Origin of the sequence: Flagellimonas sediminis, from assembly GCF_010500845.1 — a bacterium.
Taxonomy (GTDB): Bacteria; Bacteroidota; Bacteroidia; order Flavobacteriales; family Flavobacteriaceae; genus Flagellimonas; species Flagellimonas sediminis.
Genome location: NZ_JAAAMI010000011.1, coordinates 57,672 through 115,342 on the forward strand (window position 1 = coordinate 57,672; position 57,671 = coordinate 115,342).

At 44.1% G+C, this 57,671-nt stretch carries 59 protein-coding genes and 1 pseudogene (2 of these 60 cut by a window edge); 6 read left to right on the forward strand and 54 right to left on the reverse strand.

What is annotated here, in order from left to right:
- From GTK07_RS16940 to GTK07_RS17190, 51 genes are all read right to left on the reverse strand, one after another.
- A protein-coding gene (locus GTK07_RS16940) for a copper-translocating P-type ATPase (RefSeq protein ID WP_235932908.1) crosses the window boundary here: on the reverse strand, positions 1-247 show its 5' end (the start). Its footprint begins 1,715 nt before the window's first position; the window shows 247 of its 1,962 coding nt (coding positions 1-247); it begins with the start codon at positions 245-247; its stop codon lies off the left edge, out of view.
- On the reverse strand, positions 220-351 hold the full coding sequence (locus GTK07_RS19365; RefSeq protein WP_262887590.1) for a hypothetical protein: 132 nt from the start codon (positions 349-351) through the stop codon (positions 220-222). Before GTK07_RS19365 ends, GTK07_RS16940 begins: the two co-directional genes overlap by 28 nt.
- 36 nt (positions 352-387) lie before the next feature.
- Complete coding sequence (locus GTK07_RS16945; protein ID WP_119648641.1) at positions 388-1,530, reverse strand: hypothetical protein; 1,143 nt, start codon at positions 1,528-1,530, stop codon at positions 388-390.
- Positions 1,527-2,237 carry an ABC transporter ATP-binding protein gene (locus GTK07_RS16950; RefSeq protein WP_119648640.1) on the reverse strand — a complete coding sequence of 237 codons (711 nt, stop codon included), beginning with the start codon at positions 2,235-2,237 and terminating at the stop codon, positions 1,527-1,529. Before GTK07_RS16950 ends, GTK07_RS16945 begins: the two co-directional genes overlap by 4 nt.
- An 11-nt stretch (positions 2,238-2,248) precedes the next feature.
- The gene (locus GTK07_RS16955) at positions 2,249-3,478 is read right to left on the reverse strand and encodes an ABC transporter permease (protein ID WP_129759431.1); all 1,230 of its coding nucleotides are present in this window, start codon (positions 3,476-3,478) and stop codon (positions 2,249-2,251) included.
- A gap of 100 nt (positions 3,479-3,578) precedes the next feature.
- Positions 3,579-4,790 (reverse strand): ABC transporter permease, encoded by a 1,212-nt coding sequence (locus tag GTK07_RS16960; RefSeq protein WP_119648638.1) that lies wholly within the window; start codon positions 4,788-4,790, stop codon positions 3,579-3,581.
- Positions 4,791-5,558: an outer membrane lipoprotein-sorting protein gene (locus GTK07_RS16965; RefSeq protein ID WP_203583834.1), complete on the reverse strand. Its 768-nt coding sequence runs from the start codon at positions 5,556-5,558 to the stop codon at positions 4,791-4,793. It abuts the gene before it with no gap.
- A gap of 113 nt (positions 5,559-5,671) precedes the next feature.
- Positions 5,672-5,803, reverse strand: coding sequence for a hypothetical protein (locus GTK07_RS19370; protein WP_262706560.1), 132 nt, complete (start codon positions 5,801-5,803; stop codon positions 5,672-5,674).
- Positions 5,804-5,851: 48 nt separating this feature from the next.
- Positions 5,852-7,135: a phosphopyruvate hydratase gene (gene eno / locus GTK07_RS16975; RefSeq protein WP_119648637.1), complete on the reverse strand. Its 1,284-nt coding sequence runs from the start codon at positions 7,133-7,135 to the stop codon at positions 5,852-5,854.
- 51 nt (positions 7,136-7,186) lie between these two features.
- On the reverse strand, positions 7,187-7,540 hold the full coding sequence (locus GTK07_RS16980) for an MBL fold metallo-hydrolase (RefSeq protein WP_119648636.1): 354 nt from the start codon (positions 7,538-7,540) through the stop codon (positions 7,187-7,189).
- Between the two features lie 183 nt (positions 7,541-7,723).
- Entirely contained in the window at positions 7,724-7,978 is a 255-nt protein-coding gene (locus GTK07_RS16985) for a hypothetical protein (protein WP_119648635.1), read from the reverse strand.
- A gap of 181 nt (positions 7,979-8,159) precedes the next feature.
- Positions 8,160-8,990: a universal stress protein gene (locus tag GTK07_RS16990; RefSeq protein ID WP_119648634.1), complete on the reverse strand. Its 831-nt coding sequence runs from the start codon at positions 8,988-8,990 to the stop codon at positions 8,160-8,162.
- Positions 8,991-9,002: 12 nt separating this feature from the next.
- The gene (locus GTK07_RS16995; protein ID WP_119648633.1) at positions 9,003-10,010 is read right to left on the reverse strand and encodes a 2-hydroxyacid dehydrogenase; all 1,008 of its coding nucleotides are present in this window, start codon (positions 10,008-10,010) and stop codon (positions 9,003-9,005) included.
- A gap of 22 nt (positions 10,011-10,032) precedes the next feature.
- Complete coding sequence (locus tag GTK07_RS17000) at positions 10,033-11,313, reverse strand: MgtC/SapB family protein (RefSeq protein WP_203583835.1); 1,281 nt, start codon at positions 11,311-11,313, stop codon at positions 10,033-10,035.
- Entirely contained in the window at positions 11,313-12,395 is a 1,083-nt protein-coding gene (locus tag GTK07_RS17005) for a site-2 protease family protein (protein WP_163636407.1), read from the reverse strand. Before GTK07_RS17005 ends, GTK07_RS17000 begins: the two co-directional genes overlap by 1 nt.
- Entirely contained in the window at positions 12,392-14,749 is a 2,358-nt protein-coding gene (locus GTK07_RS17010; RefSeq protein WP_163636408.1) for a hypothetical protein, read from the reverse strand. Before GTK07_RS17010 ends, GTK07_RS17005 begins: the two co-directional genes overlap by 4 nt.
- Before the next feature lie 7 nt (positions 14,750-14,756).
- On the reverse strand, positions 14,757-15,731 hold the full coding sequence (locus GTK07_RS17015) for a 6-phosphofructokinase (RefSeq protein ID WP_163636409.1): 975 nt from the start codon (positions 15,729-15,731) through the stop codon (positions 14,757-14,759).
- A gap of 37 nt (positions 15,732-15,768) precedes the next feature.
- Positions 15,769-17,874, reverse strand: a complete 2,106-nt coding sequence (locus tag GTK07_RS17020; RefSeq protein WP_163636410.1) for a heavy metal translocating P-type ATPase — start codon at positions 17,872-17,874, stop codon at positions 15,769-15,771.
- 181 nt (positions 17,875-18,055) lie between these two features.
- Positions 18,056-18,310 (reverse strand): phosphoketolase family protein, encoded by a 255-nt coding sequence (locus tag GTK07_RS17030; RefSeq protein WP_203583836.1) that lies wholly within the window; start codon positions 18,308-18,310, stop codon positions 18,056-18,058.
- Positions 18,311-18,322: 12 nt separating this feature from the next.
- Positions 18,323-19,531, reverse strand: coding sequence for an acetate/propionate family kinase (locus GTK07_RS17035; RefSeq protein WP_163636411.1), 1,209 nt, complete (start codon positions 19,529-19,531; stop codon positions 18,323-18,325).
- Between the two features lie 72 nt (positions 19,532-19,603).
- The gene (locus tag GTK07_RS17040) at positions 19,604-19,822 is read right to left on the reverse strand and encodes a hypothetical protein (RefSeq protein ID WP_163636412.1); all 219 of its coding nucleotides are present in this window, start codon (positions 19,820-19,822) and stop codon (positions 19,604-19,606) included.
- Between the two features lie 24 nt (positions 19,823-19,846).
- Positions 19,847-22,387: an alpha-glucan family phosphorylase gene (gene glgP, locus GTK07_RS17045; protein ID WP_163636413.1), complete on the reverse strand. Its 2,541-nt coding sequence runs from the start codon at positions 22,385-22,387 to the stop codon at positions 19,847-19,849.
- 37 nt (positions 22,388-22,424) lie between these two features.
- Positions 22,425-23,336 (reverse strand): alpha/beta fold hydrolase, encoded by a 912-nt coding sequence (locus GTK07_RS17050; protein ID WP_235855467.1) that lies wholly within the window; start codon positions 23,334-23,336, stop codon positions 22,425-22,427.
- A 36-nt stretch (positions 23,337-23,372) separates the two neighbouring features.
- Entirely contained in the window at positions 23,373-25,058 is a 1,686-nt protein-coding gene (locus GTK07_RS17055) for an alpha-amylase family glycosyl hydrolase (RefSeq protein ID WP_119648266.1), read from the reverse strand.
- Positions 25,059-25,077: 19 nt separating this feature from the next.
- Positions 25,078-26,442, reverse strand: a complete 1,365-nt coding sequence (locus GTK07_RS17060) for a dicarboxylate/amino acid:cation symporter (RefSeq protein ID WP_119648267.1) — start codon at positions 26,440-26,442, stop codon at positions 25,078-25,080.
- 13 nt (positions 26,443-26,455) lie between these two features.
- Complete coding sequence (locus tag GTK07_RS17065; protein ID WP_119648604.1) at positions 26,456-27,517, reverse strand: class I fructose-bisphosphate aldolase; 1,062 nt, start codon at positions 27,515-27,517, stop codon at positions 26,456-26,458.
- Between the two features lie 99 nt (positions 27,518-27,616).
- Positions 27,617-28,630, reverse strand: a complete 1,014-nt coding sequence (locus tag GTK07_RS17070; protein ID WP_119648605.1) for a type II glyceraldehyde-3-phosphate dehydrogenase — start codon at positions 28,628-28,630, stop codon at positions 27,617-27,619.
- A 110-nt stretch (positions 28,631-28,740) separates the two neighbouring features.
- On the reverse strand, positions 28,741-29,790 hold the full coding sequence (locus GTK07_RS17075) for an FAD-dependent oxidoreductase (protein ID WP_147378286.1): 1,050 nt from the start codon (positions 29,788-29,790) through the stop codon (positions 28,741-28,743).
- Positions 29,791-29,826: 36 nt separating this feature from the next.
- Complete coding sequence (locus GTK07_RS17080) at positions 29,827-30,072, reverse strand: heavy-metal-associated domain-containing protein (RefSeq protein ID WP_163636414.1); 246 nt, start codon at positions 30,070-30,072, stop codon at positions 29,827-29,829.
- Between the two features lie 91 nt (positions 30,073-30,163).
- A complete protein-coding gene (locus tag GTK07_RS17085; RefSeq protein WP_119648270.1) occupies positions 30,164-31,387 on the reverse strand; it encodes an SAM-dependent methyltransferase in 1,224 nt (407 codons plus the stop codon).
- A 60-nt stretch (positions 31,388-31,447) separates the two neighbouring features.
- Positions 31,448-32,818, reverse strand: a complete 1,371-nt coding sequence (nhaA, locus tag GTK07_RS17090; RefSeq protein WP_119648271.1) for a Na+/H+ antiporter NhaA — start codon at positions 32,816-32,818, stop codon at positions 31,448-31,450.
- A complete protein-coding gene (locus GTK07_RS17095) occupies positions 32,811-34,226 on the reverse strand; it encodes an NAD(P)/FAD-dependent oxidoreductase (RefSeq protein WP_119648272.1) in 1,416 nt (471 codons plus the stop codon). The genes nhaA and GTK07_RS17095 overlap by 8 nt, the downstream gene beginning before the upstream one ends.
- 7 nt (positions 34,227-34,233) lie before the next feature.
- On the reverse strand, positions 34,234-34,710 hold the full coding sequence (locus GTK07_RS17100; RefSeq protein WP_119648606.1) for a universal stress protein: 477 nt from the start codon (positions 34,708-34,710) through the stop codon (positions 34,234-34,236).
- 57 nt (positions 34,711-34,767) lie between these two features.
- Entirely contained in the window at positions 34,768-35,241 is a 474-nt protein-coding gene (locus tag GTK07_RS17105) for a universal stress protein (RefSeq protein ID WP_119648607.1), read from the reverse strand.
- A gap of 28 nt (positions 35,242-35,269) precedes the next feature.
- Complete coding sequence (locus GTK07_RS17110; protein ID WP_119648273.1) at positions 35,270-35,776, reverse strand: hypothetical protein; 507 nt, start codon at positions 35,774-35,776, stop codon at positions 35,270-35,272.
- 4 nt (positions 35,777-35,780) lie between these two features.
- Complete coding sequence (locus GTK07_RS17115) at positions 35,781-36,497, reverse strand: lycopene cyclase domain-containing protein (RefSeq protein WP_119648274.1); 717 nt, start codon at positions 36,495-36,497, stop codon at positions 35,781-35,783.
- Positions 36,498-36,502: 5 nt separating this feature from the next.
- Positions 36,503-37,303, reverse strand: coding sequence for an AlbA family DNA-binding domain-containing protein (locus GTK07_RS17120; protein ID WP_119648275.1), 801 nt, complete (start codon positions 37,301-37,303; stop codon positions 36,503-36,505).
- 17 nt (positions 37,304-37,320) lie between these two features.
- The gene (locus GTK07_RS17125; protein ID WP_119648276.1) at positions 37,321-38,553 is read right to left on the reverse strand and encodes a hypothetical protein; all 1,233 of its coding nucleotides are present in this window, start codon (positions 38,551-38,553) and stop codon (positions 37,321-37,323) included.
- A 25-nt stretch (positions 38,554-38,578) separates the two neighbouring features.
- A complete protein-coding gene (locus tag GTK07_RS17130; protein ID WP_119648277.1) occupies positions 38,579-39,850 on the reverse strand; it encodes a multicopper oxidase family protein in 1,272 nt (423 codons plus the stop codon).
- Positions 39,851-39,880: 30 nt separating this feature from the next.
- Positions 39,881-40,156 carry a DUF5676 family membrane protein gene (locus tag GTK07_RS17135; protein WP_119648278.1) on the reverse strand — a complete coding sequence of 92 codons (276 nt, stop codon included), beginning with the start codon at positions 40,154-40,156 and terminating at the stop codon, positions 39,881-39,883.
- A gap of 74 nt (positions 40,157-40,230) precedes the next feature.
- Entirely contained in the window at positions 40,231-40,677 is a 447-nt protein-coding gene (locus GTK07_RS17140; protein WP_119648279.1) for a hypothetical protein, read from the reverse strand.
- 66 nt (positions 40,678-40,743) lie between these two features.
- Positions 40,744-40,959: an SHOCT domain-containing protein gene (locus tag GTK07_RS19375; RefSeq protein WP_119648280.1), complete on the reverse strand. Its 216-nt coding sequence runs from the start codon at positions 40,957-40,959 to the stop codon at positions 40,744-40,746.
- A gap of 37 nt (positions 40,960-40,996) precedes the next feature.
- On the reverse strand, positions 40,997-41,206 hold the full coding sequence (locus tag GTK07_RS17150) for an SHOCT domain-containing protein (RefSeq protein WP_119648281.1): 210 nt from the start codon (positions 41,204-41,206) through the stop codon (positions 40,997-40,999).
- A 27-nt stretch (positions 41,207-41,233) separates the two neighbouring features.
- Positions 41,234-41,449, reverse strand: coding sequence for a heavy-metal-associated domain-containing protein (locus GTK07_RS17155; RefSeq protein WP_119648282.1), 216 nt, complete (start codon positions 41,447-41,449; stop codon positions 41,234-41,236).
- Positions 41,450-41,465: 16 nt separating this feature from the next.
- Positions 41,466-41,759 carry a hypothetical protein gene (locus tag GTK07_RS17160; protein WP_203583837.1) on the reverse strand — a complete coding sequence of 98 codons (294 nt, stop codon included), beginning with the start codon at positions 41,757-41,759 and terminating at the stop codon, positions 41,466-41,468.
- 34 nt (positions 41,760-41,793) lie between these two features.
- Entirely contained in the window at positions 41,794-42,297 is a 504-nt protein-coding gene (locus tag GTK07_RS17165; RefSeq protein ID WP_313786754.1) for a hypothetical protein, read from the reverse strand.
- 228 nt (positions 42,298-42,525) lie between these two features.
- A complete protein-coding gene (locus GTK07_RS17170) occupies positions 42,526-43,086 on the reverse strand; it encodes a helix-turn-helix domain-containing protein (protein WP_203583838.1) in 561 nt (186 codons plus the stop codon).
- 80 nt (positions 43,087-43,166) lie between these two features.
- Positions 43,167-43,748, reverse strand: coding sequence for a helix-turn-helix domain-containing protein (locus tag GTK07_RS17175; RefSeq protein ID WP_119648285.1), 582 nt, complete (start codon positions 43,746-43,748; stop codon positions 43,167-43,169).
- A gap of 179 nt (positions 43,749-43,927) precedes the next feature.
- Entirely contained in the window at positions 43,928-44,347 is a 420-nt protein-coding gene (locus GTK07_RS17180; protein ID WP_119648286.1) for an HYC_CC_PP family protein, read from the reverse strand.
- Positions 44,348-44,587: 240 nt separating this feature from the next.
- A complete protein-coding gene (locus GTK07_RS17185) occupies positions 44,588-45,307 on the reverse strand; it encodes a gluconate 2-dehydrogenase subunit 3 family protein (protein WP_119648287.1) in 720 nt (239 codons plus the stop codon).
- A gap of 4 nt (positions 45,308-45,311) precedes the next feature.
- Positions 45,312-46,967, reverse strand: a complete 1,656-nt coding sequence (locus GTK07_RS17190) for a GMC oxidoreductase (protein ID WP_163636415.1) — start codon at positions 46,965-46,967, stop codon at positions 45,312-45,314.
- Positions 46,968-47,672: 705 nt separating this feature from the next.
- On the opposite strand from GTK07_RS17190, the gene GTK07_RS17195 reads away from it, so the two are divergent.
- Complete coding sequence (locus tag GTK07_RS17195; RefSeq protein WP_163636416.1) at positions 47,673-48,101, forward strand: QcrA and Rieske domain-containing protein; 429 nt, start codon at positions 47,673-47,675, stop codon at positions 48,099-48,101.
- 6 nt (positions 48,102-48,107) lie between these two features.
- Here the strand turns inward: GTK07_RS17195 and GTK07_RS17200 are convergent, their stop codons facing one another.
- Positions 48,108-48,911, reverse strand: coding sequence for a DUF6503 family protein (locus GTK07_RS17200; protein ID WP_147378287.1), 804 nt, complete (start codon positions 48,909-48,911; stop codon positions 48,108-48,110).
- 227 nt (positions 48,912-49,138) lie between these two features.
- Positions 49,139-51,373, reverse strand: a complete 2,235-nt coding sequence (locus GTK07_RS17205) for a TonB-dependent receptor family protein (protein WP_119648291.1) — start codon at positions 51,371-51,373, stop codon at positions 49,139-49,141.
- Positions 51,374-51,730: 357 nt separating this feature from the next.
- Here GTK07_RS17205 and GTK07_RS17210 point away from each other — a divergent pair, with 357 nt between their 5' ends.
- From GTK07_RS17210 to GTK07_RS17220, 3 genes are all read left to right on the forward strand, one after another.
- On the forward strand, positions 51,731-51,937 hold the full coding sequence (locus GTK07_RS17210; RefSeq protein WP_119648609.1) for a heavy-metal-associated domain-containing protein: 207 nt from the start codon (positions 51,731-51,733) through the stop codon (positions 51,935-51,937).
- 39 nt (positions 51,938-51,976) lie between these two features.
- Positions 51,977-52,765, forward strand: coding sequence for a M90 family metallopeptidase (locus tag GTK07_RS17215; protein ID WP_119648292.1), 789 nt, complete (start codon positions 51,977-51,979; stop codon positions 52,763-52,765).
- 782 nt (positions 52,766-53,547) lie between these two features.
- Positions 53,548-54,363 carry a prohibitin family protein gene (locus tag GTK07_RS17220; RefSeq protein ID WP_163636417.1) on the forward strand — a complete coding sequence of 272 codons (816 nt, stop codon included), beginning with the start codon at positions 53,548-53,550 and terminating at the stop codon, positions 54,361-54,363.
- A gap of 76 nt (positions 54,364-54,439) precedes the next feature.
- On the opposite strand, the pseudogene GTK07_RS17225 reads toward GTK07_RS17220, so the two are convergent.
- A pseudogene (locus GTK07_RS17225) lies at positions 54,440-55,321 on the reverse strand (mechanosensitive ion channel family protein); the annotation flags it as partial.
- Between the two features lie 140 nt (positions 55,322-55,461).
- On the opposite strand from GTK07_RS17225, the gene istA reads away from it, so the two are divergent.
- On the forward strand, positions 55,462-57,006 hold the full coding sequence (istA, locus tag GTK07_RS17230; RefSeq protein ID WP_163636419.1) for an IS21 family transposase: 1,545 nt from the start codon (positions 55,462-55,464) through the stop codon (positions 57,004-57,006).
- Between the two features lie 19 nt (positions 57,007-57,025).
- A protein-coding gene (gene istB / locus GTK07_RS17235) for an IS21-like element helper ATPase IstB (protein ID WP_093980728.1) crosses the window boundary here: on the forward strand, positions 57,026-57,671 show its 5' portion. The gene runs 92 nt beyond the window's last position; only the first 646 of its 738 coding nucleotides appear in the window; the start codon lies at positions 57,026-57,028; its stop codon lies off the right edge, out of view.

The following is a 57,671-nucleotide window of genomic DNA, read 5'->3' on the forward strand; positions in this document are numbered from 1 at the left end:
TCATACCAGCACCTTTGGTTTTCATTTCACCATAAAATCCTTTTAAAAATGGCCAAGCACCCCAGAAATAAACAAACGAAGAGAGTGCAAATAGGTAATAAGGATTACCGGGAAGTCGAAAATCATAACCAAAAAATTCCTGGATCATTGGTGAGAAGAACAGAATTGGGATGGTAATTACCAATGATACCCAAAACCGTTTTCTAAAATCCGCAACCATCATTTTATGGTGGTCGTGTCCCGCCATTCCCATTGGTGCATTGCCGTCATGACTGGAATGGTCCATCCCTGCCTCGCCGGCAGGCAGGGATGGACCATTTTTTTGTCCTTGTGATCTTTGTGGTTTTCCATGTTTATTAAATTAAGTTTTCTGTATTATTCTATTTTTTAAAAATTCCATTTTAAACGGGTATATATTGTATTGAACAATAAATCAAAATTATTTGTATTTCCAAACAAACTCTGTGAAATAATGGACAAATCAAATTGTTCGCCCATTATGATATTCAGGGACGGGTTTATAAAAACCGCATTATCGGCGGGGGAATACAGAATGTTCATTGCTACGTTTGTTATGGCACTGAATTCATAGGATAGCTGGGCAAAAAGGTTGTGCGTAAAAGGAGACAGGTTTTTTACATCCAGATTTATTGAAACCAAATTTTCAATGGCATTTTGATTCGCCCCGGATGAATTGTAAAAATACGCCCCATACAGGTACAGCGAATTTGGAAGGGCATAGTCCACCGAGACCGAAGAAATAAACGTTCCGGAATCCCCGGCAAAGTTTTGGTAATTCCTAAAATAAGAGAGTTCCGTCTTAAGTCCCGCGTTCCTGATATTTCCCGCCCATCCGGCCCCGGCCACAATATCGCGTTTATAGATCCCTCCGAGCAATTGTATATCGTAATTCCATTTATTGAACTTGTACAGTGCCGCGGCAATCAGTTCATCCGGGTCATCGGTGATCTTTACCGCCATATCCAATGTATAGTCCGTATCCTTAAAATACTGTACTCGCAGGGCATCGCTGCCCGGCCGTTCCTCATAATCGAAATCAATAAAAGAATAGGCGTTGAAAATGTCGTTGGGGTTGAATATCCTGTCCACGCCCCAATTCACCCTTTGCCTACCCAAAGTAACCTGCCAACTGGTACCCTGCCATTGTGCCCAAAAACGGTCCAGGGTTGTGTTTAAGAGAACATCCTTTTTTTCCACAATATTGGCCGAGAGGTCGATTATCCCATCGTCCTCAATCCCGGTCAACAACGGATTGGCCGTAATTTGGTCCCCCACAAACAGCCTGTTCCTTACTTCAATGCCAACTTTCCAACTATCGGACGGATACCACCTGAAGTTGAGCCGGTTATGGAGCAGGGAGTTGGTGGTAATGGAATCCAGATCCGTAAAGGAAGTGGCCTGGAGCCCTTTTACATAACCGTTCAGTTCCCATTTCTTTTCTTCGGCCTGCGCCATTGCCTTGCTGTTGTATAACACTATCAATAATAGGGTATAGAGGTAAAACTTCATTGCCTTGCTAATGCCTGCTCGGTATTTTGTTGTATGTCGGACACTACTTTGCCGTCTTCGAGCGTTATCACCCGCCTCGCTCTTTTTATCACCCGTGGGTCGTGGGTTGAAAAAATAAAAGTGATATGCTCTTCCTTATTTAATTTCAGCATAATATCCAATAAGTTTTCCGCCGATTTTGAATCCAGGTTTGCCGTGGGTTCATCGGCCAGCACAAACCGGGGTTTGGAAGCCAGGGCCCTGGCCACGGCGACCCTTTGTTGCTGCCCGCCTGAAAGTTGTGATGGTTTTGAGCCCGATTTATCTTTTAGGCCAACGGCTTCCAACATTTCTTTTGTTCGGTCCTCACGTTTCTTCGTAGGCCAGTTTTGCAACAGCATTATAAACTCGATATTCTCCTTGGCCGAAAGCACCGGTATCAGGTTATAGGCCTGAAAGACAAAGCCGATGTGCCTTAACCTGAAATCGATCAGTTTGCCCCCGGATAATTTCAGGATGTCGCTGCCATCGATCATTACCGAACCGTTACTGGCATCGTCCAAACCACCGATAACATTTAGTAATGTGGTCTTGCCCGAGCCCGATGGCCCAACAATGGCGGTAAATTCCCCTTTTTCAAAGTTTAGGTTTACCTTATTTAGGGCATACACCGGAATGGTATCCGGATTGTATATCTTGCTTACGTCTTTTGTTTCTATGACATTCATGACTTTTTGTATTAATTTTGTTTGCTAATAGCTTCGTTAGGTTTTAACATTAAGGCCTTTACGGCCGGATAGATGGAAGTGAGCACAGCTGTAAGGATGACCAAAACGGTTATCAACACATAGACCCTGGGTTCCAATGTTGGATAAACAACGTCACTAAAACCCCAACCTGATAAGGCTTCAGAAAACAGGCTCAAGTTGATACCGTTATAACTAAGGATTGAAACGGTAACAAATCCAATAAGCATCCCCACGGCACCGCCCAAAATAGAAAGGTAGGTGGTTTCCACAACAATCATGGTAAATACACGCCGCCTGTTCATTCCAATGGCCATTAATATCCCCAATTCCTTGTAACGTTCCAATATGGACATCAACATGGTATTTACTATCCCAAAGGCAAGTGCAATAAGCACAATTATAGTCATTATAATATCCATTTGGTAAATCATATCGCTGATAAGTTCCAATTCAGGATTTGCCTGCCGCCAATCTTGGACCAATACATCCGGTTGGCTGAATTTTGACTGTAGGAAAGCAAGATAAGTGGCTAATTGTTCAGGTTCTTTGAGCTTAATAACTATCTTGTTGTATTGCCCTTCAATTCCTGCCAGTTTGGTGACATCATAAAGGTCGGCATAAACTAACATTTCCTCATCCCTAGTTTGGGTGGCATTGTATAGGCCTGTAATCCTGAACGTTGAGGATATCAATTCCCCGCTTTTGCCTTCAAAGCCCAATACTACTTTATTCCCTGGTTTTACATTGAGTTTTTTGGCCAGCCTTTCGCCAAGGATAATTGGGTTCCTTACCTTCTGGCTAAGGTATTCCCCAGTAGCCAACCTTGATTTTAGCATTGTGGTTTTTTCTTCTGCCCCGGGCAATATACCTATAAGGATTACATTGGAAGAATTGCCGGCCGAGGCGATGATACCTGATACTTCGGTACGAGCCGTGGCGGCTTTTACTTCATCATCCGTTCTAATTTCCTTCAGTATTCTTTCCCCGTTAGGGATGGTTATGGTCAATTTTTCGTTCTTTATAAAATCGGGGTTCTGGATTTGTATATGCCCGTACTTATATTCAATACCATCCTTTAAGGCTTCCATGTGCAAACTATCCGAAACGGCCAGAATAATAACCGTTGCCCAAATACCAATTGCCAATGAAATGACCACGACCAGGCTTCGGGTCGTGTTCCTCCAGATATTTCTCCATGCTATTTTTAAAAGTGTTTTCATGTGTTTATATTTATTGTTTTTTAACTGTCACATGCGGTTCGCTATTAATCATTCCCTTGGGTGATAACGCTTTTAGCATGCTCGTTTCATCTGTCGATATTTATTTTTTTGATGCCACAGGCTTTAAACTTGAAATCTGATGTATGGCATAAATTGACAATAGGATCGAAATGACAAGTATGATCAGGGTATGTTTTGTGAAAACACCAAAATCGACCGTAGTGGGCATTATGGGGTCAATCCCAAACGATTCCCAACCGTCCGCTACCTTGCCACGAAATTGGATGGGATTTACCTTGAAATAATTAACAATAGGATAGCTCGCTAAAAAACCCAGGACTGCACCAAAAAGTGCCATAAAAAATGTTTCGATCAATACCATAAGCTGCATTACCTTTTTCCGCATACCAATGGACAATAATATTCGTAACTCGGTCATCCGTTCGTGCGCCATCATTATAATGGTGCCGAGAATGCTAAAACTAATAAGTACATAAAGTAGCACTACTATAATGACGCGTAGCGCGTCTATAAGGCCGATGGACTGGGTGAGCATTGGCAACATTTCCTGCCAGGGTTTGACGATAAAATCAGTATTCAGGTTAGGTTTCAAGTTCGCTATAGCCTGTTCCTGGGGTTGGTTTGGCCTCAAAAAGACCGGGATGGAAGTAACCCTGTCATAGGCACCATACAAGAATTGGGCATCCTCAAGTTTTAGTATCACAATATTGTTGTCCAGGTCCGGGGAGCCCAGCCTTATAATGCCGGAAACTTCATATTTATCGGCAGCACTGGCACCGTGATAGCCTTCGCCCACCAGCACCAGGCTGTCCCCGACCGAAATATTCATTTTTTCGGCCAACCCTTTGCCTACCAAAGCCTGATTGTTGGTTTCGCCAAGATAGTTTCCCTGGATGATCTTTTTATCAAAACCTGTTATATTTTTCTCCTTATCGGGATCTATGCCCATTACCAATGTGCCCTTGGTCATCTTATTGGTAGCTGCCAGCGCAACCGATTCCAGGCGGTATGAAAAGCCTTTTATTCCTTCCGTGCCTTCAAGTGCCGTTTCCAGGCTGTCATTTGGCACAAAGGAATTGTGGAGCGATTTATCCTCCCAATACCCTTCCTGCTGAATTTGAAAATGCCCGCTGTACACGCCCACCAGGCTATCTACCATCTGTTTGTTCAGGCCCAGTAGCAGGCTGTCCATTATATTGGCTAAAATTATTGCGAAAACTATGGAAGCTACTGTTATCAGGGTCCTTCGCCTGTTTCTCCATAAGTTTCGCCAGGATAGTTTAATAATCATTTATTTAAGGTTTTTTAGGTTTCTTAAAGAGAAAAAATTATCATCCATAGGTTGGTCAAATGCTATGGATTTATATTCCAAAGTGGTTTTATTGCCAGGTTCATCGGCCGGGGTTATCTCCAAAAGGCTGGTTACGGTGCGGCCTCCCATTGTTTTAATGTTCTTGCCCAACAGGGTGTTTACCAGTTCCCCTTCTTCATCGTAATAGGCCAGTTTCAGGAAAAGGGATTCTTCCACATCTACCCAGGCTTCCACCTTTCCCCAGACCACGGAGGCTTCCTCTTTGGGTTTTAAAAGGATCTTGTAGGCTTCCCTGCCGCTTATTTCTTCCTTCCCTATCAGTATATGGTCGTAATCATTGACCATGGAAGATTGCTTTACCAGATCGTCATTGGTAAAATCGGAGCCCATCCAACTTTGCATCATACTGGATGGCGGAAGCTTTATACTGCGCTCTATACGGGGCACCCAGTTGTAGATCTCGTCCCCCCTTTTCAGGAAGGCCGTTCCCTGGTCCCTTGCCGGACCTGTTATTAAAATCATCATAAGATCGTTTCCCTTTGTCCATAATTTTAAATCTATTTCTCGGGTCCATTTGGGCCGTATGATCTTTAAGGTCATCGTGCTGGAACTGGTCTTGCCGAGTCTTTTGTTGTCGGCTTTTTCTATAATATCCCTGGCGTTGTCCTGGACAGGGGCTGTGCCACTTATAAGGAACAGGGTAATGGTGGCCATGGAAGCAAGTTTGATAAATGATTTAGTTTTCATATGTTGATATTTATTGTTTTTCAATGGTTATATGGAATCGCCTTATATCTTCATTGGTGTTTGCTTTCGCAAACTTGTTGTTAATGGCGATTTCATACTGTTCTATTTAAATGTTATCGTAATTTTTTTCTCATTGCTTCTGAAATGTTTTCAGCATATACGCCATAGGCATCCACCAGAAGGCCCTTAATTCCATTTTTTGATGAAATGGCATAGAGAACGCTATTGTCATCGGTACTCCTCATGCCTTCAAAAGTGGAAAATGTATCATTAGCCCTACTATTCGTCAGGTGTTATTTGGCATTCTTAAATGCTTTCAAACCGGCAAATTGTGATGATTTGCCCAATTCATTTTCAATACGCATAAGTTGATTGAATTTTTCAATACGCTCTCCACGGCAACCGCTTCCTGTTTTTAAATGTCCCGCGTTTAGGGCAACGGTTAAATCCGCAATAAAACTATCTACTGTTTCGCCGCTCCTATGCGATACAAAACAATTGTATGAATTTTTATAAGCAAGCTCGGTTGTTTCAAGCGTTTCGGTTACGGTTCCTATTTGATTCAATTTGATCAGGATCGAGTTTGCCACCCCTTTTTCGATACCTTTTTCTAAAATCGATTTATTGGTGCAGAACAAGTCATCGCCTACAATTTCAATTTTATCGCCTAATATATCCGTTAAGTTTTTCCAACCTTCCCAGTCATTTTCAGATAGACCATCCTCAAGCAAGACAATAGGATATTGAGTTGTCCAACTTTCCCAAAGCTTCACCATTTCATCGCTTGAAACTAACTTTTGGGAACTTTTAAAAAATTTATACATTCCATTTTCCCACATTTCACTGGCAGCGGGGTCAAGACAAATACTTACATCTATTCCCGGTTTATAACCAGCTTTATGAATTCCTTCTAAAATCATTTCGACAGCCTGTTCATTTGATTTTAAATCGGGGGCAAATCCACCTTCGTCACCAACTCCAGTGCTTAAACCTTTGGTTTTTAACACATTTTTTAAGGAATGGAACACTTCTTCGCCCATACGAATGGCTTCTCTAAATGACGGCGCGCTATGAGGTGCGATCATGAATTCTTGAAAATCCAATGTATTGTCCGCATGTTTGCCGCCGTTTATGACATTCATACAAGGTACGGGCATTATGTGGGCATAGCTTCCTCCCAAGCACTCATATAACGGGATTTTAGCACTCTGGGCTTTTGCTCGCGCATAGGCCATAGAAACACCAAGTATTGCATTTGCACCTAGTTTGGCTTTGTTTTTTGTTCCATCCAGTTCTATCAATAAATAGTCAAGCTCTCTTTGTGTATGGATACTTTTATCTTTAATGGCTTTCGCAATTACAGTATTTACATTCTCAACTGCCTTCAAAACGCCTTTTCCTCCATAACGTTTTTTATCGCCATCTCTTAATTCGGTGGCTTCCCTTTCTCCGGTTGATGCGCCACTTGGGACCATTGCACGGGAGGTAGTTCCATCTTCCAACTTTAGATTCACTTCTACGGTAGGATTCCCTCTTGAATCGAGTATTTCGATCGCTTCAATTTTTTGGATTTTCATAATTTTTGTATTTCTTTTTTCTAAGTATATATTTTTATAAAATCGAACAACTTAGTTGATGCTGATTCTTTCCTTTACTTTGTACACAATTCTGATTGGTGGTTTTAATTCCAACCATTTAATGTCGTAAGGCTGTGGTACTTCAGCTTCCCAGCCATAAGTATCTTTTATAGGTTTTTGGGGCGAGTACGGGAATGGTTCTTCGGTGCGGCAAATATCGCCCCAAAACACCAGCGGCTTGTCGTTTACCTTCAATCCTAAAAAGTTGGAGGCCAAGAGGATACCGTTGTAATGATGACCACATTCAATGGGAATTTCCTTTTTGGTGGATTCCATCATATACTTTGAACCGGTAACCGTTCCTGCATCTCCTAATAAGTGAATGTTTACTTTGTTATTTTTCATTTTTTTTACAGTTTATTAGGTCATAAATAATTCTAACGGATCTTCTAAATTCTCTTTATTGTATAAAGAAAGAATCACTATTATTTTACCGATTTCCTGTACTCACGGTTCTTGACTTCATGTGCTAACAAACCCATTCAATGGATCCAATCGGTTTTTGAGGTCTTGATCATTTATCAAATTTTAAAGTCCCCCACAACAGGAAGGTGTGTTCCCTTTATCTTGGTCCGGTTTGCATAGCTCCGCTATTTCCTTGTACAGATCGTGAAAGTCCTCTTTGATAAGAAGGGCTAGTTTCTTGGCGGATCCGGGCTCGGAGTTTACCATCTCCAGTAATGTTTCAAAGGCTTCTTCCAGTAAGCTTGGATCATCTTCCATTGCTTGGTAAAATGGCTCTAGGTCCATGCTGTCCTGTTTTTTTAATGTTTTAGTTTTCATCTGTATTCTTTTTTAGGGTTAATAGATGTTTATTGGTTTAATGTGCTTTACATAATTCTTCTGAATCTTCGAGAATTTTTTTACCGTTACTCGCGAACGCCGCAAAGAGCCAATAAGCTGGTTTAGGTCAAAGACTTGCAATTCGCCCGAATATTTTGTGACGTTCACGACATTCATGCCTTTAGATTTTAACCGTCATTACCGGAAGTGCGGAATGATTGGCCACACCTTCGGCGATACTTTTGGAAAACAAGCTTAAAAAACCTGTACTGCCATGGGTGGACAAAGCAATCAGATCCGCAGGTTCGTGTCTTAGGAACGTATTTATTCCCGTTTCCACAGAAGGTTCGTTAGTGACGTACATCGAATAATTTTTCAAATCAGGAAACTTTTCCAAGAATTTCTTAATTGGATTCAATCCAGCAGTAATGCTATTGGTATCCGTTTGGGTGTTGATACGCAACAAACGAATATGTGCATTGCATTTTTTTGCGATCGAAATTACATGCTCGAAAGCACCACTTACATCCTCCATGAAATCAGAGACAAAAACTATATTTTTAAAAGGGAAGGAGACCTCTTCCTCTTTCACCACGATTACGGGCACATCGGATTTTCGCACGATTTTTTCAACATTGCTACCAAAAAGTTCACGGGCGGTGCCTTTCGTACCGCTACTCCCCGTGATAATAAAGTCATGATGGAAATGACCGGAATGTTTTAGAATATTACTGGTCTCAACCTGATACTCCAAGAAGGTCTGGCATTTTAGATTTTCCTTCTCCGCCTTTTTCTCAAATTCCCGCAAGGCGGATTTGGCCGCCCCGATTTCCCTAAGCGTCTTGGGGTATCTTTTCTCCTTTAACTTGTCCAGTTTTACCCAGTCTACGGGAGTATGTATCAAGTGAAAGAAATGAATTTCCGCATCGTATAGTTTAGCCATTTCAATGCCCAAATCAGCGGCTTTGTCGCAATTCTCCGAAAAATCGGTGGGTACGAGTATATTTTTCATCCTTATTAAGTTTTACAAGTTGTTGTAATTTATTTTTACTTCATTCCCTGAAACCGTTGCTTTTTCAAAACTATCAAGGTTATGTATGGTCGTATCTGCAATGTTGGTCAAGGCTGTATCGGTCAAGAATGCCTGATGGCTCGTTATCAGAACATTGCTGAAGGTCATCAAACGTGCAATGACATCATCCTGTAGTATTTCGTCCGAATGATCTTCAAAGAACAGTCCTTCCTCTTCTTCATAAACATCCATCCCAAAGTATCCGACTTTTCCTGTTTTTAAACCTTCAATGACCGCTTTGGTATCCACCAAGCCACCCCTGCTGGTATTGATAAGCATTACCCCTGGTTTCATCAATGAAATACGCTTGGCATCGATCAAATGTTTGGTGGAAGGCACTAAAGGCACATGCAGGCTTATAATATCAGCTTGGCGGCAGATTGTTGAGCAGTCGGTATAGCGGACCCCGTACTTTTCGATGAGTTCTCCATCTTCAGAGTTGTCATAGGCCAAAATATCACAACCAAAACCGTGCAGTATTTTAACAAGGATAGCCCCAATTTTTCCGGTGCCTATTACACCAACTGTTTTCCCGTTCAGGTCGAACCCTGTAAGTCCGTTCAGCGAGAAATTCATATCCCTGACCCTATTGTGGGCCCTCATCAGTTTTCTGTTCAATGCAAGTATCAGCGCCATGGTGTGTTCTGCGATGGCATATGGGGAATAGGCTGGGACACGGGCTACTTTTATGCCAAGTTCAGCAGCCTTTTCGACAGCTACGTTGTTATATCCAGCGGTACGCAGGGCGATATATTTGATTCCTATGTCCTTAAGTTTTTCAAGTACTACCGCCGAGGCATCATCGCTCGTAAACAAACTAATGGCCTCGGTGCCACGGGCCAAGGAAGCCGTGCTTTCGGTCAACCGTACTTCAAGTAGGTTAAGCTCGTGTTTGCCTTTATTTGCAGATAGCAAATGGGGATCTTCAAATTTATGGGTGCTGAATACGGTTGTTTTCATTTTCGTTTCTAGTTTTAAAATTTCAATTTATCCAAGAATTAAGCAGGATATAAAGGATGCCAAGAAGGACGACCGCCCCAAAGGCATAGCCCACGAGTCGCCCTGTTTTTTTAGAGCCCTTGAAAAAGGCAATGCCCAATTTCACGGTCATATTGCTCAGGGTCGCTGCAATGATGACATTGGATGCCAAAATCAATTTTTCATCCAATAAGGCAAATTTAGCCATGCTGATGGTTATCGCATCGGTATCTGCCAGACCCGCAATCAATGCCGAATAGTACAGACCACTTTCTCCAAAAAATTTATTTCCATAGAAAACCGCAAACAGGATGGCCACATAGATGCCGCCAAAACCGATCGCATTCCAAATATTGAGCGGATTCCCCAAATTAATGTCCGTGTTCGGCTGATCGGTATCCTTACGTATCAAAAGCAGGGAAGCTACCAGACAGACCACCGTAAGCAGGGCAAAGGGGATTGCCAAATAGCCTAGGATGGCACTATTAAAAATATAGGCGAGAACGGCAAGTCTAGGGAACATGATCGCCGATGCTATGATGATGCCCGCTGCGTATTTTTTTGAAAGCTCGGGAGACTGCTTGCTTCTGGAGGCATAGATCCAAGCAACTGCCGTACTCGATATCAAACCACCCAGAATAGCGGTCAACAAGATTCCTTTTTTTGACCCAACGTATTTGACCAAAAAATATCCGATGAAGTTCAGAAAGGAGACAATGACAATAATTGCCCCGATCTCAAAAGGGTTCAGTAGGCCTTCAGGCCCATAATCCTTGTCGGGCAGAAATGGTAATATCAACAGGGCAATGATTGAAAATTTGATAAAGGCAAAAAGTTCTTCGGGCGTTATATTCTTAATGAACGAGCGGAAGGTGGTCTTGAGCGATAACAACGTAACCACAATTACAGCAGTGGCAATGGACTCTTTGTACAAATGGCCCGAAACCATAACACCAAGAACAAATGTGGCAATCAAAGCGAGATTTGTGGTATTACCGATCATGGAATGTTTCTGCACAATGGACAAATGGCTGATGGCAAAAAACAAAATAATGGTCGCCAAACTAACAATGACCAGCCAAGGAGTATACGTCTCGTTCAAACTGCCCACCATAAAGCCTATTATGGCAACAATCGGAAATGTTCGAATACCGGCAAACCCCTGCTCATCCTTTATCTTGTCATATTCCCTTTCCAGTCCAAGGATAAGGCCTATACCCGTGCTCAGGAGTACCCCCAGAATGTAGGGGCTTAATAGCTCACTTATGTTTTGATGTGTTTGCATTATTTTTTTCTTCCCCTTGTAACCATTATCATTTCATTAATTCCCTTTACGGTCACAATACCTGTCAACTGCCCATTATCCAAGACCGCGGCAAGTTGAGAGTTATTGGACACGAGCTTTTCATACACTTGTTGTAGGGGCGTATTTGGCGCAACTATTGCGAAGTCGTTTCGCATTATATCGGACACGCGGGAATTATTTCCATATGCGGTCAACCCCTTGATCAGTTCCTTTCGTGTCAGGACACCTATTGCCTGATCGTTCTCTACGACCACAAAGCCTTGTTCCTGGGTATTCTGCAACAACTGTACTGCTTTTTCCAAGGTTTCCATGGGCGATAGTCGGGTATATTTTTGAATCAAAACGTCACTTGCGGTATATCCGAGGAGTGCAGATTTCGTGCTTTCCTGTACCGCTTCGGCCCCGGCCCCCAAAAAAATGAACAGGCCGATGAACACCAGCCAAAAATTGGAAAAGAACCCTAGGAATACAAATACGATGGCCAGCAATTGTCCTACCCGTGCAGCGATGGTCGTTGCCTTGAGCTTGTCCATATTGAACGCCAAAACTGCCCTCAACACTCTTCCGCCGTCCATTGGAAAAGCCGGTATCAAATTAAAAACAGCTAGGATCACATTGGCGGCCATGATGTTGAACCAAAAATTGTCACCGCTCATATGGTCTATTTCCGAGATGGGCAACAATTGATCGGTCGAAAACAGAAAAATATAGAGAATCCCGGCAATTATGACATTTACCGCGGGGCCGGCCACGGCCACGGCCAACTCTTGGGCGGGTTTTTCGGGCATTCTATTGAGACTGGCCACGCCACCAATGGGGTAGAGCGTAATATCACGTGTTGGGATACCATATTTTTTGGCCGTTAACGCATGGCCAAATTCATGCAGTACCACACAGGCAAACAAAGTTAGGATAAAGAGGGCGCCTGCCAGGCCTTCGGCCCATCCATGTCCCATTTCAAAGTGCATCATGAATATCCATCCAATAATGATCCAGAAGGTCCAATGGATAAATACCTTGATTCCTGAGTAGCTTCCTATATATAAGGACCATTTTTTCATGTGTGTACGATTTTAAGGGTTTTTAATCTGTACGCCAGCATTATCACTACACCGTATCCGAACAAGCCGAGCAGGAATACAAACCTGTAACCATACAGGATGGAAATGACAATGGCAAAGATCGAGGCAGCAACACCCGCCACGCTTGATATACCTAATAAATAGGGAATGCTTTTCTTCTCTTTCAGCGAGGAGGCCGTTTTTAGCAATACTGGAAAAGGGATCCCTATAAAGAAAGACGGAAGCAGTAAAAATAAGGCTATCCAGAATTCTGATAGTTGTTTATACCATATAGGGAGCAGTACATATACGGTCAATAAGGAAACCAAAACGATCAAGGCCGAGTATACGATGAGCTTACGGGAAAGATTTTTTTTGAAAGTTCCCGTCAAAAGGCTGCCCACCCCATTGCCCAGTAAAAACGTAAAAAGCAATAATGAAAAGGACTGGGAAGGGTTGGAGAGCTTTAAGTTGAGTATTTGAAAAAGATACCCTTGTATGAGTATATATGAGAATCCCAACAAAAAGGATATAAGTGCCCAGGCTCTAAATTTTCTTTGCATATACATAGAGGTATTTTCTGAAAAAGAAACCGATCTCCATCCGTTCACATGGTTGGATATGAACCACCCGACGATGAACAGACCAAGCCATAAGGGGGTGGTCATGGCATCGGGTATGCCATTGTTGTAATTAAAAAAATAGGGGGAATCATCGGAAACCGGACTCAAGTTTATGGATGCGGTTTTCCAAAGTTCATCATACGCATAGGAGCCTTTGGAGATATCATACAACAGGTCGTCGAACATATACCACTTATAATTTATGTTCTGTACGATGGTATCTAAACCTTCTTGTTCGATATAGGGAAAATAAAACGGCTCTCGATCCAATTCTACATAATGTGCCGTACCGTGTACCTCCTCGATTATTTTCGGCTCAAAAGGTTTCTTTTTAATGACCAATACCGGGTTCATCCCGTTGGAGTAGATATAAACCTTTTTTAACGCCTCTATTTGACCTACCCCCATCCGGTCCTGAAGCTCCAAAAAGTTCGCCAGCATTTTATATACTTCCTGCCTTGCATGCATCGTAAAAAAGATGGCCCCTTCCTCCGTTAGACCATCCAGATAATCTGAAAGTGCCTCCATGGTAAACAAATAGTTCTCGGTAAGTCCGTAAAAATCTGCGCCCCTTGAACTTTTGGTCACCGGGATGGTCAACATAACGGCATCGTATTTCCCCTTGTTCTCGACCACAAAATTTCTTCCCTCGTTCACATGTACCTTTATGTTCTCCTTATCGAGGAAGGTAGAGGGATTGTATTTTTCCATCAATGCTACAAAGGAAGGGTTGACCTCTGCCGCCTCGATATATTTAAAGCCCATGAAGTATGTTGCGGCAATATCTATTCCACCACCGGGACCTATTATCAGCACGGAATCCTTTTCCTTTTCGCTTAAAAAGTTCAAAGCAAATACGGCCGGAAATCCGGATAATACTTTTCGCATTTCGACGGTATCCTTGGCAAGCTCGTCGATCTCGATGAGATCGGTGCCCGCGGCGGCATCGATAAACATAGATCTGGACACGGTACCATCAGGAAAAGTGAACTTGACCAGATCGGTCTTGCCAAATGCGCTCCAACGGCTTTCCAGTTTTTCGCTTTTAAAAGCAGGGTTGGCCATCAACCGGTACAAATCCTTGGACGGATCTTTCGCAACGGGTATATCGAAGTCCAGGCCATCTTTTGCAAATCCCATTAAAAAAATAACGCCCAGCACCAAAGGGACCAGTATTTTTGAAAAACGGTTCTTGCCTGCTGTCAACGCTATTATCAGGGCCAGCAACAGTAAACCTATGGCAATCGCCACCACCTGTACCAAGCCAAATACGTTGAGCAAAAAAACGGAGGCGAGTGCGCCTGTGGCCGCCCCTATAAGATCTAAGGCATATAAGGTTGACACATGCCGTTTATCCATTTCAAAAATATGGGCATAGACTATTCCGATGGCCATGAACGGAATAGTTGACAAGAGTATAAAAACGGGCAGGCTAAAACCCGAGGATGACGAAACGTCTATTTGTGAAAGGCCTAGCAAAAGGGCAAAACTGAGAAACATCGTGATTGACGGTAGTGCCATCCACCAAAGCAATGAATGATCTATCTTCTCGGAATACTTGGCATACGTTATCTGGCCAATGCCAAGACCGAGTATGGAAAAAGCAATGATAATGAGCACGAAATGAAAACTAAGAAGGTATGAGAACAAGCGTGAAAGACTTATCTCAAAGACTATGGTCGCTGCAGTCAGCAATAAAATTATCGCTATATTGGTTGTCGATCGTTTCATTCTATTTTTAGCTCCCGAAAATTTTTAATAGGCCTCGCAATTCATCATTCACTTGATGCTCTTTTACCACTCGGTCAAATGGGGTCAGGCTCAGTTCGTTGTTCAAGATTCCCGCCATGACATTCTTCCTTCCGCGCAAAAGTGCCTCTACAGCAGCTGCACCAAGCCGTATGCCCAACATTCTATCAAAAGCGGATGCGTTGCCCCCGCGTTGCACATGCCCCAGTTTCGTAATGCGCAGGTCCACGTCAGGGTTTATTTCCTTTATCTTTTTCGCTGCCACCTCGGCCCCGAGTTCATCTCCTTCTGAAACGATTACGATAAAGGCCTCTTCACGATCGTAACTTCCCGCCTTTTCCAACAATTGGATAAAGTCATGTGCGCTTTCAGGGATCAAAATGGCATCCGCGCCGGTACCCAATCCAGAGTGGATGGCGATATAACCACAGTCCCTACCCATCACCTCGATCAGAAATATTCTGTTATGAGCTTCTGCGGTGTCCCTGATCTTATCGATGTTTTCAATAGCCGTATTTACGGCAGAATCGAAACCGAGCGTAAAATCGGTACCGGCCAGATCGTTGTCTATGGTGCCGGGAATGCCCAAAAACGGGAGGTCACAGATTTCTGAAAATGCCAATAGCCCTTTAAAGGTACCGTCACCGCCTATGGCAATCAGGGCATCTATCTTGTTCGTTTTAAGATTTTCCAAAGCTTGTTGTCTTCCCTCCAACGTCAAAAACCGCTTGCTCCGAGCTGTTTTTAACAGTGTTCCTCCCCGATGCGCCATCTTTTGCAATTCGCGGGTATCCAAGGGAACCACATCGCCATCTATTAGGCCTTCATATCCTTTTCGGATACCACTTAATTTTATGCTGTTCACTTCGGCAGTTTTTGCAATGGCAAATAAAGCTGCATTCATACCCGGGGAATCGCCCCCAGAAGTAAATACTGCTATATGTTTAATTTTATTAGTGTTCATTGAATATTGTTTTTTAGTGTTGATCTTTTCTTACATTTTAGGCCGGTTTTTTGTCCAGTGTATGGATGCCTTCCAGTTTGATAAACTTCAGCAATAACGCATTGACCGCTACAATGAGGGTACTGCCGGACATTGAAAGTGCCGCAACCTCGGGGCTCAACACAAAAGGGTACAAAACCCCTGCCGCCAGCGGAAACGCCAACACATTGTAGCCAACGGCCCACCAGAGGTTCTGGTGCATCTTGCGTACAGTGGCACGGGAGAGCTCTATGGCACCTACGATATCATAGGGGTCGCTTTTCATGAGTACCACGTCCGCACTTTCCATGGCAACGTCGGTCCCGGCGCCAATGGCAAATCCTACTTCGGCTTGTGTTAGTGCGGGCGCATCGTTAACTCCATCGCCAACCATACCAACTTTCTTGCCTTGCGCCTGTAGCTCTTTCACTTTTTCGGCTTTTTGGGCCGGTAGCACATCGGCCATGACGTTATCTATCCCAAGGTCCTTGGCGATTCGTCTTGCGGTGGCTTCGTTGTCGCCTGTAAGCATAACCACTTCAATACCGCGCTTACCTAGTTTTTCTACCATTGCCTTTGACGATGGCCTTATGGCATCTGCGATAGCGATAAGCCCAATCACACGACCTGCTTGGGCCACGTGTACAGCGGTGCGACCATCTTCCTGCATTCTAGTGGCCTCGCTTTCCAGACCATCAAGTGGGAGCTTCTGGGTATCCATTAGCAGGCGGTTGCCAAGGAACACCGTTCCGGCGGCGGTCTCCGCACGTGCCCCCATACCGTCAAGACTTTCGAATTTTGTAGGTGCCTCCACGGTCAGTTTTTCCGCCCTGCGCAGTATGGCCTGTGCCAACGGATGGTCCGATCCCTGCTCTACGGCAGCGGCAGCAGTAAGCAATTGATCTTCGGTAATACCTTTTGCAGTAACAATCTCCACAACCTCTGGCTGGCCAACGGTAAGTGTACCGGTCTTATCGCAGACGATGACGTTCAATTTTGTCGCGTCTTCTAGTGCCGATGCATTCTTGAAAAGAATACCGTTCTTGGCGCCCAGGCCGGTACTTACCATAACCGCCATTGGCGTTGCAAGGCCCAGGGCGTCCGGACAGGCGATCACAAATACCGTAATGGTCAATGTCAGTCCGAACATCAGCGGCTCCCCAATCCACCAAAACCAAACCGAAAAGGTTGCAAGGCCGATGATGATTGCGGCAATTACCAGTAATTGTGCTGCCTTATCCGCCAAAAGTTGTGCCGGCGCCTTGGAGTTCTGGGCCTCCTGTACCAGTTTTACGATCTGTGCCAGTGCCGAGTCGGCCCCAACCTTGGTCGCCTTGTAGCGGAAGCTACCGGTCTTGTTGATCGTGGCACCGATGACGGTGTCGCCGGGACCTTTCTTGACAGGCATGGATTCTCCTGTGAGCATGGACTCGTCAACCAACGATTCTCCGCTTTCCACCGTTCCATCAACTGGAATTTTGGCACCTGGGCGCATCACGACGATTTCGTCTTGCAATACTTCCGCAGTTGGGACTTCGATCTCCTCACCGTTGCGGATAACCGATGCCTTTGCAGGCGTAAGGTCCATCAATGCCTTTATGGCCGATGAGGCTCCGGCACGGGCGCGCATTTCGAGCCAATGTCCGAGCAGGATAAAAACCAACAGAACGGCTATGGCCTCGAAGAACTGGTCGCCCCCTTCCAAAAAGAATATACTGATGACACTGAAGATATAGCCCGTACCCACGCTCAGTACTATCAGTACTGCCATACCTAGAATGCCTTTTTTTAGGGCACGCCAGGCAGAAACAAAGAACGGCCAGCTTGGATAAAGTACCGCAGCACTTGCCAATAAAAACAGCCATAGGTTTAGGTCCAGACCAAACGGTGGTTGCGGCGGAGTGAAGAAGCCTCCCATCGGGGAGTAGATAAAGATCGGGATCGTGAAAATAAGGCAGATCCAAAAACGGTTGCGCAGATCGCGAACAATAGCCGCCATGTCCTGGCCGTCATGGCCCATTTCGTAAGCCATTTGTTCAGACATCGTGGGCTGATCACCCTGGTTTTTGTGCCCTTCGTGGCCCTTGCCTGTATGGTCTGTTTGTTTTTTGTGTTCTTTTTTCATTTTTTTACTGTTTTAGTTGTTTGATTTTATTTTAATACTTTTATTTAATTTTTTAGACATGCGTTAATTGTTTCGATAATCCGTTTCGTTTCGTGGGGATTCCTTACACTTATAGAAACCACCCCAGTCTGTTTTACCGAATAGTCATTGCCCCCCGGAAATAAGGCGTCCCCGATAAAAATCATTTCAGATCGTATTTTTTGATGATACGGTTTAGATGGACATATATAAAGTTTTGGCCCGGGGTAGTGCCCCAATGCCCCAATAACATGGGTTTAATATGTTCCGCTTTCAACGGTTGCCGCATCAGGGGATTATCCCATAGATATATCTGACCTACGGATAGGTAATTGGTCGCCCGCCAGTATGCATCCATTTTATCCAAAAGTTCTGGAGCTATTTCCATTTGTCCCTTTTTACTATTTTTATTTTCCATGTCTTACTTATTTTATAGCTGTCTTTCTTTGTTTTTGGACTTGTTATACAAATCCGTTGTGTTTCTTGCAATGATCGACTCTTCATTTGTAGGCATTACCAATACTTTTACTTTGCCATTTATCATGGAGATCTGAAACCCATTTTGATTGTTTTTGTCCTCATCCAATTCAATTCCGGCAAAGCCCAAGCCTTCACAAATTCTTGAACGGATGATCGGTGCTTTCTCGCCGATACCCCCGGAAAAAACCAATATATCAAGGCCTCTCAACACGGCCATAAACGAACCGATCCACTTTTGTATATGATAACAGAAAAGGGCTACTGCCTCTGCCGCCCTTTCGTCCGAGCTTTCTTTTTGTAACAGATCTTGCATATCGGCACTTGTTTCGGAAATTCCCAGAAGACCTGATTCATGATTGATCAAATGGTTGAACTGTTTGGTGTTCATTCCTTCGCTGTTCATCATATACCAAGCCACGCCGGGGTCCAGATCGCCACTCCGTGTGCCCATGACGCAACCACCTGTGGGGGTAAAGCCCATGGTGGTATCAATGCTTTTTCCATCCTTAACGGCTGCCATACTGGCCCCATTCCCAAGATGGGCCAGAATGACCCTCCCATTAGACTCAACTCCCATTTTTGTTTTGAGTTCTTCCATGAGATAGGTATAGGACAAGCCATGAAAACCATACCGCTGAATACCTGCTTTGTCAAATCGCCTTGGTATGGGCAGTATTTTAGCAATACGGGGCATCGTTGTGTGAAAGGAAGTATCGAAACATGCTATCTGTAACAGGTCGGGGTATCTGCTTTTGAACAGTTCGATGATTTCGATCTCGGCAGGAAGATGATCTAGATCATAATCACGGATATCTTTTAATTCCTTTAATAAAGATGCGTTTATTACTTCTGCGTGTGTGTGGTTCAAACCATGGACAATGCGATGTCCAATACATGTGACCCTATCAAAACAAGGTTGTTTTTTGAGCCAAAGGACCAGAAATATGGCAGCTTCATAAAAGCCGGGGCAATATATCCTATTACCTATCTTTTCATCATTCTCAGGATAGGTTAAATTAAAGGTGGTACCATCCAACCCAATGCGGTCGATACTCCCGAAAAATAAGGGCTTTGGGTTTATGGCCATTTCATACATAGCGAACTTGATACTGGATGAACCGCCATTGATCGTTAAGAGATTTGAATTTTCCGGAAGCATTTTTTGTTCTAGGTATTTAAAATTAGAATATTGATAACTCGGTGTCATGACCAAAATGACTATTCGCACCAGTCATGAATCCGACTCATCAAAAGCACAGCTCTTGTTTTCCATAAAACCGGCGGCCATCTTTTTGTATTCCTCGCCAAGGTGCTCTCCGCACCATTCAAGAAGAGCCGGTTGTTCGGAACAGGTGGTATTACGTACCGCCTTTTTCAGTTCCATCTTTAACAACCGCTTGTCGAAGCTGACTTTTTTCAATATGGTTTCGTGATATTCCAGTGTTTTCATCTGTTCAATTATTTGAAATTTGATTTAATGCTGCCATAGTATCAAGCTATTCTCCAACGGTACGGATACACCTTCGTAGCTGGGTACAATGCGCACCGTATAATGATCCGTCGGCCGGGAAGTGTTTACCTCTGCATAAAAGTTATGTGCCCCATCTTCCCCCATCCAATCCAATTTCATCTTGATGTTTTCGGGTGCCCCACCGTTGATCCCTTCCGCGAACAGTTCTACCTGAACATGTTTTGGGTTTATCCCATTTAACCAGATAGGTGCCTTAAAGTGATGTTTTTGGCGTTCGCTTTCGATTTGAACTTGTCCGAATTTTATGGCATCCCATTTAGCTTTGAGCTCATGGCCTGCGCCAACGATTCTTTTCCCTTTAGCCCCTTTTCTCGCTGCGCACTTTTTATAGTTGATCGCCGCTGGCAGATAATAGTCCTCCGTATATTCGCGAACCGTTCGGTTGGCTGAAAAACGGGGCGTTAGGGTCGCCATACTTTTTCGCATGCGCTCTACCCAAATTTCCGATACTCCTTTTTTGTTACGTGCGTAGAATTCGGGGACGACCTGCTGCTCCAGTATTTCATATAGTGCTGCTGCCTCGTGCGCGTCCCACGCGGGATCGTCGCCATGTTCTTGGCCATCGCCCAAGGCCCAGCCTACTTCGGGAGTATAGGCCTCGGCCCACCAACCGTCCAGTACCGAAAGATTGAGGCCACCGTTCACAAGTACTTTCATGCCACTGGTACCACTGGCTTCCCAGGGCCGTCTTGGCGTATTGAGCCATACATCCACGCCCTGGACCAAATTTTCCGCCAACATCATGTCATAATCACTTAGAAAGAGGACATGCCTGTGCAGATTATGCTGTTGGATAAACTGCACCCATTTTCGTATCAATCCTTTTCCCGCTTCATCAAATGGCGGTGCTTTACCGGCCAGGACCAATTGTACCGGATGTTCCGGGTTGGTAAGGATTCGTACAAACCGCTCGGGATCGTGTAACAAGAGATCCGGTCTTTTATACGGCACAAACCGGCGGGCGAAGCCCAAGGTCAGGGTGTCCGGGTCAAAAACCTGTTTCGCGCCCCCAACCACTTCCGCCGGAAGGCCCGAGATTATTGCCTGCGTCTCAAACCTTTCCCTGACAAAGCCGACGAGGCTATTGCGGGATCGGGCCCTAAATTCCCAGAGTTTTTCGTCGGATAGTTTCGAAATATGTGCTGAATGGTCATCGAGTTCGCCCCTCCAGCGATCCTTTCCGCAGGATTCCGTCCAGATTTCATCGGCATATTTGGAATCCCAGCATGGCATGTGCACTCCATTGGTCACATGGCCTACCGGAACTTCAGCTTCCGGCCAACGCGGGAAAAGATTGTTGAAAAGATTTCTGCTTACCTCTCCGTGCAAACGGCTAACGCCATTTACCGCCCCGCTACCACGAATGGCCAGATAGGCCATGTTAAAACTTTCCGATCGGTTATTGGCGTCCGCACGCCCCAAGGCCATCAGATCATTAAAATCCAGGTCCAATTCTTCTTTGGTATAAGCACCTAGATGGTATTCCATGGACGAGGGACTGAAATGGTCAAAACCGGCAGCAACTGCTGTATGAGTGGTAAATAGGTTGCCCGCCCGGGTTACGGCAAGCGCCTCTTCGAAAGAAGTGCCGTTCGCCTTCATAAAATCGTTGGCACGTTCCAGGACCAAAAACGCCGCATGACCTTCGTTCATATGGCAGACTTCGGGTTTTATATCCAAGGCTTTTAGTAATCTGTAGCCTCCTATACCCAATATGATCTCCTGTTTTATGCGCAGTTCGGGCCCACCCCCATACAGCTCATCGGTAATTCCACGATGAATCGGCAAGTTGGCGGCGTCGTTGCTATCCAAAAGATAGAGTCTCGCCCTTCCTACCTGTACCTGCCAGGCCCGGAGCCATATCGGGTGACCGGGCAACGATACCTTTATACGAAGCCATTCCCCGTTCGGTAAGCGTAAGGGCGTAACGGGCAATTGCCCCGGGTCGTTATAGGGGAACAGGGCATTTTGCGTGCCGTATTTATCGATTTCCTGACGGAAATAGCCTTTGGCATAAAGTAGCCCAACGGCAACAACGGGCACGCCCAGATCGCTGGCGGCTTTCAGTTGGTCTCCCGCTACATTGCCCAGGCCACCGGCATAAATAGGCAGGGCCTCGTTGAGCATATATTCCATACTGAAATAGGCAATGGTCGTAAGTGCTGCCTTCGGATGTTTTTCCTGAAACCATGAAGGAGCGGAATTCGCTTGTTCGTTTGCCTTTAATAGGCCTTTAAGTTTTTCTCGAAAAGCCGGGTCCGTCAAACGCTCCTCCAGTCGATCTCGTGAAACCGTTTGTAGAATGACCCATGGGTTTCGTGTGAATTCCCAGAGTTCCGGATCTAGTTGCTGCCATAATTCATCCGAGGCATGGTTCCATGACCACCGGATGTTCAGGGCCAGTTCAATAAGGGCATCGATTCCCTCGACGTCCGTGTGCATCAATCCGTAGAATTGATCTGTACTGTATTTTTGTTTTTTCATCTTTCTATTTCATTTTCAGATTAGTATTCATTCCTGTTCATTGTGATTTTCCGTCAAAATAATTATCTATCGCTTTCCAAACCTCAAGTGGTACCTTCAGAAAGAGCTGGTGGTCACCATCCCGTATTTCCATTAATTTTGCACGGGGAAAAGACTTTGCAAACTTTTCCACGTTGACAAAGGGTGCCACTTTATCATCGGTGCCTTGGATAAAGAGGATCTTTCGATTGATTATGTTCTTCGTAAGGGCGTAGAGATCCGTTTTTAGAATGACCTCGTCCAACGAATTGTAGTAGCTCTGCCAGGTATGCTTTTTCGAGTCCCTAAAAACGTCATCGGTCAGGTTTTTAGGCTTGAACCATTGGACAATGTATAAGGGGTGGAGCATACAGAACACTTTCCCATAGGAGCTTACGGCAAGCTTGTCAAAAAAGGAATTACTGGACATCTGTTCCAAAAATTGGTCTTTGCCTTCGAAAACGGGGAGGCCTATGACCGTAGCCCCTCTAAACCAGTCGGGGCGTTCCGCAAAGAGGGCCAAGGAAATTACCGCGCCCATGGAGTGGCCCAAGATAAGGGTGTTGCCATTATTAAAGCCCTCGTTCGTGATGATGTTCTCAAGTGCCGCAAGCTGAATTTCGAGGGTATATTCACTTTGGGGTTTTGGCGAATCGCCAAAGCCCAACAAGTCGACCAAAAGAAGCCTGTACGTTCCGGTAACTTGTTCCAAATCCTTTTTCCAATAATCTTTAGTACCTGCCATGCCATGGATCAGGATGATGTTCCTTTCGCCCTTGCCCACTATTTCATAGTTCAAGGGCATGGTATCGGGATCATATTCAGGAGCTACCACGACCATTAGGTATTGGTACCCCGCTACCGAGATGAACAATACCAGAATCACCACTACTGCCAAAAAAACCATTTTTTTTATCTTTATGTATTTCATTATCCTATCCAAATTCTTAACGAGGTTCTGTTTCCGCTACTTGTTCTTGAACATCAAAAACTCCATGGGTTTTAGCTTTACCTTGATGAAAAGGCGGCCAGCTTCTTGATCTGTATTCTTTTCTATTCTGATTTTTTTCTTGTTACCATAGATGCAGTCCATAAGACTACCCTCTTTATTGATAGCGGTATCGACCGCTATATATTCTTCTTTGGTATCCTTTGGGGAAGAATTATAGACGACAAGGATTTCGCCCTGATGCAGGATCCTTGAAAATGCCAATAGGCATTCCTTGCCATCGGGAAAATGAAAATCAACCCCGTTTTTTGAAATTTCCCTGAAATACATTCGACCGAACTTTAGAATGGACTCTTTCTGTCTTAAATGTGCCAAGACCGAAATTCGCTTGTATATCCATGAACCTTGGTTCAATACGTTGGTCTCCTTATCATCGGGATCGAACATTCCTTCCCTGATATACCGGTCATCCATACCGTTACCCTCAAAACCTTGTTCGGTACCGTAATAAATACATGGGGCGCCAAGGGCACAAATAAGAAAGCCCATGCCCGCAACAATTTGCTCGGGAGCGGCATTATGGCCGAAGCGATGCTTAAAGTCCATCCCCACCTGGTCGTGGTCATCGATATAGGTCACCAGGAATTCCCCATATTCGCCCCTGCTCAAAGCATTCTTTTGCAGTTCTGCATACCGCCGTATCAATCGGTTCGGGGATGAATTCCCCTTTATGACCTCTGCCAGAACACTGTGTAACGGATGATCTAAAATGGAATCTAGGCCGTAATATACATTCCGGTCCTTCGGCAGCATTTTGGGGCCTATATAGGGATTGCCCATCTCATCATTACCGATAATTTCGCCAAACAAAAAGAAGTTTCTTTTGCCCAAGGTGTAGGCATATTCCCTTATGTTGGAACAAAAACGGCTGATATCGCTACCCTTCATGTGTTTGACGGCATCCAATCGGAAACCGTCCACATCCGTCTCGCGTATCCAATAACAGTGTATCTTGACCAATATATCCAGTAAACTTTCGCTGGCGGGAGAACCATCGTTCCTAAATGTTTTTAACGTAAAGAAGTCGCCTTCCTGGGTCTCGGGATACGCATCGAAATTCCTGATTTGCCCTTTTCGGTTATACATTTCGGGGTCTGCCAGTTCGACTGGAAGCGGCCTGTCTTTCTCGCGCCAACCTCCTAGTGGAAAACGTTGTCCACCAGCATAGAAATAATCATAATCAAAAGGATAGGACCAATTATCCCCGGAATGGTGCAGAACGATATCCAAAAAGACCCTTATATCAAGCCCGTGTGCCTTGTCCACCAATTGTTCCAGTTCTTCCTTGGTGCCCCAGCGTTTGTCCACGTCCATATAGTTCTGGATCGCATAGCCATGGTAGGATCCCGGGTTATTTTCAAACACGGGACTTAACCAGATAGCCGTACAGCCCAAATTTTTGATGTAATCGATATTGTCCATAATGCCTTTGAGGGTGCCCCCAAAAGGCTTTTGCAACTGGTCTTCGTTCCCGAAACCGGCATGCCTGAAGTCGAAATTCTTCGAATGTCGTTTATTGCTATCATGAAACCGGTCGACCATCATAAAATAAATGATCTCCTCCCGCCATTCCCTGTGACAGTTTACCCAGTACGCCTTGCCCGGTTTCGGGGAAAGATCTATTTTGCTAATTGATTTTATCATTATCCGTTTCTTTTAATAATTAAACAGTTGAATATTCCGTAGTTGTTTTTACATCGCTCTCTTTGGTTCCCCCTGGCTTATTTCCATAAAACCTATCGAATACCATGCAGGCCGTTAGGTCTCCGGTAACGTTGATCGCAGAGCGGAACATCCCGAGCAAGCGCTCGACCCCGATGATGATGATGATTCCTTCGGCGGGAATTCCTGCACTGGATAGTACAGAGGCCAAAATCACCACGCCACCACCCGGTATGGCCGGGGTTCCAATGGAAGCGGCGACTATGGTAACTACGACAACGATGACATTGAGAAGGCCCATTTCAAGGCCATAGGCCTGTGCTATGAACAAGGTCGTTATGGTCTGATAGAGGGCCGTCCCGTCCATATTCACGGTAGTCCCGATGGGGATTATGAAATTGCTGATGGAGGCATCCACCTTAAGTTCTTCCTCCGCTGTCTTTAGCGATAAGGGCATTACCGCGGCAGAGCTTGTTGTTGAGAACGCCAAAAGCTGTACATCCGTGATCTTTCGCAAAAATTTAAAAGGGTTGCTCTGGCCAAGTATGCTGACCAGCATGATGTAAATGCCGAGCAATATGAGCAATCCCATCAGTACCACGAGCACATAAAATCCCAGACCCGTTAAGGAGTTCAGGCCAACGCTCGACGTAAGCTGTGCCATTAGACCGAATACGGCGACCGGAACCAATAACATGGCCCATTTGACCACCGTCATACAGATTTCCTGTATGGCCCCTAAGAGCAATTTTACAGGTTTGAGCAGGTCGTCGGTCAGCGACAATACGGCGACCCCTATGATAATGGTAAAAATGACGATGCTCAACATTTCGCCACTTACCATGGAGGCCAATGGGTTTTCGGGCAGTAAATTGGTTATGGCATTCGGAATATCGTTTATTCCAAAGGATAGTTCCGAACTTTTGGCAGCGTCGGCCAATGCATTTGTATGATCGACTTCCGCCTGTTGGTGCAGATATTTTCCGGGGGAAAAGATCAGTGCAAGTACGGTGCCTATGGTTACCGATATAATTGTTGTCGATATGAAATATAAGAGTACGCCACCACCCAACCTTTTCAAGTTATCCTTATCGTTACTAGCGATACCTGTAATGATGGAAGCCACGATCAAGGGAATCATGATCATTTGCACCAGTTTCAGGAAGAGCATACCCGGCAGGGCCAGCCAATTTCCTAGAACATCGGCTGTGCTTTTGGTGATCCAACCGTTTTGGGGGCTTAACAACAGGCCGACCCCGACACCGAGGAACAAGGCAATTATAACCTTGAGCCACAGCCTATTTTCTACCAGTTTACGCAGGTAGTGGTTTAGGGATTTTAATGACTTTATTTCCGTATCGAGCATGCTTATATCTGTATTATGCCACTGTGATTCTTTTCTCAATGTAAACGCCCTGGACCGCATGTATCAATTCCACCCCTTCCTTAAAAGGCCTTTGAAAGGCCTTCCTTCCCAAAATAAGCCCGGACCCTCCAGCTCGTTTGTTTACGATAGCCGTTGTGATGGCCTCGGTCATATCGGACGCCCCTTTGGAACCCCCGCCAGAATTAATCAATCCAATTTTGCCCATAAAGCAATTGGCGACCTGTAAACGGCACAAATCGATGGGGTGTTCCGTTGTCAGGGTTTTGTACATGGCATCGTCATACTTCCCAAATTGAAGGTCTTTAAAGCCAAAATTTGTTGTGGGCAATTTTTGTTTGATGATGTCCGCCTGTATTGTTACTCCAAGGTGGTTCGCCTGCCCTGTTAGATCCGCGGCGGTGTGATAGTCCTGTTTATCCGTTTTGAAAGCATCGTTGCGGGTGTAGCACCACAAGATTGTGGCCATACCGAGGCTATGGGCCTCGGCAAAGGCTTCCGCAATCTCTTTCAACTGTCGATTACTTTCCTTGGATCCAAAATAGATAGTGGCACCAATAGCAACCGCGCCCATTTCCCAAGCTTCCTTGACTTTCCCAAAAAGGTTTTGGTCATAGGCATTGGGATAGGACAGGAGCTCATTGTGGTTGATCTTCACAATAAAGGGGATTTTATGGGCATATTTACGGGCATAGAGACCCAGCGCACCGAAGGTCGATGCCACCCCGTTACAACCCGCACCGATGGCCAGTTTTATAATGTTTTCCGGATCAAAATAATCGGGATTCTTATAAAAGGAAAAAGCGGCACTATGCTCAATCCCCTGGTCTACGGGAAGTATGCTTAAATACCCTGTATCCTTTAGATTGCCATGCCCGTACAATTGGGCAAGGCTTCGAAGCGTTTGTGGGCTTCGATTACTATTGACAAAAACTTTGGAGACAAAATCAGCATCAGGCAATTGTAGTTCATCCTTGGTGATCTTTTCGCTTACGTGGTCCAGATAGAAGGAAGCTTTGTCCCCTAATTGTTCCACTATATTTTCGTATGTTTTCATGTGTTTATTTTTTTGTTTTTCAACGGCCATATGTAACATCCATATAATCATTTCGTTGTGTGACAAAATTTTTGGTCATAGATGTTTCATTGTCCTTTTTTATCCGATTCCTAAACTTTCATTGGTCTTTTCGATGGATTTGTGCGCATCGGTCTCAATACCAGTAAGGGCCCGAATGGCGTCGATGGTCTCGGGGATTACGATCGCTTGATTGTCCACCACGTAGGCATAAAAAAGTTCATCGCCCACAACCTTGAGCATATCTTCCCAAAGTGCCACCTCGTACATGTCGCCCCATGGTCTGCCCATGTCCAAAAACATTTCCTTGATCGTGTTGTTGGAGACCAAGCCTTGGTCATAGTGTATCAATTTGATACGGCTCGAAGTTTTAAAGGCGTTGAGCACTTCTTCTTTAGATGCTTCTTTCTTTAGCTTCACGTTCCAATAATGCATATGGCTCAGGGTTTCGGGCACTTTTACCGCCGAGGTGATCACATCCAAATCCGGGTCGACACTTTGCGCATCGGGCCCTTGATGACTTGGGATGTCCTTTTCGGGCACCATGGTGTTCATTATACCTCCTAAATGGCTTTCCCATGGGTCGGTAGCCCTTCTTAATAATGTTCCCCGTGCATAATCCAATAAATCTGCCCTTTTTAAAGCGGTCAATGTTCTCAAGATTGATGTGGTATTACAGGAAACCACCCTTGTAGCATCAAGATTTACAGCGGATTTGTAATTGTTTTCCGCACTAAAGGAATGTCCTGTGGTCTGGTGCTTTTCGCCACCTTGAACAATGAACTTAATACCTTGTTTTTTATAGACCTCTACGTTCTTTGCCGCTATATTCTTCGGAGTGCAATCGACCACGAGGTCCACTTTGTCCAAAAGGTCCTGCAAGTTGCCCTTTACCGAAATGCCGGAAGCCTTCATTTGCTTTTCGGCATCGGTGGTGGCCGCATAGATATCATATTCCTTTCGCACGGCGTTCTGTATGCGCCAATCGTTGATGACATCGCAAACCCCGATAAGGTCCATATCATCTTGTACGTTGATGGCATCGGCCACTCTTTTTCCGATGACGCCGTATCCTACTAATGCTACATTTTTCATTTTTTTCATTTTAATTAATAATTACACTTTTTTGTTTTACGCCTATTTAAAGCCATTATCCCAAAGAATCGCCTTTATCGCTTAATTTTGGCATAAGGGCCTGTTATACTTTATGCTATTGTTCTTATCACTTTTTTGCTGATGGATCTGGACCTTAAAAAATATTTGCCCGCCTCTACCAATAAAGGCCTGAATTTTCCGGCACCGATCAAGGTGTACAAGATTTTGTTGTGCCTATTTTGCAACTTGATCAATTCATCGATTTCTTTACTGTGATACCTATTGTCCAGGATCATTTTCCCTATTTCCCCACCGCTAACAAGGGCCTGGTAAATGCCTTCGCCCGTCAACCTTGAAGCAAACCCGCCGGCATCACCTGCCAGATATATATTCCCTTCAAACCGATACCCTTTAAAATCCCCGTTTATTGGGAATGCCTCATATTTTCCGTCGCTTACGTCGATATGGTGTGTTTTGAGCCAAGCGGAAAAATTTTTTGTCAACCGTTTGGATGAAATTACTTTTGGGTTGCCCATACAACCGACCGATACAGAATTGTTGTGCGGAAAAATCCAGGCGTACCAGGCCGAAAACGATTGGGAATCAAAATAAACTTCCAGATCCTGATATTTGGTTTCGTTAATAATATACTGCATGGCGATTTCCGCCTTCCCTGAAGGCAATTTTAGGTACCTTCGTACCAACGAACTGGCCCCATCTGCCCCGACCAAATGGGCATAGCCTATTTTCCGGCCGTTCAGGACTACATATTCCTTTGTGATCCTTGAGACGGCACAGGCTGTCCTTACCTCGATATTGTCAAATTTCCCCAGTTGTTTCAATTGCCATTGCCCCAGTTCCTTGCGGTCTATGGTATAGGTAAAGTCCTCGTCATCTTTCAGATAGAACAGTTTGTTTTTGTGGTTCAGGTGGATTTTGTTGAAATTATATTCTATCAATTCGTCGGGAAGGTTCAAATTTTCTATGCTTTTGCCCGTTAAACCGCCCGCACAGACTTTGGGACCGACCACGTCGTTTCTTTCGGCAACCAATACCCTCAATGGGGTACCGCCGAGCTGTTTGGCACAATTCAGGCCTGCGGGCCCCGCCCCAACGATGATCACATCATATTTTTCCATATCCATATCCACTTTATTCACTTATCTGAATTTCATATTGGATTTTGATCAGCCACATCAGGAACCGCCAGATTTTTTTGGTTCGTTATCCGTGACGTTCCCGGCAACCCTATAGTTTCCCACTTTTGCCAAAGCGGACTGCAATTGTGCATTGCTTATTTCATGGTCCGTTTGTATAACCGCCTGTGGCGGGACCAGACTTACCGTTGCCGTTTTTACCCCTGCTACCTGCTTCAGGGCTTTTTCAACGGTTTGGGTGCACCCTCCGCAAGTCATTCCTTTAATTGCTACTTGTTGTTGCATAATCTTGACTTTTTAAATATTAATAATTCATTTTCTTGTTTTCATTTTGGTGTTCTTTATGTATTAGGATGTAAAGCCCAAATAACATCCACTATCGATTTCCAAATTTGTTACCGGGCATATCATATATATACTGCCGTGTTAAGGGCAATTGGTTATTGGCCCCTTTTGATAATAGTATTTGATGGACATCTATCTTGGCACAATGGAATGCCGAGGCGCAGGCGTTAAGGTAGAGCCGCCACATTCGTATAAACTTGGTGTCGAACATGGTCTCGATTTTATCCATGTTGCCCTCAAAGCGTTCTGCCCAATGCATAAGCGTTTTCATATAGTGTAGCCTTAAACTTTCTATATCAATGGTATGGAACCCCAGATCTGCGGCTAGGTACAGTTCTTCCCTCAACGATGGTATGTACCCGCCCGGAAAGATGTACTTTGCAATAAACCCATTAACTTCCGTTTCCAACATATTCGTAATATTGTGCAATAAAAACAGGCCGGTTTCGTGCAGTACGGCGTTCACGTTTTTTAAATAGAGGGGCAAATTGGCCTTCCCTACGTGTTCGGCCATACCCACACTGACCACACGGTCGAACTTGAGGCCGGTTTTTTCCAGATCCCTATAGTCCATTAATTTTACGGCCACCAGGACCTGCAGGCCTTCGTCCTTGATCCGTTCTTGGGCTTTTTTTAGCTGCTCTTTGCTTAGCGTAATGCCCAGCACCCTTACTCTGTATTTCTTTGCAGCTTCGATGGCCAGGAATCCCCAACCACAGCCAATGTCCAATAAGGTTTGCCCTTCCCTAAGGTTGAGCTTTTTCAGTATATGGTGTATCTTGTTCATTTGCGCATCGTACAAGTTGTCCGATCCCGTTTTAAAATAGGCACAGGAATAGCTCATGGTCGGGTCCAGCCATAGTGCATAAAAATCGTTGCCTATATCATAATGATGGGCAATGTCGCGTTCCGATTTCCTTTTTCCAGCAGGGCTGCATTTCCCCAACATGCCCAATAATTTGCTTTCGTTCAAGAAGCTCTTATTACGGCGCATGATACTTTCCACGATTTCCTGTAGATTGCCTACCAGCTCGATATCACCGGTCATATAGGCTTCGCCCAAGGCGGTGCTGGGGTCGGCAAACAATTCTTTCTTGCCGGGAAAGTTATGGATGATGATTTTGAATTTGGATTCCCCTTCCCCGATCTCATGGGTTTCCCCATCCCAGAACACAAGCGTGAATGTTTGGTCGCTTATGTTTTTCAAAAAGGTTTTTATAAGTACCTTGTCTATTGTTTTGGTCAGTGTCGTCATATTTTTTGCCTATTTACTCGATAATCGAGATTTAAATGCTCCGAGGCTTGCCTCGATATGTTAAGTCGTTTCCTTACGAATGCCTCGTGGGCTTGCCCCGAGGTTGTTTACTTTTAGCAACTTTTTACCGCTTCTGTGTAATAATAGAGTACCCATTACCCCTGCTATCATCGAAGCGAATAGGATGCTTACCTTGGCCGTAAATATTAGGGACTCGTCCGTGAAAGCCAATTCATTTATAAACAATGACATTGTAAAGCCTATTCCTCCAAGAAAGGCCACACCATAAATCATGTTCCAATTCACGTTTTCCGGTAGTTTGGCCAGTTTAAATGCGACCAGCAGTCGTGAAAAAGCGGTAATACCGATAAATTTTCCAAAAATCAGACCTAGACCAATCCCCAAACTAACGGGACTGGATAGTACTTTCAACAAATCTCCATGAAGATGTATTCCGGCATTTGCCAAAGCGAACAAGGGAAGAATGACGAAGCTCACTATTGGGTTTAAAGTCCTTTCCAATTTTTGAAGGGGAGTCTCCGCCTCAGAACTTATAGTCTTGATATCCTCCAATATCTCCAATTGCGTTTTTGAGATAAGTGTTCCCTTTATAGACTTGGTTTCTTGAAATCTCTTATGCAAACGGTCTAAACGCTCTAAAAAGGTATTCTCCTTAATTTTTACCCTACCAGGAATGGCAAATGCCGTCAGAATCCCGGCAATGGTTGGATGTACCCCTGAAAAAAAGAAGGCCAGCCAAACACCACCGATACCAATGATGGCATAGAACCAAGTGCTTCTCACTCCAGCATAATTGCCTATAATCAAAGCTCCGAAGAACAATAGCCCATGCAGTAAATCCATCTCGGATATACCGGAAGTATAAAATAGGGCAATGACCAAGACGCCTCCCAAATCATCCACTATCGCCAACGTAATAAGAAAAACCCTTAAAGAGGCTGGCAGTCTTTTGCCGACAAGGGCCAGGACCCCTAGAGAAAAGGCAATATCCGTGGCCATGGGAATGCCCCAACCATTAGAAGCTTCGCCCGAGCTATTGAACATAAAATAAACAAGGGCAGGAAGTACCATGCCACCTATAGCTGCACCAATAGGTAGCACCGCATCCTTTGGGGATGAAAGTTTACCACCGATTATTTCACGTTTCAGCTCCAGACCTACTTGTAGAAAGAAGAGGGCCATCAAACCATCGTTGATCCATAACAGCAGTGGCTCCGATAGCTGAAGACTGCCAACGGTAAAGGCAATATCAGTTTGCATTAAGTCGATATAATATTCCTTCCACGGCGAATTGGCCCAGACCATTGCGACGACGACCGTGATAAAGAGAACAACACCACTGTTATTGAGTTCTTTGGCCGTGCTGCCGAAGAATTTAATAATGCTGTTATTTGTATGGTGTTTAGACATCAATACTGGATTTTTTTGTGTTTACATCCTTTTCCAAATGATTTTCGGAATTATCCTTTGTTTGAGTTTTCGCAGTAGTATTAAGTTTGAAATTCCTAATAATTACCCTATTGCTCTTTTCATAGGAAAAATAGCTTACGGCCCAATTGAAACCGACCAATAACTTGTTTCGAAACCCACTAATGGATAACAGGTGTACGACCGACCACAGCAACCAGGCAAAATAGCCGGCAAACTTTAGTTTACCTAAATCTGCAACAGCCTTGCGCTTACCAACGGTAGCCAAAGAACCCTTGTCCTTATAGCTAAATAACCCTATTGGTTTATCATTGATGATCCCCATCAATGTGCAGGCAAGGTATTTTCCCTGTTGGATGGCCGCCTGTGCTACCTGTGGGTGGCCTTTTGGGGTCTCTTCGGAAATCAGGGCGGCAATATCCCCGATGGCATAAATGTTTTCTTGACCGTCTACTTTCAAATAAGCATCGGTTTTTAAGCGATTTCCCTTCACTACATGCCTCTCATCGATACCCTTTGGGAAGTCCCCTTTTACACCTGCCGTCCAAATTAAGTTCTTGGCCAAAATCGTCTTCCCACTTTTGGTTTGTACGATCCTACCATCATAATTGCTAACGGACTCTTTCAGCAATACTTTCACGTTTAGATTTTCCAAATAGGTTAGGGTTTTTGAAGAAGCTTTGTCGGACATCGCCACAAGTAGTTCGTCCATAGCTTCTACCAAATAAATGTTCATTATGGAGGAAGGGTACTCGGGATAGTCCTTTGGAAGGATGTATTTGCAAAACTCCGCCAAGGCACCTGCCATTTCCACTCCGGCGGGGCCGCCGCCCACAATCACAAAATTCGTGAGGGCATCGCGTTCCTCATCATCGCATGTAATCGCGGCCTGCTCCAAGTTTTGCAGCATCATGTGGCGGATATTTAGGGAATCTCGGATATCCTTCATGCCCAAACTATTTCTTTCCACTTCTTCCATACCAAAGAAGTTGGTCTTTGTTCCCGTTGCCAAGACCAGATAATCGTAGGTAAGGTTGCCTTTGTCCGTTATGACAGTATTGGTGGAGGCTTGAATTTCCTTTACCTCGGCCAGCCTGAAGCTCACATTCTTATATCCCTTAATTTGTTTTCTAAAAGGGAACACAATACTATCGGGTTCGAGGCCGCTAGTGGCTACCTGATAAAATAAGGGTTGGAATTGATGAAAGTTGTTGCGGTCGATCAGTACCACCTGAACATCTTTATTTTTCAGCCCTTCCACCAATGCCAGACCGGCAAAGCCCCCTCCAACTATGACTACCCGTGGCAACCTAGAATTTGGCAAGCAGATTACTTCCGTTACTTTGCATGTATGATCGTCGATACCGTTTAACATTTGATTCTGTTTCATTCACTTTTTACCGGTTATTTTTCTCTTTCGAGTCGCGTTTCCGTACTATCATGACGGAACAGCCGGCATGCGTTGCCAAGGACTGGGAAACCGAGCCAAGCAGAAATCTGGAAAATGCACCATGACCCTGCGACCCGACTACGATTAAATCGGCATCAAAGGCTTCCGCTTTTTCCAAAATTGCACTTTTGGGAAGGCCATTGACCACCGCTGTTGTTATAGACAATGCGCTATTATTGTCACTTAATGATTTTGAAGCTTCATTAACAAGATCTTCTGCCATTTTCCTTGTATCGAATATGGCTTCTTCATAATAGTTGCCAAGCGTGCCACCAAATGGTAGGACGCCGGGAACAGACGACATGGGATTTTCGGACACATTCAAAATACATACTTCGGTACCCGCAGGCAACGGCAGCGCTGCAAGTTCATCTATGGCGACTTTACTAAAGTCAGAACCATCTATTGCTAATACTATTTTCATGATTTGTCTTTTGGATGATACACTGTCTTTCATTTTTCAGCTTATAACCAATATTTATTATTGGTCCTTCTTGTTCATTCCGCGATTTCGTACAATCATGACCGAACAGCGGGCGTGCATTGCCACCGACTGGGAAACCGAGCCGAGCAGAAACCTTGATACCGCCCCGCGACCTTGTGACCCTACAATTATTAAATCTGCGTTAAAGGCTTCTGCCTCCTCCAAGATCACATTTTTAGGCCACCCGTTCACAACTGCTGTTGTTACCGATAGTCGGGGATTTTTTTCTCGTAACATCTGGACCGCCAGGTCAACGATTTCTTCTGTTGATTTTTTTGCTCGGGACAAGGCCTCTTCATAATAATTACCAAGCCCTCCGCCCATGGAAACTACTCCCGGAGCGGCCACAACAGGACTCTCAAAAACCGATATGATACGAACTTCGGTATCTGACGGCAACGGTAGCGCCGCAAGTTCATCTATGGCCGTCTTACTAAAATCAGAGCCATCTATGGCCAATACTATCCTCATAACTTGAAATTTTATGAATAAAGGCTTTCTATCCTTTATTCTTATTAATAAATGTTTGGGCATCTTCTTGAGAAGTGAAATAATAAACACTTCCGCTGTTTTTATCCTGGACAATAATTGCTAAAGCTTTATCAACTTTTTTATTGTTAAGTGGATTGCTTCCGAAGCGGACATCATCCAGGTTTTTCTGTAACTTTTCAACACAATTTTCACAACATCCGTAATAAGTAGTTCCGTTGGCTTCAATAGGTATTTGGGACACACCCATATATCGGTCGTTGACCATACATACTTTTTCGTTGGGAACGATTTCATAATTTTCGGATGGCATAATGGCTTCATCTGCTGTTAGGGATGTTTCAACAGTTGGCTGGATTTTACTTTCAGCCACTTTCTTTTTCTTGTTGGAACAGGATAGAAATAATATTGAAAACAATAAAAGGATGAATGTACCAATGGATAATTTTCGCATTGGATTTTTAATGGTAATGCCTTGGGTAGTATTGTTTTTCCTATGTGATGGAATAGGTTTCATAGTGTTAATTTTTTAGTGGAATTATAATTTCAGTTTGAATGAGTTTTCGCCAATAGAGGTGTTCGTATAATCCTGACCAGTACATCCCAAAAGTGAAGGCAAATAATAATTCTTCAATGGGGATACCCAAAACAAGGATATGGGTCAGATTTTCTAGGTTCCAGAACAATTCTACATAATCGGGATAGAACGGAAGTATACTTCCAAAATAAACAAAGTACAATGCCGTGAACAGAAACCCACTTATCCAGATTTTGGTCTTTAGGTCCGGACGGCAGTAAAGCGTGGCAATTCCACCTAAAAACATGGCCAATATTCCACAGTAGATATGATTCAAATGCGTGAACAGCGCCAACACCAAAAACGCAAGAACTGGGACGAAAAGAATGTATATGTGAAGTCTGTGCATGGCATGTTTGCGCTCAGTGTGCGGTATTTCAACATACCTTCGCTTAAAAATTAGATTGTACAGTACCGTGCCTATACCTCCGATGGCAAAAGAGAAGATTAGGCTTTCGATATCGAACCCTGTCCTTATCGCCAAATCAAAAAGGGACGGCGGATGCCAATATTCAGGAACGAACAAAGGTTCTGTAAGCCCGAAGGGCATGGTTATCCAACTCATCTTCAGCATTTCTCTTCGAGAATCTTTCTTCATTAGATAGACCACGCCCCAGAGGGCTAGAATAATAAGGGACCATATGAACCAGACATATTGCATAATTTTTACGTTTTTTGGGTTTTTAAATAATCCACGGTTTCTTTTACGGTCAAGGGATATGTAGCATTACCGGTGCGCACGTAAAAGGTCGTGTCCGCACCATCGTTAACGTAAACAGGGTCTTTGGATGGTTCAATGTCTATGACACATATTTCCTTTTCATTGACGACATAAAAGGAAATATGATTGCTGAAACAGGCTTCATGGCCCAGTTGAGTGGATATAATCCTGTAGACCTCCCGCTCGTAGCCATCCCTGTTTTTATGCTTGAGTGTCTTAAAATCCTTTTCCAGGCCCAAAACGCTTCCATCGTCATCAACACCAATAATTAGTTTGCCGCCTTTCGCGTTCATAAAACCTACAATGGTCTTGGCAATGGCCAGTTCCAGTTCGCGGTTGGTGGTTTTCCTAAAATAATCATAGCGGATGGATGACTTAAATTCTACCCGTTCATTCTCGCCGGCATTTACAAGGGCTGCAATATCCTGTTGCAGAAGGCGCTGTTGTGTACCAATAAGTTCATTTTTCTTTTTAAGGATTATCCAAAACAAACCAGAAATGGTTCCCAGAAGTGCCCCTAATAAAGCCAGTAATCCACCCATACCCCGCATATCTAAGGTAAATGATTCAAAAATGCGTTCTTGCAACACTTCTCGAAATAATGAAAATGAAAAGGTCGTATTGCTAAATTCAAACCAATAGAGCACCATGGTAAAAGGATGGACAAGGAAATAGAAAATACCTGTTCCCACGAGTGCATGAATGAATATGGTCCCTATTTTTGATGTAGTCCTTTTAACTTTCATTGGTCGTTTTCCTTAAACTATTTTATATAACCGTGTTCCAGGTTCAGCAACGAATTCCTGCCATCGAACTGGCTGTTGAACAATTTGTTGAAGGTATAGGCCAGGCCTATCTGCACCCGGTGCTGGCTCTCGCCCAGCAAGGGCTGTAGCGCACCATTGTTCTTGTTGTAGCGGTACTGGAATATAAGGTCGAAATTATTTCCCACACGGTACAGGAAATTGCCGATGGCCATATATTGGTTGGTGTTGCCATCTGTATTGGAAAAATCCTTGTACCCGAACCCGGCGGCTATCTGGAAATTGGGCCGTTCCAGCTTGCGGTTCAGGTAGCGGAGCATCCCAAAGGCCGCCGTACTGCGGGAGCGCGTGTAACTGGTATAATCTGTGATGTTTTCAATAGTTGAGAGCCCGTCATTGTAGATGCCCTGTACCTTGAAATCGACGAAATGTACGGGATCGGGCAATATACTGAAGGTGGCGTTCCCTATAAAACTGGTCAAGGTTTCGTTGCTGTCCGCATTGGGCGCCAGATCGGATCTGTCCAATAAAAAGTTGTTCCAGCTAAAGCCTATTTCCCTTAAGAAGTTCCGGTTCCACAACTGGCTTTCCGGTTGGCGATATATAATGCTGCCCCCAAGACCATTGATGGAATAATCATTGGGTTCCTCAAAATCCTGATAATTTTCGGCGTGCAGGGTTACATAGAGGCGCTGCCCAAAGATGCGGGTGTATTCCAGTACGTTCGCATATTGGTTGTCCTCGGTATTGAGGCCGTTGGAGAAGGGGTTGAGCACATAGGTATATTGCAGCGCATCGTCATCGCGTATGGTATTGAACTCGCCCAAAATGGTCTGTGAGGTGGTACGCCCGATCCTTATGATGTTGTTCTTGTTTTCCACAAGTGCCATCACCTGGTTGTAAAAAACCTGCCCCAGGCCGCTATTGGCGTCTGGGAAAGAGAAGCCCAATACCATTTGGCCCCGCCAACCTTTGTACAGTTTTTGGCGGGCGCCAATGAGGAAGTAGGAATCCGAAAAATCGGAAAGGACCTGGTCGCCTTCGTTGAGTACGGGTATGGCCAATGAGGCATTGCCCTGGTTGCTGTAAAAATTTCCCGTAGAAACGGTCTTGATGCCCAGTTCTATTTCGGGCAGCATATCTTCCCTGTTCAATTGCTCCGATCCCGGTAATTGTGCAAAACCCGGCAATGCGAAAAGTGCAAAAAATAGGATTACATATATTTTATTCATGATTATTTTTTTGGTTTATTAATAATTATTCGTCCAGGGCGATCTTGGGGAGCTTATCGTCCCCGAACAGCATCTTGTCCATATTCATTGGTTTGCCCATATCCATATCCATTCCTTCCATTCCCATGCCCTTGTTGAACATGGTGTTGCCACTGTGTTTGGTAATGATGAGTTCATCTTCGGGTAAGTCTTCGTATACCAATGCCAACAAATTTCCTCCAGGGTATAAGCCATTATTGGTCACTTTTCGCGTATCGTGGTCATGAAAGGTCCAGATACCCCTATTGTCCCCCTCAATAATGATATCGAAAGTTTTGCCGGGCGTCAACGGCACCGTGTTGCGTTTCCAAGGATGAGATAAAGGAATTCCGTCATCGGCCACCATCCAGAAGTCATGCCCGTGCAGGTGGAGGTTATGTATCTCTGCACCAGCATTGATAAGGCGTACCCGTATCTTTTCGCCCGATTTTATAAAAAGGTACGGGGTCTCGGGATACGACTTGCCGTTTACGGTGAACCAGTCTGCCTGTGGCAGGCTTGCCGGGGCCCTGCGGCTCAATGCATAGGGCGGCTCCCATCCGTTCTTGATGGATTCGGCAAACTGGTCGTGGTTATTGAACACGGCCCAGCGCTCCGGATCGAAGCGGCCTTCCTTCATAAGGTAGTTGCGTTCCTTCATACGATCCAGCATCCGGTTCATCTCATTGCGGATGTAGTTGACGTCGTGCGCACCATATACCAAGGTATATTCCCGTTCGTACGGAAACTGTTTTTTAATAGGATCGTCTGGATCCTCTACGATTATGCTCCCGAACATCCCAGCCTGCATGTGCATGACCGTGCCCCAATGGCAGTGGTAAAAATGGGTGCCCACGGGTTTTGCCTCAAATTCGTAAATAAATTCGTTCTCCGGCATTACCGGCAGCTGGCTCACGTAGGGGACCCCGTCCATACGCCAGGGCACATAGATACCGTGCCAGTGTATGGTGTGGTTGATGCCGGTTTTGTTCTTGAATTTCACCCGTACTTTATCGCCATAGTCGACCCGTATCTCAGGGCCGGGAATCATATCGTTAAAGGCCAAGGTGTGATATTTAAAACCCGGGGCGGGTTCGTGTACCTTGATATCGATGTAAAGTTCAAATTCTTTCCATTCGCCATTTTTTTTAAAGGGTAGGGGTTGTGTTAAGCGTTGTTTGTTGGCCTCCTTGGCACTTTCGGCCAAGAGATTGCCGGGAAAAAACAGCATGCCCGCCGTAGATACGGCACCCGTTGCCAAAAAATTTCTTCTGTCCATAATTTTAGAGTCTTTAATAATTTTAAGGTTTTATTTGGCTTTAAGTTGTGCATTATAAAAAGCGGCGATCAGAGCACCCGTGAGCCAGGCAATGATAAAGGTCTGGACAATGCCAATAAGTGCCTCCCAAATTGGCACGTCTACCCGTATTATACTGGTGGTGTCCAAGCCGTGCAACAGGCTGTTGAAAAAGGTTATGCTTCCTTCTTGTCCTGCTGTGGCCAAAACGATCATGCAGCCGGCGTAGAGGATTGCAGCGGTCAGCCCCATGGCAAAACCGAATTTTTTAACATTGATACGATTCATGATTCCTGTTTTAATGTTTATTGTTGTTATTATTCATTTATGAGTTTGTTCATGTGTCAAAACCAAAGTCGGAGTCAATGGTTGCGCTCAAGGCTCTTTTTGTATTCCATTTTATTGTGCATGGCTTTTTCCAATTCCTCATGCTCCAAAGTGTGGTCACAAAAGGTGTCGCTCAAAAGGCTGTCATTGGCAATGACCGGCATAAAATGGTGGGTGGTCAGTAGCATAAGGTCAGGATATCTAGTGATCATATTGCTCAATTTGTTCGCAAGTATGGTATCCTTAGCCGCCTCTTTTACGAGTTCGTCCACCATCATTCCCATGGCATGGTCGTTATCCATCATCTTGGCAATGTATTTTTTGCCCAGATCGTGGTCTTCGACCATCAAGGTCAAAACCTCCTCTTGTTGTGACGGGTCCTTAAGCATATCCTTTACAGCACTTTCCTGTTTTTGTGCACAGGCCGATAATGTGAAAACGGCCAATACAATCCCTATTGCTTTTTTGATTTCTGTTTTCATTTTGATTCATTTTAAGTGTTACTAATTGCTGCTACTTCCTAGTGTCATGTTAAAGTAGAAATGACACTATTCTGACTTTAGAATCCTTTTTGATTCCTCAAATTCCTCTTTTGTAATTTCCCCATTGGCAAATCTTTTTTTGAGAATTGCGAGAGGGTCTTCCTTCTTTGATTTTCGGTAAGGGATGTCGTATGGCACAAAGAATATCCATATTAAAAGAATGAACCATATGATCCACCATACGAAGTGCATACCGCCCCAGTGTCCGTCGAAAAAATGCATAGTTTTAGGTTTAAAGGTTAATAGTTGTTTGTCTTTCCTATTTTAAAAGTTTCTTTGATCGCTCATATTCCTCCTTGGAAATCTCGCCCTTGGCAAACCGGATTTTGAGCATTGTGGCCGGATCGTCTTCTATGGTTTCTGTGTAAGTTGTACTGGAAGGTGCAAAAAATATCCAGCCTAAGGCCACGATCCAAATGGCCCACCAGATAAGGTGCATGCCCCAAAAAAATCCATCTTTGTAAAACATGTTCTAAATTTTAAGGTTCGTATTATTTTAAATGATCTCTGTAATGGTATAGCCGTCAAGTTCATTGAGTTGCCCTTGCAGTTCTTCGACCGTAAGCTTCTTGTTCATGCTGATGATCGTCTTTCCTTTCGGGCTTAAAAAGATTTCGGCCTTCTCTATGGCCGGGTGCGCTTCCAAGGTTTTTCTTACCCTTGTGATACAGCCGCCACAACTTATTCCGTTTATTTGATATTTATGTTTCATTTGTTTCTATTTATTTCTAATGGTGCCGATGCCCTTTGTGTTCTTCTTCTTCTTCTTCAGTACCTGCTATCGATTCTGCCTTACGGTGTTCATGATCGGCACCTCCATGGCCGGCGTGGCCTTGACTGCCGCTCTTATGCCCGCCATGCCTGCCATGACCCCCGTGCGGTATTAAAAGATGTACTGCAAACATTAGAAGGATAAAGGCAAAAATTCCATTGTAGCCTGTGATACCCAGTGCCGGGGCGAAAAAAATTAACAGTAACGGAATACCGCAACCGATGACCATCCAAATCCAATGACCTTTCATGATTTCTATTTATTAGTGTTAAATGTTATATTCTTTAATGATGATCGCCATGGCTTTGGCTTTTGCTCAATTCGAGTTCGCCTCGTTCCCTGGCTTCTAATTCACTTTCTTCTATCATTTTTTTGCACGACTCCATACAATCTTCACTCATCATTCCGTTTTCGTGCATCATTTGCATCATTGAATTCATTGTTTCCGGACTTTTCATCATTCTGTCCATCATTGCGTGCATCACAGGTTGATCGCCCATCATGTTTTTCATTATCATGCTGTCTTTCATCATCATCTGCATTCCGCCACCCTGCATCATATGGCCCATCATCTTTTGGTTGCCCTGCATCATCTGCATGGCATGGTCGTTGGTTTGCATATTGTCCATGAATTGGGTCATATAGCTGTGATTACTGGCAATTGCATCAAAGAGTTCCGTTCTCGTTTGTGAATTTTCAAGCATTGCATTAGGATCTGTTTTCTGTTCGCAACTGGATAGACTTATTAAGCCCATTGCCAATAAAATAATTGTTATCGTTCTCATCATATTTGATTTTTAATTGCTACTTATTTTCGTCAATTCTATTTTTCCATTCCCTAAACTTAAAGTTGAGGGAATTTTGCTATTATTGTGTTACATAAGAAAGAGGAAGAGTTATATTTTTCCCACATTCTTTGTATTAATGTTCGTGCCTAAAAAGAGCCTCAAACCTAGCTGACGGCGAGGTAGGGTTTGAACCAAAAAGGCTTTTATTCGAACAATTTTTACCATGGACTACAAATTCTCTAGATATTTAATTCGTTTCTTTTTCCGTTTTTTATAATAAGATGGGGCGAACCCCGTAACGTTTTTAAACTGGTTCGACAAATGTGAGACGCTACTGTAGGACAGCTTATAGGATATTTCCGTTAGATTCAATTCATCATACAGCAACAGTTGTTTGACGCGCTCAATTTTGTTTAAAATAATGTACTGCTGAATGGTGATTCCCTTTACTTCGGAAAATGTATTTGCCAAATAGGTATAGTCATAACCCAGTTTTTCGTTGATGTAATCCGAGTAGTTTACCTTGGGCAATTCATCGGAATAATGGACCATTTCAATAATTAAGGCCTTAATCTTTTCAACCATGATCCTCCGCTTATCTTCAAGCAGTTCCAGACCGCAGGCCTTCAGGTTTTTACGTAGCTGATCTCTTTGGAAATCAGTGATATTCCCAAGGATTTCGATGGATCCAAGGTCTACGTTGACATAACGCAGGCCCAGCTTTCGCAGTTCTTGCTCTACCACCATCTTACAGCGCAAACTCACCATATGTTTGATGTATATAAACATTTTGTTTTCATATTAAATTAGTGTCGTTGATAAAAGTAGCTGTTACCATAAGCCTTTGTCTGCATAATTTTCGTTCTTCCTTATATAATTTCGTCAAGGAAGCTCCGTTTCCAGATTTGGCTGTTTTTATAATCCGTCATGCTTACTCCGGTAACGTTCTTGAACTGACTGGACAAATGGTTCACGCTACTGTAATCGAGTAGATAGGCTATGTCCGAGAACCCATGCTGTTGCAACTGTATGAGCTCTTTGACCCTTTGGACCTTCAGTTTTATAAAGTACTTTTCAATCGTGACGTTCTCTTTTTTGGAGAAAACCTTGCTCAACATCTTATAATCCCGATGTAGTTCCGCTGCCAAATGTTCTGAAGTCTTTTCCTTAATATGTAAAGGAAGGTCTGTTACAAGTTCGATTAAGGTGATCTTGATATTCTCAACGATCATTTCCTCCTCGTTCTTGGCGATTTCAAATCCGTTGGAATGAAGCACCTCCGCTATTTTCAAATCGATTTTTTTATCGATTTCAGTAGTGATACGGACTGATAGTTTGCCCAGTTCAAGGGAAAGCACTTCCACACCGATTTCTTCAAGGTCTTGCTTTATGACCTTAAGGCACCGACTGCAGACCATATTCTTGATCCAGTATTCTCTCTGAGAATCCATACTTTAGGGTTTATTAAATGTTCTAATTGCTTGTGTCCATAAGGACTCATTATTATTTGGTATTTTGACCAATTGGAGCGAGTGTCGTTGGAATAAAGGGTACGACATTAGAGGGCAGAACGCGATGTCGGCCAATAAGAAGTACAGATTATTGGATCAATAATCTGTTTGAATAAAAATCAAATAAGGAAAGTTTCATGAAGCACAAGAATGTCCTTCTCGATCCATGGCGGATCGTAATTTACAAAGGGAACGATGTTTTTATCTAGCCCTTCAAATCGATTTATATAGGTGTAAAAAAAGCTATGTAAGAAAACATAGTTTTCGATGCTGAATTCCGCGGTAACCTTTTTAACGTTGTCATCACCGGCCTTGCTAAATGTTTCATTCCTGCAACAATCCTCGGCTCCTACAGAACACTCCTTGGAAGGACTTTCGCTTTTTTGAACTTTATCATCACAAGATTTTGCCTTACCAAATACGGCAATATCCACTAATTTGTTACAACAGAAATGCATATCAGCGCTAAAGGATGTGGTCGCAAAAAGTATTGCGAACGTCAAACCGATGGATACTATTTTACGTAAAAAGCGCTTCATACTCTAAAATTAGCAAAAAACTGTTTAAGTTTTAAAATTAAGGGTCAATTTGAAAAATATATAATAATCTAATTTTTATGTAGTTAGAATCAATTTAAATGATATTATTTTTCAAAAGTAACGTAAGTGATCAAACACAAACATGACGATCGTCATGTTTGTAAAAAAACAGTTGAATCCTCCAAAAGCCCTTAAGTAGAGAAGAGCAGTACCTAATTTCAATAAAAATCCAATCAACTTTTACGTCAACAACGTTCCATTTTCATCCCATTCGGCCATGATTCCCCTTCTATTCTGATCTATGCATTTTGCAAGCCACTCTTCCTCGTAGGCTACGCCGTGCTGTTTCAAGACATCTTCGGGTACACCATCCCATACATTGGGTGTATTACCTTTATAGCCCAAATCTTGTATCCCGATTTCCGAGGTGTAATAACCGGTAAGCGTCAAATTTCGCATCAAGGAAAAAAACTGTATTTCCATGGGGAGTTCGTTCTCCGGAACCGATATATCGGGATAGGCAATGGTGTCCAATAGTTGTTTTTGCCGGTCTTCGGAAGCCGATTTGAATTCCGTGCCAAATTGGGTATTGCTCTCGTGGTCCAACCACATGAGCCCGCCCCTGAGGGTTGTCTGCATTTCCGGAATATCCTTGGCCATAAATTCGATGAAATCCGGTACCCCTGCTTCCGTTGCGCTGCCAAATTTATCATCAGCGGGCAAAATCAGATCGCTCAAAACGGCAATGGTACCCAATTCGTGTCCGTTGAAAAATTGCTCCGCTTCCAGTTCCACGATCCGTTCCTTCTCCTTTGGGGTCCGGCCATATTTGTAACTATATCCCTCAAGTATCTGGGCATCTTCCGCCTTGGCCTCCGCTTCCGGTTTGCAGCCGTGAACCGCCAATCCACCGGCGACCGAGCCTAGTATAATCGATTTTATGCTATTCCGTCTATCCATTTTCCTATATGTTTTGCTGTTTCAACTGTTCTATTATATAGTCGGATGTTCTCCAGGAGAGCGCCAAGATGGTCCAGGTGGGGTTCTTGTCGGCCTGGGAAACAAAGGGCCCGGCATCGACGATAAATACATTGTCGGTATCGTGGAGTTGCTGAAACTTGTTCACTACGGAGGTCTTGGGGTCATTGCCCATTCTGGTCGTGCCCACTTCATGGATGATCCATCCCGGTGGCGATATACCATAGTCCTGTTCCTTGGTGGGTTTTGCGCCCAAGGCTTCCCCGCCCATATTGTGGATCAGTTCCTCAAAAGTGTCCTGCATGTGCCTTACCTGCTTTCGTTCGTGATCCGACCATTTGTAGTTGAACCGAAGCACCGGAATTCCGAACTCATCTACTTTGGTAGGATCTATTTCACAATAGTTGTCCTTCATGGCGATGGACTCTCCCCGACCACCAAAACCAATTACGGAACCATAGTATTTTTTGACATCTTCCCTGAGGACATTGCCATAAGCTCCCACTTTAGTGCCAAAAAATTTATTGAACTCGTTCGCATTGAAGCCGAACCCATAGTTGGGCATGCCCATTCCGCCCCATACCTCAATATGGTATCCGCGGGGGAAGTCCAATTTCTTATTGTCGCCCCACCAAGGGGAATATACGTGCATGCCCCCCACGCCGTCCTCGTTATAGGAAATTTTCCGGTTCATCAGATCCGGAATAAAGGCCGCCCTACTCGCCCCCGTGGAATCGTGAAGATATTTTCCGACAATATCGCTGCTTTTGCCCAATCCGTTCGGGTGTTGGGCACTTTTGGAATTCAAGAGTATCCGGGCCGAGCTGCAGGCAGATGCGGCAAGGACGACGACTTTGCCCTTTAACTTATATTCCTTTCTATCCTCTTTATTGATGTAGGAAACGCCGGTTGCCTTACCTTCTTCGTTGGTGGTAACCTCCCTTACCATGGCATTTAGGAACAGATCGATCTGGCCGCCGTTTTTCTGTGCCGGGAAGATCAAACAGGTTTCCGCCGAGAAATCGGCATATACCATGCAGGCCCTGGAGCATTGCGCGCAATAAAAACAGATGCCCCTATCCTCATTTATCATTTTGGTCAGGATCGACATCCTTGAGGGATAAACGGGTATATTCGATTTCCGTGCCCCACGGATGTAAAAAAGCTCGTGCAATCGAGGTTTGGGTGGGGGCAGAAAGAATCCATCGGGATCGTTGGGCAAGCCCTCGTTGGTGCCGAAAACCCCGATTAATTTATCTACTTTGTCATAATAGGGTTTTACATCCTCGTAGCCAATGGGCCAGTTATCGCCCAATCCATCCTCGTTTTTGTGTTTAAAATCCTTCGGGCCAAAGCGCAATGAAATCCTGCCCCAATGATTGGTCCGACCGCCCAACATTCGCGATCGGAACCACTTAAAATTACTCCCGTCACTGTTTGTGTAAGGCTCTCCTTCGATATCCCAACCTCCGTATGCGCTGTCAAAATCGCCAAAAGGCCTGACGGTATTCGCCCCTCTCCTTGGAGATTCCCAAGGCCATTTTAATTGCGTCATCAGTTCGGGATCCTTGGGGTCAAAGAACGGCCCGGCCTCCACAATGGCTACCTTTAGGCCCGAATCGGCGAGTATTTTGGTCGCCATGCCACCACCTGCGCCGGAGCCGACTATGATTACATCGTATAGGGTCGAAGATTTTTTATCTGCATAACAATTTTCTTATGTAATATACTGGGTAGTAAGACCTGTTCAGAGTAAGCGAAACCCCACATTCGGCTTTAGTGAACAGGTCCTTGTAAAAACAATTTGAATTATTTTGCCTTTTTCGTCAGCCTGCATTTTAATTCATTTAGGCTTATCATTTTGTCGTCTAGATTCTTTTATGTTAAGCCCAAAGGAAACAAGGCAATAAACTCCTGTCAAAAGACGAGGGGTCCTCCATTATTTTCCTAGCATCGTATTGACCTCGTAATCCTGCAGCCCACTGCGTTTCTTTTCATGAATATTATGTCTTGTCGAAGTTAAAAGTATCTGTTCCCAGCAATCTTTATCTACATAATTTTCTTTCTTTTTTATATAATTTCCCTCTAATACTTTCTATTGAATTCTTGGTTTTCAATAAAGGCTATGGTTGTTTTTGGATAAATACACTCAGCACAGTACTAAAAAATTTATTTGTGCTTTTGGGTATAGGACACTATAAATAGGACGCGTTCAAACACTCAATTAGACCCCCATGTAGAGAAATTATTGATTTTACTATCTTCTATAATATGCGCTGAAGACTACACATGTGTTCTTTGCATACGATTTTTTAGCAAAAGACGTTTATTTATAAAAGTCTTTGTTATGGAAAGAAAACAATTTTTACAGAATCTAGGGGCAGGTGCAGCCTTTGCCCTTGTTTTTCCCTGTTTGAACGGATGTTCAAAAGACGGTGCGGTGGGGGGGCTTCCAGTCCCTACAGGAATTGATTTTACGGTCGATCTTGACTCTCAGGAAGGTGCCCCTTTACAGAATAATGGGGGCTTTATCTTGAAGCAATTTGTGGTGGTGGCCAAAAACTTGGAGGGGCAGTATGTGGCGGCAAGTCAGGTATGTAGCCATCAACAGACCGAGGAAGTTAGGTTTGTGGAGAACGACGGCGGTATTTACTATTGTTCTGCCCATGGCGCACGCTTTGACCAAACCGGAAAGCCCTTGAACAGTATTACGAGCAACCCTTTGAAAATATTCCAGACAGAACTTACGGGAAACCTACTTCGGGTCTTTGAATGAATTGGACTAGGTTCTGGGTATCTTTTCAATTTTCACATTTTTCAATTCGATGAGCGAGAGCTCCTCCAGTTGGTCATTTTCAAAAGCCTTCTCGATTTCATCAAAATCAATGCCGTCCTTTATTTTAGGTTGTAGGTTACGGTAATCCTGTATTACGACCCCATTAACGTTGCGCTGGTTGTATGCTTCCCGAAACCGCATTCCCCCTTTGCCGGTAAAGTATTTGTAAGCCAGATAATCCATACTATAATCCTCAACATCGAACCAATAGAGGAACACATCCTCAAAATCATCGCCACCGCCCTCTTGCTTAAAAGTAACACGGATTTTATAGTACTCCTTACTTTTTATCACGCTTCTACCTTGGTCTTCTACAATGACCGCGGGATCTTTGAGCCAAAGGGGCAAAAACGCAAAATACATCACTGAATTTACCGAATTGGTATAGGCTTTCTCTCTTTTTTCGGTAAGGCTTATCAAGGTATCGGCCACATAGCGGACCAGCCCCTTATTGGTATAGACATCCCGTATTTCCGTGCTATCGCCTTTCTTGCCGATTCTTGTGTATTCAAATCGCCCCTGGTTTCTTTTGTATTTATAATGATAATCCCGAAAATCAAATGAAGCCTTTGCATTTTTCAATTTTTCGGTTCCCGAAACTGCTATCGCCTTATCGATGATATCTTTTTGCGCAAAGGAAAGACTAAAAGATAGTATGGATATGATTATTGGAATCGAAAAAAAGAATGGTTTGTTGCTTACTTGTTTCATATAGTTCTTGATCGGTCCAGTTGTTTTTTGGCAATTCATTTTATTTCTTGTTTGTTGGTATTCCCTTATTTTTTTCATTAATAGCTTTGGTCTCCGTATGTAAAAAGTCCGGTGCCAAGAACTGTATCCGTTCCCGTATTTTTTTTGCCTTATCTTCTTCCCCGGTACTGACATATCGCAAATAACGATGGTTATTTTTAAATTTTTGGTCGTCCCTTTTAGATAATTCAGTAGGCTAGTTCAATTTTAAGCAGTCATTAAATCTATTAAAATCCATAGGTTATTGAAAAATTAATCCCAAATGGATGCCCAGGCCGTAATCCGGCAGGAACCCTTGACACCGCATAGGTCGTATCGAACAAGTTAATGATATTGGCGGAAAAGGTGAAGTGGCTATTATAGAAATAGCGACCGGACAGGTCAACGACAAAATTGGAATCTACCCTTAAATTTGTGGGAATGGTCCCTGTTCCTGCTTGTGTCCTGAATGCATCGATATAGCGTGCACCCATGTCAATGCCAAACTTTTCATGCCCCAGGCCAAGGTTCAAATTGAACTGGTTCTTGGCGATATAGGGTATCTCATCACCCACCGAGACTTCCCCGAATATAGCGTTGGCACTGTCAAATGAACTAAGAAACTCGGTATCGGTCAAAGTATAGTTAAACGTTAACGGTAAGCGGACCTTTTCCGAGCTGTTATTCAAAAGGTTATAGTTCAACGATACTTCTACACCGCTGACCCTTACCTCGCCAGCGTTGAATTGGTCCAAGCTGCCCGTACCACCTGTAGCCGCAAGGTCGCTCCCCAACAAGTTTTGATAGTCGTTATAGTAGCCTACCACTTCGCCTTGAATTCCATGATAATTGAAACGGGTACCCAATTCATAATTTATACTGCTTTCCGCATCTTGGCCTTCGTTATTGCCGGGAGGGGAAAACCCCTTGTGCACCCCGCCAAAAACGGAAAGATTTTCGGCAAAGGTATAATTTGCCCCTATTCCCGGAATCCAAACATCCACTTGGTTCTCACGTTCGGAAAGGTCCGTACCCGATCTCGTTGCATCGTTGGTACCGTAATTTATCCTGCCCAACGTAATATTCTCGTACCGAATACCCGGGGTGAATGTAAACCTGCCCAAATTTAGTTTGTACAAGGTATGTGCAGCAACTGCCTTCGCGTTGCCGATACGGTTGGCATCCGCCCCTTTGATGCCGACTGTTGTGCGTATTAGTTCATTGTTCTGAAAACCATACCTGTCTACCCATTGAAACCTGTCCTCCTCATCCTCATGGTACCGTATACCCAGCTCCAGGCTTTGTAACCAGTCAGCGCCCCAGCGCAACCGGGCAATGGACTGTATTCCTTGGGAGGTATACCTCCTGTTATTCGCTTTTATGCCGAACACATCTTCCGGGGTATCCGTGTTTCCCAACAGGGCATTGTATTCCATGGCATAGGTTTCCGGATCTGCGAGCACATTGTTTATTCCAATGCGCTCCCCAAGATTTACATCGTCCAATTTATACCAGTTGCGCTTAAACTTGTTCACATATCCCGTGGTGGTAATGGACAGGGCCTGGGAAAGTTTAAGAAAATGTGTTAATTGGTATTGTTGGTGCTCCGCTTCCATCACATCTTCCGAGGATGCCCTGTATCTGCGGTACGGGTTTTCATTGAAATCGGCATCGGTCAACCCTAAATAGGTTTCATTGGCCCTTTCTTCGGAAAATTGGATTTTAAAGAGAAGGGATTGATAGACTTTGGCACCTTCATCGGTATTCATTCGAAACTTTGCCAAATAGTCCGATTTATCAAAACCCGTATTTCCCCCTCCGTCAATATTTTTAAAACCGTCTGAATTGTAGTTATAGTATTCGCTTACGAATCCGAAGTTCTTAAAACTATCGCCTACCACGATCTGGGTATTCTTTGAATTGAAGTTACCGGCCGATAAGGTCGCTCTTCCCATAAACCGCTCCGGTATCCGGGTAGAGATCATGTTGATGGCGCCACCCGTAGTATTTGGCCCATATTGCACCTGACTACTTCCCTTCAATATTTCCACGGCCTGCATCCTTCCGATCGTGGGGAAATAATATGCGGCAGGAGCACTGTAGGGGGCGGGGGCTATAAGTACCCCATCTTCCATAAGATTGATTTTTGCACTACGTTCTGGAGAAGTACCCCTCAAACTGATATTGGGCCGTAATCCAAAACCGTCCTCCTCGTAGATATTGACCCCGGGCACGTTTCTCAATATCCTGTTAATATCGTTATAACTGAATTTTTGGAGTTCTTTCGCCGATATATAATTTGCGGAACCCGTTCTGTTGCTGGCTTCAAATTTACTCCCTAGAATTGCACTTCCATTGACTATGACCTCGTTTAAGACTTCCGTTTTCAGGACAGTTGAATCTTTGCCATCATTGCTTTCCTGTGATAATCCTAAATTCGCTGTCAGGAGCATTATTGAAAATACAGTTAAAAACCATTTCATATTATACTTATTTAGATTGAATAAAAATAAAGTGCAAACGTAGGATAATTTTTGGTTTGGCGCAATCTTATTGAGAAAGATTCTAAATAATTTTTTAGTTTTATAATTACTATTAAGTTTATTGCTTTATCCATTTTGGAACTGTCAAAAAAACCGAAATGGGTATATGTCAGAATCTGTTTTGAGCATTCATATATAATATCATCGGAATTCCTAAACTCGCAGGAGTTTTAGCCTGTTGATGGATTTTTACCTGATGATTGCGGGAGTAGCAATGGCATTCAGTAGCGTATCGTTTGTAGCGAACAGCTTACGGCTAAAATGAGTAAAACTTTAATAAGAATAAGTTCAAACACGATGAAAACTTTAAAATTTAAAACAAATATCAATTGTGGTGAATGTGCATCTAAGGCAACACCTTTTCTAAACAAGCAAGACAGGCTTGAAAATTGGGAAGTGGATACTGCTAATCCTGATAAAACCCGGACAGTGGAAAGCAATGGAGCATTCGAAGAGGAGGTAAATACTACGCTCCAAAATATTGGATTTAAGGCGAAAGTGTAAATTCAAATTAATGCTGTTTTGTAAACTACTCCGCCAATCATGATTTACACCATAATCTTTGGACTACTTCTTGTGCTTGCCGTTTATTTTTTTTCCAGAATAGGAAGAAAAAAGGTAAAGCCTTTCCCAAAACATTGGCATCCGTTGCTGATGGGTCATGTGCTCTTTTACCGGAACCTTCCAAAAGCAAAGCAGGTAGTTTTTCAGGAACGAATGATGCAGTTCTTAAGCGAGGTATATATTGATGGGGTACAACTGGAATTAGAAGAACTGGACAAAATATTGATTGCCGCAAGTGCCGTGATTCCGGTTTTTGGTTTTGAGGAATGGCACTATACCAATTTGAGCGGTATACTTCTATATCCTGATTATTTCAACGAAGATTTGGAATTCGATAGTAAGGGACAACTGCGAAATATAGGGGGACTGGTCGGTAGCGGCAGGTTCGAAAAACAGATGATTCTATCAAAAAAAGCGTTATACCATGGCTTTGCCAATACCACCGATAAAAGCAACACTGGTATTCACGAATTTGTACACCTCATAGATAAAATAGACGATGTGACCGATGGAGTGCCAGAACGGTTATTGAAACATCAATATACAATCCCGTGGCTAAAGTTGATCCACAAGGAAATGGAAGCCATAAACGATAACCATTCCGATATCCGAAAGTATGGGGGAACCAACGAAGCCGAGTTTTTTGCCGTGGCTTCCGAATACTTTTTTGAACGGCCCGATTTACTAAAAAAGAAACATCCGGAACTGTATAAAATGCTGGTGGAATGTTTTAGGCAGGAACCTTCTAGTGGGAACAATTACGGCTAATGAAGAGACAAAAAGTAGTCTATGTGCCAAAATCGAAAATATTATGGGTACACGCTTTAATCTTTGAAGATTGTATTGCTAATATCATTTGTCGCGAATTTTATTGGTTACTTGAATCCAATGAGAAGTAGCATACCTTATAGTTCTGTAAAGGGTATATCGACACAACTATCGAAAGAGACCACAAATGGGATAGTCCTAGAAAACCGCACACAGTTTTTCGGTATACTTCTTTCTTCTTCGCCTATCTTTAATTTACTGATTTCCGCACATTTATAAGCGCGAAAAATTGATATCTATTGGAGTTTTGCAACGGCCACGTTCGTTTTATTTGACCTTAAAATCGCAATCAATAGTTCATATAAATTTGATGCAATCACTAAATATATATCCATATATAAGGCTTAGTGCTTAAAGGCTGTTTTGAAACGTGTGAATTATGTAATGTTTATCAATATTTATGTGCCAAACTCTTTATGGTTCTTTTGCACCTTTGACTAAAGTTATCTAAATAGATATTAAGTACAATAATATTTGAAAAGAACAATTTGGTTCACAAGATAATTAAAAGTCAAGAAATTCATTCAGACCGATATTTGATAATGCAAACTCACAAATGGTATGGATAGGAAAATTAAAGGAAAAAGGGCAAAGCGTAATGCAAAAAATAGAGCGGGATACACATAAAAAAACTGTTCGCCCCATAACCTAAGCATTAAGAGTTTAAGGAATCGATTGCGTTTAAAAACGAAAAATTTAGTACTAATTCAAAACAAAAGATTATGGACAAATTACCTAAAATGGCCTTACCCGCAATAATCATATTTATTATACTGGTTATTGTAATAGCAAAATCCGCAGTGACAATCGGTTCGGGAGAGTCCGGTGTATTATACAAAACTTTTGGTGGAGGCGTTGTGACCGACGAACCACCCTTGGGCGAGGGCTTTCATATCGTAGCACCTTGGAACAAAGTTTTTATATATGAGGTAAGACAGCAGGAAGTTTTTGAAAAAATGCAGGTACTATCTTCCAACGGATTGGAAATAAAACTGGACGCCTCCGCATGGTTTGAACCAAAACGGGAATTTTTGGGAAAGCTACACCAAGAAAAAGGCTCGGAATACATTCAACGGGTACTATTACCTACGATTCGATCGGCGGCAAGAAGCGTTGTGGGGCGGTATACCCCGGAGCAATTGTACTCCAGTAAGCGAGATGCGATACAGGCCGAGATCTATGAAGAAACCAAAAAGATCGTTGACGGACAGTATATTCAACTCAATGAGATATTGGTAAGGGATGTCACTTTGCCAGTTACCATAAAGGAAGCTATAGAGCGTAAGCTAAAACAAGAGCAAGAGTCGTTGGAATACGAGTTTCGTTTGGTTACAGCTAGAAAAGAAGCTGAAAAAGTAACAATTGAAGCACAAGGAAAGGCGGATGCGAACAGAATTTTAAGTGCTTCATTGACAGATAAGATATTGCGGGACAAGGGTATCGACGCAACATTGGAACTAGCGAAGTCACCTAACTCGAAAGCAGTCATTGTTGGCAGTGGCGATTCCGGATTACCATTGATATTGGGAAATAATTGATTTTGTTTAGTGTGATAAATCAAAAAGTTCAGACGAACCCAATCATAAATGGAGCAGGAACTAAAAAGCTCTTGATTTATTTTTCCCCACCCAAAGAAGTTGGCAGCTCAAAAACCTTTAATTCGAAATAAGGCAAGGCGGCCAAAAGATGATCGAAAATATCGGCCATGACATATTCGTAATTTTCCCACCGCTTGTCGGCACTAAAAGCATAAATTTCCAAAGGAATGCCCTGTGGTGTCGGTTCCAGTTGTCGGACCATCAAGGTCATGGTCTTGTTGATTGCGGAGTGTTTTTCAAGATATGAAGAAACATATTTACGAAATACCCCAAAATTTGTCAGGTTCCTGCCATTTATATTCAAAGACTTATCTACATCCTGCTGAGTATTATATGCGTTGATTTCGCTGGTTCGGGTATTTAGGTATTCGGCAATCAATTGTACTCTCGTGAGTTCGGTCAAATCTTCATCTGAAAGAAAACGAACACTTTTTTGACTGATTATCATTGCCCGTTTGATTCGTCTTCCACCGGAAACCTGCATGCCCCTCCAATTTTTAAATGAATCTGAAATCATAGCGTAGGTCGGGATCGTTGTGATAGTCTTGTCGAAATTTTGCACCTTTACCGTGGCCAAGTTAATTTCGATAACATCGCCATCCGCTCCGTATTTATCGAAAGTAATCCAATCGCCGATACCTACCATATCGTTTATACTGACCTGTATACTTGCGACGAGCCCTAAAATGGAATCTTTGAATATTAATAGGATTATTGCGGAGCCCGCACCGAGGGCGGTAAAAAATTTCCAAATTTCAACACCGGTAATTATAGCGAAAACGGCCATTACACCAACGATCCAAGCAAAAATCATGAAGACTTGAATATAACTATCAATCGGTTTATCGTGAAACCTTGACTTAGTTTTCAAGTAATCGGCCGTACTGGAAACGCCGGACATAGTATACCACCTTCGCCGGGCCAAAGTGAGCATAGCTGGCCGGTGAAAGTGAGCCGCTCCCGCCGGACGAAAGTGAGCCACTTTTGGATCTGATCTGCCTGTAATGCGCCAAAGGTCTTTTTTTGTGAAAAAGGACCATGGCGAACAAGCAGATAGACATGCGAAAAATAAAACGGATATTCAAGCTCCACACCTCGGGTGTGAGCAAACGGCGGATAAGCCAGCAGTTGGGCATCTCCCGCAACACGGTGGCCAAGTACATCGATTTCTTCAAGCGCTACCGCCTGACGGCCTATGAGGTGGAGAAGATGACCCTGGAGGAACTGCACGGCCTATTCAAGGCCGACCAAAGGCCAAAGAGCCCAAAACTGGTAGAGCTACAGAGGTACTTTCCCTACTTTGACAAGGAGATAAGAAAGACCGGGGTGACCCGACAGTTGCTCTGGGAGGAATATTATGCCAAGCACCCCGATGGGTTCAGGCTCTCACAGTTCAAGTACTGGTACGCCGAATGGCAAAAGGAGACCTCCCCCGTGATGCGGATGGAGCACAAGGCCGGCGACAAGCTCTTCATCGATTTTACGGGGAAGAAGCTCACCATTGTCGAGAGGGACACCGGGGAGCTCAAGGAACTGGAAGTGTTCGTCTGCATACTGGGCAGCAGCCAGTATACCTACGTGGAGGCCTGTGCCAGCCAGAAGCTCGAGGACTTCATCCGCTGCACCGAGAACGCACTGTGGTTCTACGGCGGTGTGCCGAGGGCACTGGTGCCCGACAACCTTAAGTCGGCCGTTGCCAAGAGCAGCCGCTATGAACCAAAGGTCAACGAGGTGTTCGCCGACTTTGCCGAGCACTACGAAACGGCGGTCCTTCCCACGCGCACCTATAGGCCAAGGGACAAGGCCATAGTGGAGAACGCCGTGCGCATCATCTACACTAGGGTGTTCGCGCCCTTACGGAACGAGACCTTCCACAGTGTGGCCGATATCAACACCGCGATCCGGGAACTGTTGGAAAAGCACAACGACATGTCCTTCAGGGGAAGGGAATACTCCCGACGTTCATTGTTCCTCGAAGTGGAAAGCCGGGAACTGATGCCCCTGCCCGAGAAACGCTATGAGATCAAACGGTACGCCCAGGCCACGGTGCACAAGAACAGCCATATCTACCTTGGCAGGGACAAGCACTATTACAGCGTACACTACAGACATATCGGCAAACAGGTAAAGCTTGTCTATACCGACAGTATGGTCGAGGTCTACCACAAACATGAAAGGCTGGCCGTGCACCGAAGGAACAGGAAGCGTTACGGCTATACCACTCTGGCCGGGCACATGCCCTCCCACCACCGCTTCGTCAGCGAATGGAGCAGCGAAAGGTTCATCGCCTGGGCCGGGAACATAGGGGAAAGCTGTCAAGGCTACATCATGGCCATATTGGACAAGAAGCAGCATCCCGAACAATCCTATAAATCCTGTCTTGGCGTACTGCACCTTGCCAAAAAGTATGGCAGGGATCGTCTCGACAATGCCTGCAGGAGGGCAACCGAATACGGTGCGTACAATTACAACATGGTCGAGCGCATCCTAAAAAAGGGCTGGGACAAGCTTGATGAGGACACCGATGACAATCTGGAAATGCCCGAGCACCAGAACATACGGGGCGGAAAATATTATGAATGAGAACACTTAAATACCACATATGAACGAAAGGACGATACAACAGATGAAGGAGCTCAGGCTCCATGGCATGCACAGGGCATTTGAAACGACCTTGGGCCCCAACGGTATGGGCACCGACTATACCAATGACGAGATCATTGCATATCTCGTGCAATGCGAGTGGGACGACCGCCACAACCGCAGGATAGAGCGACTGACCAGATCGGCGCGCTTTAGGTACACAGCCGTTATGGAGGCGGTGGACTACAGGCCTTCCAGACAATTGGACAAGAACCAGGTACAACGAATCGGTAGTTGTGGCTTTATCAAAAAGAAGGAGAATGTACTCATTACCGGGAGCACCGGGGTCGGCAAAAGCTATCTGGCCTCGGCCATCGGCCACCAGGCCTGTTCCATGGGGAAAAAGGTAATGTACTTCAACACGGCCAAGCTCTTTACCATGTTGAAGACCTCAAAAGCGGACGGTTCCTATCCAAAACAGATAGGCAAGCTTGAAAAACAGGACCTACTGATACTTGATGACTTTGGGCTAAAGCCACTGGACAACATCAACAGGCATGCGCTCATGGAGATCATCGAGGACCGCCACGGACAGAGATCGACCATTATAGCATCACAATTGCCCGTATCAAAATGGCACGACATCATCGGGGAGAGAACACTGG

What these genes read in the sequence shown, in the direction of transcription:
- GTK07_RS19365 (WP_262887590.1), bottom strand. Translation starts at nt 351, where the DNA reads ATGGAAAACCACAAAGATCACAAGGACAAAAAAATGGTCCATCCCTGC.
- GTK07_RS16945 (WP_119648641.1), bottom strand. Translation starts at nt 1,530, where the DNA reads ATGAAGTTTTACCTCTATACCCTATTATTGATAGTGTTATACAACAGC.
- GTK07_RS16950 (WP_119648640.1), bottom strand. Translation starts at nt 2,237, where the DNA reads ATGAATGTCATAGAAACAAAAGACGTAAGCAAGATATACAATCCGGAT.
- GTK07_RS16955 (WP_129759431.1), bottom strand. Translation starts at nt 3,478, where the DNA reads ATGAAAACACTTTTAAAAATAGCATGGAGAAATATCTGGAGGAACACG.
- GTK07_RS16960 (WP_119648638.1), bottom strand. Translation starts at nt 4,790, where the DNA reads ATGATTATTAAACTATCCTGGCGAAACTTATGGAGAAACAGGCGAAGG.
- GTK07_RS16965 (WP_203583834.1), bottom strand. Translation starts at nt 5,558, where the DNA reads ATGAAAACTAAATCATTTATCAAACTTGCTTCCATGGCCACCATTACC.
- GTK07_RS19370 (WP_262706560.1), bottom strand. Translation starts at nt 5,803, where the DNA reads ATGAGGAGTACCGATGACAATAGCGTTCTCTATGCCATTTCATCAAAA.
- eno (WP_119648637.1), bottom strand. Translation starts at nt 7,135, where the DNA reads ATGAAAATCCAAAAAATTGAAGCGATCGAAATACTCGATTCAAGAGGG.
- GTK07_RS16980 (WP_119648636.1), bottom strand. Translation starts at nt 7,540, where the DNA reads ATGAAAAATAACAAAGTAAACATTCACTTATTAGGAGATGCAGGAACG.
- GTK07_RS16985 (WP_119648635.1), bottom strand. Translation starts at nt 7,978, where the DNA reads ATGAAAACTAAAACATTAAAAAAACAGGACAGCATGGACCTAGAGCCA.
- GTK07_RS16990 (WP_119648634.1), bottom strand. Translation starts at nt 8,990, where the DNA reads ATGAAAAATATACTCGTACCCACCGATTTTTCGGAGAATTGCGACAAA.
- GTK07_RS16995 (WP_119648633.1), bottom strand. Translation starts at nt 10,010, where the DNA reads ATGAAAACAACCGTATTCAGCACCCATAAATTTGAAGATCCCCATTTG.
- GTK07_RS17000 (WP_203583835.1), bottom strand. Translation starts at nt 11,313, where the DNA reads ATGCAAACACATCAAAACATAAGTGAGCTATTAAGCCCCTACATTCTG.
- GTK07_RS17005 (WP_163636407.1), bottom strand. Translation starts at nt 12,395, where the DNA reads ATGAAAAAATGGTCCTTATATATAGGAAGCTACTCAGGAATCAAGGTA.
- GTK07_RS17010 (WP_163636408.1), bottom strand. Translation starts at nt 14,749, where the DNA reads ATGAAACGATCGACAACCAATATAGCGATAATTTTATTGCTGACTGCA.
- GTK07_RS17015 (WP_163636409.1), bottom strand. Translation starts at nt 15,731, where the DNA reads ATGAACACTAATAAAATTAAACATATAGCAGTATTTACTTCTGGGGGC.
- GTK07_RS17020 (WP_163636410.1), bottom strand. Translation starts at nt 17,874, where the DNA reads ATGAAAAAAGAACACAAAAAACAAACAGACCATACAGGCAAGGGCCAC.
- GTK07_RS17030 (WP_203583836.1), bottom strand. Translation starts at nt 18,310, where the DNA reads ATGGAAAATAAAAATAGTAAAAAGGGACAAATGGAAATAGCTCCAGAA.
- GTK07_RS17035 (WP_163636411.1), bottom strand. Translation starts at nt 19,531, where the DNA reads ATGCTTCCGGAAAATTCAAATCTCTTAACGATCAATGGCGGTTCATCC.
- GTK07_RS17040 (WP_163636412.1), bottom strand. Translation starts at nt 19,822, where the DNA reads ATGAAAACACTGGAATATCACGAAACCATATTGAAAAAAGTCAGCTTC.
- glgP (WP_163636413.1), bottom strand. Translation starts at nt 22,387, where the DNA reads ATGAAAAAACAAAAATACAGTACAGATCAATTCTACGGATTGATGCAC.
- GTK07_RS17050 (WP_235855467.1), bottom strand. Translation starts at nt 23,336, where the DNA reads ATGAAATACATAAAGATAAAAAAAATGGTTTTTTTGGCAGTAGTGGTG.
- GTK07_RS17055 (WP_119648266.1), bottom strand. Translation starts at nt 25,058, where the DNA reads ATGATAAAATCAATTAGCAAAATAGATCTTTCCCCGAAACCGGGCAAG.
- GTK07_RS17060 (WP_119648267.1), bottom strand. Translation starts at nt 26,442, where the DNA reads ATGCTCGATACGGAAATAAAGTCATTAAAATCCCTAAACCACTACCTG.
- GTK07_RS17065 (WP_119648604.1), bottom strand. Translation starts at nt 27,517, where the DNA reads ATGAAAACATACGAAAATATAGTGGAACAATTAGGGGACAAAGCTTCC.
- GTK07_RS17070 (WP_119648605.1), bottom strand. Translation starts at nt 28,630, where the DNA reads ATGAAAAATGTAGCATTAGTAGGATACGGCGTCATCGGAAAAAGAGTG.
- GTK07_RS17080 (WP_163636414.1), bottom strand. Translation starts at nt 30,072, where the DNA reads ATGCAACAACAAGTAGCAATTAAAGGAATGACTTGCGGAGGGTGCACC.
- GTK07_RS17085 (WP_119648270.1), bottom strand. Translation starts at nt 31,387, where the DNA reads ATGACGACACTGACCAAAACAATAGACAAGGTACTTATAAAAACCTTT.
- nhaA (WP_119648271.1), bottom strand. Translation starts at nt 32,818, where the DNA reads ATGTCTAAACACCATACAAATAACAGCATTATTAAATTCTTCGGCAGC.
- GTK07_RS17095 (WP_119648272.1), bottom strand. Translation starts at nt 34,226, where the DNA reads ATGAAACAGAATCAAATGTTAAACGGTATCGACGATCATACATGCAAA.
- GTK07_RS17100 (WP_119648606.1), bottom strand. Translation starts at nt 34,710, where the DNA reads ATGAAAATAGTATTAGCAATAGATGGTTCTGACTTTAGTAAAGTCGCC.
- GTK07_RS17105 (WP_119648607.1), bottom strand. Translation starts at nt 35,241, where the DNA reads ATGAGGATAGTATTGGCCATAGATGGCTCTGATTTTAGTAAGACGGCC.
- GTK07_RS17110 (WP_119648273.1), bottom strand. Translation starts at nt 35,776, where the DNA reads ATGAAACCTATTCCATCACATAGGAAAAACAATACTACCCAAGGCATT.
- GTK07_RS17115 (WP_119648274.1), bottom strand. Translation starts at nt 36,497, where the DNA reads ATGCAATATGTCTGGTTCATATGGTCCCTTATTATTCTAGCCCTCTGG.
- GTK07_RS17120 (WP_119648275.1), bottom strand. Translation starts at nt 37,303, where the DNA reads ATGAAAGTTAAAAGGACTACATCAAAAATAGGGACCATATTCATTCAT.
- GTK07_RS17125 (WP_119648276.1), bottom strand. Translation starts at nt 38,553, where the DNA reads ATGAATAAAATATATGTAATCCTATTTTTTGCACTTTTCGCATTGCCG.
- GTK07_RS17130 (WP_119648277.1), bottom strand. Translation starts at nt 39,850, where the DNA reads ATGGACAGAAGAAATTTTTTGGCAACGGGTGCCGTATCTACGGCGGGC.
- GTK07_RS17135 (WP_119648278.1), bottom strand. Translation starts at nt 40,156, where the DNA reads ATGAATCGTATCAATGTTAAAAAATTCGGTTTTGCCATGGGGCTGACC.
- GTK07_RS17140 (WP_119648279.1), bottom strand. Translation starts at nt 40,677, where the DNA reads ATGAAAACAGAAATCAAAAAAGCAATAGGGATTGTATTGGCCGTTTTC.
- GTK07_RS19375 (WP_119648280.1), bottom strand. Translation starts at nt 40,959, where the DNA reads ATGCATTTTTTCGACGGACACTGGGGCGGTATGCACTTCGTATGGTGG.
- GTK07_RS17150 (WP_119648281.1), bottom strand. Translation starts at nt 41,206, where the DNA reads ATGTTTTACAAAGATGGATTTTTTTGGGGCATGCACCTTATCTGGTGG.
- GTK07_RS17155 (WP_119648282.1), bottom strand. Translation starts at nt 41,449, where the DNA reads ATGAAACATAAATATCAAATAAACGGAATAAGTTGTGGCGGCTGTATC.
- GTK07_RS17160 (WP_203583837.1), bottom strand. Translation starts at nt 41,759, where the DNA reads ATGAAAGGTCATTGGATTTGGATGGTCATCGGTTGCGGTATTCCGTTA.
- GTK07_RS17165 (WP_313786754.1), bottom strand. Translation starts at nt 42,297, where the DNA reads ATGATGAGAACGATAACAATTATTTTATTGGCAATGGGCTTAATAAGT.
- GTK07_RS17170 (WP_203583838.1), bottom strand. Translation starts at nt 43,086, where the DNA reads ATGTTTATATACATCAAACATATGGTGAGTTTGCGCTGTAAGATGGTG.
- GTK07_RS17175 (WP_119648285.1), bottom strand. Translation starts at nt 43,748, where the DNA reads ATGGATTCTCAGAGAGAATACTGGATCAAGAATATGGTCTGCAGTCGG.
- GTK07_RS17180 (WP_119648286.1), bottom strand. Translation starts at nt 44,347, where the DNA reads ATGAAGCGCTTTTTACGTAAAATAGTATCCATCGGTTTGACGTTCGCA.
- GTK07_RS17185 (WP_119648287.1), bottom strand. Translation starts at nt 45,307, where the DNA reads ATGGATAGACGGAATAGCATAAAATCGATTATACTAGGCTCGGTCGCC.
- GTK07_RS17190 (WP_163636415.1), bottom strand. Translation starts at nt 46,967, where the DNA reads ATGGCGACCAAAATACTCGCCGATTCGGGCCTAAAGGTAGCCATTGTG.
- GTK07_RS17195 (WP_163636416.1), top strand. Translation starts at nt 47,673, where the DNA reads ATGGAAAGAAAACAATTTTTACAGAATCTAGGGGCAGGTGCAGCCTTT.
- GTK07_RS17200 (WP_147378287.1), bottom strand. Translation starts at nt 48,911, where the DNA reads ATGAATTGCCAAAAAACAACTGGACCGATCAAGAACTATATGAAACAA.
- GTK07_RS17205 (WP_119648291.1), bottom strand. Translation starts at nt 51,373, where the DNA reads ATGAAATGGTTTTTAACTGTATTTTCAATAATGCTCCTGACAGCGAAT.
- GTK07_RS17210 (WP_119648609.1), top strand. Translation starts at nt 51,731, where the DNA reads ATGAAAACTTTAAAATTTAAAACAAATATCAATTGTGGTGAATGTGCA.
- GTK07_RS17215 (WP_119648292.1), top strand. Translation starts at nt 51,977, where the DNA reads ATGATTTACACCATAATCTTTGGACTACTTCTTGTGCTTGCCGTTTAT.
- GTK07_RS17220 (WP_163636417.1), top strand. Translation starts at nt 53,548, where the DNA reads ATGGACAAATTACCTAAAATGGCCTTACCCGCAATAATCATATTTATT.
- istA (WP_163636419.1), top strand. Translation starts at nt 55,462, where the DNA reads ATGGCGAACAAGCAGATAGACATGCGAAAAATAAAACGGATATTCAAG.